At 49.4% G+C, this 57,671-nt stretch carries 53 protein-coding genes (2 of these 53 running past the window's edge); 40 read left to right on the forward strand and 13 right to left on the reverse strand.

From position 1 onward, the window contains the following. Together B7991_RS05025 and fliB are read right to left on the reverse strand one after the other, a co-directional pair. Positions 1-418, reverse strand: partial view of a TlpA disulfide reductase family protein gene (locus B7991_RS05025; protein ID WP_088629874.1) — the 5' portion only. 125 nt of this gene lie to the left of the window's left edge; 418 of the gene's 543 nt are visible here — the first part of the coding sequence; the start codon lies at positions 416-418; its stop codon lies off the left edge, out of view. A gap of 145 nt (positions 419-563) precedes the next feature. Next, the gene (fliB, locus tag B7991_RS05030) at positions 564-1,637 is read right to left on the reverse strand and encodes a flagellin lysine-N-methylase (protein ID WP_088629875.1); all 1,074 of its coding nucleotides are present in this window, start codon (positions 1,635-1,637) and stop codon (positions 564-566) included. 428 nt (positions 1,638-2,065) lie between these two features. On the opposite strand from fliB, the gene B7991_RS05035 reads away from it, so the two are divergent. From B7991_RS05035 to purT, 15 genes are all read left to right on the forward strand, one after another. Beyond that, on the forward strand, positions 2,066-2,539 hold the full coding sequence (locus tag B7991_RS05035) for a division/cell wall cluster transcriptional repressor MraZ (RefSeq protein ID WP_088629876.1): 474 nt from the start codon (positions 2,066-2,068) through the stop codon (positions 2,537-2,539). Next, positions 2,529-3,542, forward strand: coding sequence for a 16S rRNA (cytosine(1402)-N(4))-methyltransferase RsmH (gene rsmH, locus B7991_RS05040; protein WP_088629877.1), 1,014 nt, complete (start codon positions 2,529-2,531; stop codon positions 3,540-3,542). The genes B7991_RS05035 and rsmH overlap by 11 nt, the downstream gene beginning before the upstream one ends. Then, positions 3,539-3,856: a hypothetical protein gene (locus B7991_RS05045; protein ID WP_088629878.1), complete on the forward strand. Its 318-nt coding sequence runs from the start codon at positions 3,539-3,541 to the stop codon at positions 3,854-3,856. Before rsmH ends, B7991_RS05045 begins: the two co-directional genes overlap by 4 nt. Further along, a complete protein-coding gene (locus B7991_RS05050) occupies positions 3,849-5,735 on the forward strand; it encodes a penicillin-binding protein (protein ID WP_088629879.1) in 1,887 nt (628 codons plus the stop codon). The genes B7991_RS05045 and B7991_RS05050 overlap by 8 nt, the downstream gene beginning before the upstream one ends. A 17-nt stretch (positions 5,736-5,752) precedes the next feature. Further along, the gene (locus B7991_RS05055) at positions 5,753-7,156 is read left to right on the forward strand and encodes a UDP-N-acetylmuramoyl-L-alanyl-D-glutamate--2,6-diaminopimelate ligase (RefSeq protein ID WP_254917854.1); all 1,404 of its coding nucleotides are present in this window, start codon (positions 5,753-5,755) and stop codon (positions 7,154-7,156) included. Beyond that, positions 7,143-8,528, forward strand: coding sequence for a UDP-N-acetylmuramoyl-tripeptide--D-alanyl-D-alanine ligase (gene murF, locus B7991_RS05060; protein WP_088629881.1), 1,386 nt, complete (start codon positions 7,143-7,145; stop codon positions 8,526-8,528). The genes B7991_RS05055 and murF overlap by 14 nt, the downstream gene beginning before the upstream one ends. A 21-nt stretch (positions 8,529-8,549) precedes the next feature. Beyond that, entirely contained in the window at positions 8,550-9,722 is a 1,173-nt protein-coding gene (locus B7991_RS05065; protein ID WP_088629882.1) for a putative peptidoglycan glycosyltransferase FtsW, read from the forward strand. After that, positions 9,719-10,789, forward strand: coding sequence for an undecaprenyldiphospho-muramoylpentapeptide beta-N-acetylglucosaminyltransferase (gene murG, locus B7991_RS05070; protein WP_088629883.1), 1,071 nt, complete (start codon positions 9,719-9,721; stop codon positions 10,787-10,789). Before B7991_RS05065 ends, murG begins: the two co-directional genes overlap by 4 nt. Then, positions 10,789-12,171 (forward strand): UDP-N-acetylmuramate--L-alanine ligase, encoded by a 1,383-nt coding sequence (gene murC / locus B7991_RS05075; RefSeq protein ID WP_088629884.1) that lies wholly within the window; start codon positions 10,789-10,791, stop codon positions 12,169-12,171. Before murG ends, murC begins: the two co-directional genes overlap by 1 nt. A gap of 17 nt (positions 12,172-12,188) precedes the next feature. Beyond that, positions 12,189-13,010, forward strand: coding sequence for a cell division protein FtsQ/DivIB (locus tag B7991_RS05080; protein ID WP_088629990.1), 822 nt, complete (start codon positions 12,189-12,191; stop codon positions 13,008-13,010). Beyond that, a complete protein-coding gene (gene ftsA / locus B7991_RS05085; protein ID WP_088629885.1) occupies positions 13,003-14,244 on the forward strand; it encodes a cell division protein FtsA in 1,242 nt (413 codons plus the stop codon). Before B7991_RS05080 ends, ftsA begins: the two co-directional genes overlap by 8 nt. A 32-nt stretch (positions 14,245-14,276) precedes the next feature. Then, complete coding sequence (gene ftsZ / locus B7991_RS05090) at positions 14,277-15,932, forward strand: cell division protein FtsZ (RefSeq protein ID WP_088629886.1); 1,656 nt, start codon at positions 14,277-14,279, stop codon at positions 15,930-15,932. A gap of 571 nt (positions 15,933-16,503) precedes the next feature. Further along, positions 16,504-18,024 (forward strand): hypothetical protein, encoded by a 1,521-nt coding sequence (locus B7991_RS05095; RefSeq protein WP_088629991.1) that lies wholly within the window; start codon positions 16,504-16,506, stop codon positions 18,022-18,024. Between the two features lie 20 nt (positions 18,025-18,044). After that, positions 18,045-19,697, forward strand: a complete 1,653-nt coding sequence (locus tag B7991_RS05100) for an FISUMP domain-containing protein (RefSeq protein ID WP_088629887.1) — start codon at positions 18,045-18,047, stop codon at positions 19,695-19,697. A 112-nt stretch (positions 19,698-19,809) separates the two neighbouring features. Further along, positions 19,810-20,994, forward strand: a complete 1,185-nt coding sequence (purT, locus tag B7991_RS05105; RefSeq protein ID WP_088629888.1) for a formate-dependent phosphoribosylglycinamide formyltransferase — start codon at positions 19,810-19,812, stop codon at positions 20,992-20,994. A 59-nt stretch (positions 20,995-21,053) separates the two neighbouring features. On the opposite strand, the gene B7991_RS05110 is transcribed toward purT, so the two are convergent. Then, positions 21,054-21,779 carry a 16S rRNA (uracil(1498)-N(3))-methyltransferase gene (locus B7991_RS05110; protein ID WP_088629889.1) on the reverse strand — a complete coding sequence of 242 codons (726 nt, stop codon included), beginning with the start codon at positions 21,777-21,779 and terminating at the stop codon, positions 21,054-21,056. 35 nt (positions 21,780-21,814) lie between these two features. Here B7991_RS05110 and B7991_RS05115 point away from each other — a divergent pair, with 35 nt between their 5' ends. Genes B7991_RS05115 through B7991_RS05140 form a run of 6 tightly spaced genes read left to right on the forward strand, consistent with a single transcriptional unit; the run spans position 21,815 to position 26,407 of the window. Further along, a complete protein-coding gene (locus tag B7991_RS05115; RefSeq protein WP_088629992.1) occupies positions 21,815-22,606 on the forward strand; it encodes an HAD-IIA family hydrolase in 792 nt (263 codons plus the stop codon). Then, a complete protein-coding gene (locus B7991_RS05120; RefSeq protein ID WP_088629890.1) occupies positions 22,606-23,484 on the forward strand; it encodes a metal ABC transporter solute-binding protein, Zn/Mn family in 879 nt (292 codons plus the stop codon). The genes B7991_RS05115 and B7991_RS05120 overlap by 1 nt, the downstream gene beginning before the upstream one ends. After that, positions 23,484-24,269: a metal ABC transporter ATP-binding protein gene (locus tag B7991_RS05125; RefSeq protein WP_088629891.1), complete on the forward strand. Its 786-nt coding sequence runs from the start codon at positions 23,484-23,486 to the stop codon at positions 24,267-24,269. The genes B7991_RS05120 and B7991_RS05125 overlap by 1 nt, the downstream gene beginning before the upstream one ends. A gap of 44 nt (positions 24,270-24,313) precedes the next feature. Then, a complete protein-coding gene (locus B7991_RS05130; RefSeq protein ID WP_012820392.1) occupies positions 24,314-24,604 on the forward strand; it encodes a hypothetical protein in 291 nt (96 codons plus the stop codon). Next, a complete protein-coding gene (ybeY, locus tag B7991_RS05135) occupies positions 24,604-25,089 on the forward strand; it encodes an rRNA maturation RNase YbeY (protein ID WP_012820391.1) in 486 nt (161 codons plus the stop codon). Before B7991_RS05130 ends, ybeY begins: the two co-directional genes overlap by 1 nt. After that, positions 25,082-26,407, forward strand: a complete 1,326-nt coding sequence (locus B7991_RS05140) for a hemolysin family protein (RefSeq protein WP_088629892.1) — start codon at positions 25,082-25,084, stop codon at positions 26,405-26,407. Before ybeY ends, B7991_RS05140 begins: the two co-directional genes overlap by 8 nt. Before the next feature lie 281 nt (positions 26,408-26,688). Here the strand turns inward: B7991_RS05140 and B7991_RS05145 are convergent, their stop codons facing one another. After that, complete coding sequence (locus B7991_RS05145; RefSeq protein ID WP_088629893.1) at positions 26,689-28,533, reverse strand: DNA topoisomerase IV subunit B; 1,845 nt, start codon at positions 28,531-28,533, stop codon at positions 26,689-26,691. A gap of 220 nt (positions 28,534-28,753) precedes the next feature. On the opposite strand from B7991_RS05145, the gene B7991_RS05150 reads away from it, so the two are divergent. Continuing rightward, on the forward strand, positions 28,754-30,496 hold the full coding sequence (locus B7991_RS05150; RefSeq protein ID WP_088629894.1) for a hypothetical protein: 1,743 nt from the start codon (positions 28,754-28,756) through the stop codon (positions 30,494-30,496). A gap of 82 nt (positions 30,497-30,578) precedes the next feature. Here B7991_RS05150 and B7991_RS14795 read toward each other — a convergent pair whose 3' ends face one another. Then, positions 30,579-31,409, reverse strand: a complete 831-nt coding sequence (locus B7991_RS14795; RefSeq protein WP_176421758.1) for an FISUMP domain-containing protein — start codon at positions 31,407-31,409, stop codon at positions 30,579-30,581. Between the two features lie 442 nt (positions 31,410-31,851). Between B7991_RS14795 and B7991_RS14800 the strand changes: the two genes are divergently transcribed. From B7991_RS14800 to B7991_RS05175, 6 genes are all read left to right on the forward strand, one after another. Then, on the forward strand, positions 31,852-32,232 hold the full coding sequence (locus tag B7991_RS14800) for a hypothetical protein (protein WP_176421759.1): 381 nt from the start codon (positions 31,852-31,854) through the stop codon (positions 32,230-32,232). Between the two features lie 113 nt (positions 32,233-32,345). Beyond that, positions 32,346-32,489 (forward strand): hypothetical protein, encoded by a 144-nt coding sequence (locus B7991_RS14805; protein WP_173463087.1) that lies wholly within the window; start codon positions 32,346-32,348, stop codon positions 32,487-32,489. A 314-nt stretch (positions 32,490-32,803) separates the two neighbouring features. After that, positions 32,804-33,493 carry an aspartate/glutamate racemase family protein gene (locus B7991_RS05160; RefSeq protein ID WP_088629896.1) on the forward strand — a complete coding sequence of 230 codons (690 nt, stop codon included), beginning with the start codon at positions 32,804-32,806 and terminating at the stop codon, positions 33,491-33,493. Positions 33,494-33,963: 470 nt separating this feature from the next. Beyond that, the gene (locus B7991_RS05165; protein WP_088629897.1) at positions 33,964-34,797 is read left to right on the forward strand and encodes a TIGR02147 family protein; all 834 of its coding nucleotides are present in this window, start codon (positions 33,964-33,966) and stop codon (positions 34,795-34,797) included. Further along, a complete protein-coding gene (locus B7991_RS05170; protein WP_088629898.1) occupies positions 34,784-35,812 on the forward strand; it encodes a hypothetical protein in 1,029 nt (342 codons plus the stop codon). The genes B7991_RS05165 and B7991_RS05170 overlap by 14 nt, the downstream gene beginning before the upstream one ends. 17 nt (positions 35,813-35,829) lie before the next feature. Beyond that, the gene (locus B7991_RS05175) at positions 35,830-37,425 is read left to right on the forward strand and encodes a hypothetical protein (RefSeq protein WP_254917855.1); all 1,596 of its coding nucleotides are present in this window, start codon (positions 35,830-35,832) and stop codon (positions 37,423-37,425) included. 80 nt (positions 37,426-37,505) lie between these two features. Here the strand turns inward: B7991_RS05175 and B7991_RS05180 are convergent, their stop codons facing one another. Both B7991_RS05180 and B7991_RS05185 read right to left on the reverse strand, forming a co-directional pair. Next, positions 37,506-37,952, reverse strand: a complete 447-nt coding sequence (locus B7991_RS05180) for a hypothetical protein (RefSeq protein ID WP_088629899.1) — start codon at positions 37,950-37,952, stop codon at positions 37,506-37,508. 77 nt (positions 37,953-38,029) lie between these two features. Beyond that, on the reverse strand, positions 38,030-38,929 hold the full coding sequence (locus B7991_RS05185; protein ID WP_088629900.1) for a hypothetical protein: 900 nt from the start codon (positions 38,927-38,929) through the stop codon (positions 38,030-38,032). Positions 38,930-39,463: 534 nt separating this feature from the next. Here B7991_RS05185 and B7991_RS05190 point away from each other — a divergent pair. The 5 genes from B7991_RS05190 to B7991_RS05210 all read left to right on the forward strand — a co-directional run bounded on the left by B7991_RS05190 (position 39,464) and on the right by B7991_RS05210 (position 44,150). Beyond that, positions 39,464-41,119, forward strand: coding sequence for a type II secretion system protein GspD (locus B7991_RS05190; RefSeq protein WP_254917856.1), 1,656 nt, complete (start codon positions 39,464-39,466; stop codon positions 41,117-41,119). A 123-nt stretch (positions 41,120-41,242) separates the two neighbouring features. Further along, positions 41,243-42,529: a hypothetical protein gene (locus B7991_RS05195; protein WP_254917857.1), complete on the forward strand. Its 1,287-nt coding sequence runs from the start codon at positions 41,243-41,245 to the stop codon at positions 42,527-42,529. Beyond that, entirely contained in the window at positions 42,510-43,442 is a 933-nt protein-coding gene (locus B7991_RS05200; protein ID WP_088629902.1) for a hypothetical protein, read from the forward strand. The genes B7991_RS05195 and B7991_RS05200 overlap by 20 nt, the downstream gene beginning before the upstream one ends. Further along, positions 43,442-43,837 (forward strand): type II secretion system protein, encoded by a 396-nt coding sequence (locus tag B7991_RS05205; RefSeq protein ID WP_088629903.1) that lies wholly within the window; start codon positions 43,442-43,444, stop codon positions 43,835-43,837. Before B7991_RS05200 ends, B7991_RS05205 begins: the two co-directional genes overlap by 1 nt. A 25-nt stretch (positions 43,838-43,862) precedes the next feature. Then, positions 43,863-44,150 (forward strand): type II secretion system protein, encoded by a 288-nt coding sequence (locus B7991_RS05210; protein WP_088629904.1) that lies wholly within the window; start codon positions 43,863-43,865, stop codon positions 44,148-44,150. 200 nt (positions 44,151-44,350) lie between these two features. Here the strand turns inward: B7991_RS05210 and B7991_RS05215 are convergent, their stop codons facing one another. Continuing rightward, on the reverse strand, positions 44,351-45,904 hold the full coding sequence (locus tag B7991_RS05215) for a glycosyltransferase (protein ID WP_088629905.1): 1,554 nt from the start codon (positions 45,902-45,904) through the stop codon (positions 44,351-44,353). Positions 45,905-46,058: 154 nt separating this feature from the next. Here B7991_RS05215 and B7991_RS05220 point away from each other — a divergent pair, with 154 nt between their 5' ends. The 5 genes from B7991_RS05220 to B7991_RS15080 all read left to right on the forward strand — a co-directional run bounded on the left by B7991_RS05220 (position 46,059) and on the right by B7991_RS15080 (position 49,835). Next, positions 46,059-46,607 (forward strand): sulfurtransferase TusA family protein, encoded by a 549-nt coding sequence (locus B7991_RS05220; RefSeq protein ID WP_088629906.1) that lies wholly within the window; start codon positions 46,059-46,061, stop codon positions 46,605-46,607. A gap of 9 nt (positions 46,608-46,616) precedes the next feature. Further along, complete coding sequence (locus B7991_RS05225) at positions 46,617-47,207, forward strand: hypothetical protein (protein WP_073425059.1); 591 nt, start codon at positions 46,617-46,619, stop codon at positions 47,205-47,207. Between the two features lie 2 nt (positions 47,208-47,209). Then, complete coding sequence (locus B7991_RS05230; protein WP_085491906.1) at positions 47,210-47,551, forward strand: hypothetical protein; 342 nt, start codon at positions 47,210-47,212, stop codon at positions 47,549-47,551. 89 nt (positions 47,552-47,640) lie between these two features. Further along, positions 47,641-49,545 (forward strand): SulP family inorganic anion transporter, encoded by a 1,905-nt coding sequence (locus B7991_RS05235; protein ID WP_088629907.1) that lies wholly within the window; start codon positions 47,641-47,643, stop codon positions 49,543-49,545. A gap of 161 nt (positions 49,546-49,706) precedes the next feature. Continuing rightward, complete coding sequence (locus tag B7991_RS15080) at positions 49,707-49,835, forward strand: hypothetical protein (protein WP_012820371.1); 129 nt, start codon at positions 49,707-49,709, stop codon at positions 49,833-49,835. A 366-nt stretch (positions 49,836-50,201) separates the two neighbouring features. Here the strand turns inward: B7991_RS15080 and B7991_RS05240 are convergent, their stop codons facing one another. The 4 genes from B7991_RS05240 to dnaG form a co-directional block, all read right to left on the reverse strand. Beyond that, positions 50,202-50,684, reverse strand: a complete 483-nt coding sequence (locus tag B7991_RS05240) for a hypothetical protein (RefSeq protein WP_088629908.1) — start codon at positions 50,682-50,684, stop codon at positions 50,202-50,204. Between the two features lie 280 nt (positions 50,685-50,964). Continuing rightward, positions 50,965-51,999 (reverse strand): SufD family Fe-S cluster assembly protein, encoded by a 1,035-nt coding sequence (locus tag B7991_RS05245; RefSeq protein WP_088629909.1) that lies wholly within the window; start codon positions 51,997-51,999, stop codon positions 50,965-50,967. A gap of 15 nt (positions 52,000-52,014) precedes the next feature. Continuing rightward, complete coding sequence (gene sufC, locus B7991_RS05250) at positions 52,015-52,764, reverse strand: Fe-S cluster assembly ATPase SufC (protein ID WP_072826759.1); 750 nt, start codon at positions 52,762-52,764, stop codon at positions 52,015-52,017. A 32-nt stretch (positions 52,765-52,796) separates the two neighbouring features. Beyond that, positions 52,797-55,037 (reverse strand): DNA primase, encoded by a 2,241-nt coding sequence (dnaG, locus tag B7991_RS05255; protein ID WP_088629910.1) that lies wholly within the window; start codon positions 55,035-55,037, stop codon positions 52,797-52,799. Between the two features lie 295 nt (positions 55,038-55,332). On the opposite strand from dnaG, the gene B7991_RS05260 reads away from it, so the two are divergent. Both B7991_RS05260 and B7991_RS05265 read left to right on the forward strand, forming a co-directional pair. Next, the gene (locus B7991_RS05260) at positions 55,333-56,211 is read left to right on the forward strand and encodes a fibrobacter succinogenes major paralogous domain-containing protein (protein ID WP_088629911.1); all 879 of its coding nucleotides are present in this window, start codon (positions 55,333-55,335) and stop codon (positions 56,209-56,211) included. Positions 56,212-56,415: 204 nt separating this feature from the next. Further along, positions 56,416-57,360, forward strand: a complete 945-nt coding sequence (locus B7991_RS05265) for an Rpn family recombination-promoting nuclease/putative transposase (RefSeq protein WP_088629912.1) — start codon at positions 56,416-56,418, stop codon at positions 57,358-57,360. Positions 57,361-57,415: 55 nt separating this feature from the next. Here B7991_RS05265 and B7991_RS05270 read toward each other — a convergent pair whose 3' ends face one another. Further along, a protein-coding gene (locus B7991_RS05270; RefSeq protein WP_088629913.1) for an MATE family efflux transporter crosses the window boundary here: on the reverse strand, positions 57,416-57,671 show its 3' portion. It continues 1,079 nt past the right edge of the window; only the last 256 of its 1,335 coding nucleotides appear in the window; its start codon lies off the right edge, out of view; it ends in the stop codon at positions 57,416-57,418.

Raw genomic sequence — 57,671 nt, forward strand, 5'->3', positions numbered from 1 at the left:
CATAAGCCGGCCCAAACTTACTATCCGTGTCCTGGAATACCGGAATAACAGCGTGGTACTGGTCGATGAACAGACGGATGTCGTTCTTCTTGATGCCGCCGTTCAAGCCGATGGCAATGCCTGTGAGTCCCTTGGATTCATATTCCTTGATGAGGTTCTGGATCTCGGGGAAGTGCTTTTGGCAGTGCGGGCACTTGGGGCTGAAATAATAGATGAGCAGCGGTCGGTTGCTGAAATGCGCGAACAAAATGCCCGGATCGCTGATGCCCGAAAGGTGCGTTGAAAAGTCCATTTTCATGGGTTGTTCAGTCTTGGGATCCATCATTAACTTGATGTCGGCAACCTGTGGTTCAGGTGCAAACTGTGCAAAACCCATTGCTGCTGCAAGTACAATCAAACTGAGAATTCGTCTAAACATGCTCATACTCCTAAAGATTTTTGGTTGATCCCAGGGATTCTATTTTAAACAGTTGTAAAATACCAAAAAATAAGGGGATGAATTGTGATTTTCGTCAAAAAAAGGCAAAAATAATGTAAAAATTAGCGATTCTCGCTCGACGGCGTTATTCCGCTAGAATTCTTTTGAAAATGGCGGGCAAAAACGCTGGATTTTCCATGAATTCTTGCTCTAAAATCTCCATGATTTCTTCGGAATATTCGGTTTGCTTGCTGAGCAACTTGATGGCATCAATTGGGGCGGTTTGCGGGGCCGAATTGCCAGCGAGGATTTTTCCGAATTTTTGCAACATGATCCAGAAATAAATGGCAAACTCCACTTTGGTGAGGCTGTTGCCGTCGAATAAGCTTTTTTCGTAGTAGCGGAATAGCAGGTAGGCGATGATTTTTTCACCGTCGCTGTCTGTGAAGATTGAGCTGCCCGAATTTGGAGCGACTTCTGAATTTGCTGGTGCTGACCAGCCGATTTCTTTGATCTTCTTGTACGCCGAATCCCAGGCGGGGCCGTAGCTTTCGCCTTTGCCAAGGACGTCGATCCACGAGTGGTGGATGTTGTTCGAAATTTTATAGTTTGTGCGAACTTCGGAATCGCCGGGTTCGGACAGTTCTAAACCACTTGTCTCGATGGTGTAATCCAATAACTCGATGAGTCGGACGTTCAGCGGTTTGCTGTGGTCTGCTAGAATTTTGAACAAATGATTACGTTCTTCGAAAATGACATCGCGGGCTTCGAGTGCGTCGTCGGGGATTTCATCGGGGGCGTCGTCGATTTCTCGCTCGATAAATGCGATGGGCGAGGTGGCTGTACCTTTGCTCTCAAGCAGGAGGCGTACGCCTTCTTCGCAGCAGAGCCCGATTCCTTTTTCCATGATGTCGCCGTAGACTTCGACGAATCTCGGGTGTTCACGACAGATGTCGCAAAGGCTCTCTTCGCCGAGGTTGCAAATCATGTCGCAGAGCCCGTCTTGCCGTAAGAATGGGCAGCGGTCGCCGGGGAGCAATTTGAAATGATCGTCTTCGATGTTTTGGCGGAGCTTTTCGCCGAATTCTCCCTGGACGGTTTTGTAGCGCTTGGCGCTAGTTTCGTCGATGTCGATTTCCCAGCCGACACAGCAGGTATCGGTGCATTTGTCGGCGATGCAATGGAACGAATCGTAAAAATCAGGAACTCGAAGAAGCATGTGGTAAAGATAGAATGCTTTCCGTCGTTTTGATGTTTTTCATTTCGTCATCCTGACGCTGTAAGCGGATATATGAAACTTGGGACTTTAGCCCCTTAGTTGAATTAGGTTCGAAGGAGCAGGATCCAGTTACTTTAACGAGACTTGACTGGACCCTTCGTCGCTACGCTCCTCAGGGTGACGAAGGTGCTTTTGATAAACCTGACCGTCGCTATGCTCCTCAGGGTGACGAAAATGTTTTATAACGAAAATCTTACGTAAATATTACTCTCGATGGCGTCTGAAACTGGATTTTTGTGTAAAAATTTCTTTAACAAACGGTAAAAGTATGCTTTTTTTAAGCTCGACCCCGGTTTTCTGTTGCCATAGTGGTAGAAAGTGGGTATATTTGTGGTGTGTGATAAGTGTTGTGGTAAAATGTGTCAAATATGAATTTCACTTCTTTCATAGGACAAGCCCAAACGGCGATCGATGGAAAGGGAAGGACCTCCTTCCCTAGGGAATTCCGTCGTCAGCTTTCGGCGTCCGAAGGGAATGAGTTCGTGGTCACCCGTGGCCCGGACCGCACCCTCCGGTTGTTCGTCCTACCCGAGTTTGAGAAATTCATGGCGGACTTGGACAGCCGGTCCGACCGCCGTCAAGCCGATTTAGTTCGGAGAGGCCTCTGCCCCACAGTCGTGGAGATGGATGGCCAGAATCGCATTTTACTCCCCAAAATATTGCTGGAGTATGCCGGTCTTAAAGACGAAGTTCTTTACGTCCAGGCCAGCGGTAAAACTCTCGAATTATGGAATCCTGAACGTTACAACGAAAAGTATGGCTTACAGACAAATGAAGCTATCGACGCTTTCGATGCCGCGTTCTATGGTGAAGGCTTGACGGAGGGGGATAATGGCAGATAACAATCTCCGCAAGTCAGTACATGTAAATGAAATTTCCGAAGCCGCGGTCGCTGGAGTTCAAGGGAGAGAATTCTATCACGATCCGGTAATGCTCCAAGAATGCCTTGAAGGTCTGAATATCAAGGCTGACGGAGTGTATGTGGACTGCACCCTTGGCGGTGGCGGCCATTCTTATGCTATTGCTCAAAAGCTGAACGAAGCGGGAACGCTCCATGCGTTTGACCGTGATGACGAAGCCGTTCAGTTTGCAACGAAGCGCCTTGCAGGCGTTCTCCCCAAGTTTATTGTCCATCCGGTTCCGTTTGCTGAACTCGGAAACGAAATTGAACCGAATACTATTGACGGTATCCTTTATGATCTCGGCATCAGCAGCCATCAGGTGGATGACTCTAGCCGTGGTTTCACGTTTGTTGGCGACAATCCGCTCGATTTGCGTATGGACCGTCGCGAAAATGTTTCTGCTCAGGAATGGCTCCGCACGGTGAGCGAAGATGATTTCGCCGCTGCGCTCCGCAAGAATGCCGATATGGATCGTGCGTTCAAACTCGCCACCCGCATCAAGGAAAAAGTGGGAGAAATTACCACTCAGGGTCGCGATGTGCTCCCGAGCGATATCAAGGCCGTTGTCGAAGCCGTGTTCCCGGACAAGCGCCGTGACGCCAATAGCCTTTTGGCTCGTGTGTTCCAGGCTATCCGCATGGAAGTGAATGGCGAACTCAAGCAGATTGAAGATAGCCTCCGCGCAGCAGTCGATTGCCTCAAGGTGGGTGGACGTTTGGTCGTGATGAGCTACCATTCTGTGGAAGACCGCTGTGTTAAGGAAACGGCAGCAGAATTTGAAAAGGCATGCATTTGCCCGGAAAACTTGCCGGTGTGCATGTGCGGTGGTAACCACCAGCGTTTGAAAAAAGTGAACCGCAAGCCGATCTTGCCCTCGGCTGACGAAATCAACAGGAACAGCCGGGCTCGTTCTGCAAAACTCAGGGTGTATGAAAGAGTATGACTGATAACGTGCAGAATGAATCCGTAAAATCCGGGAAGCATGGCGTGATGGGTGTTGTGCTTCTCCTTGTGCTTGTTGGTTCGATGGTGTGCATGGTTCCTGTATATATGCAGAACCGCATCAACCGTCTTTACGGCACTTTCTATGGATTAAGGGAAAAGGCGAACTTGCTCAATCGTGAAATCCTTTTGAGGGATTACGAAATCAACAAGCTTACGTCTATGAACCATCTTGCAAAGTTCGCGGAACGTTCAGGCCTTGGATTGAATGGCGTTCCGGTAAAAATCATGATAACGGGGGAGTCGCATGAATAAGTACGGCGCAGATCCTCTGTTTATTTTGAAGAGCCTTGTCCTTTGCACGATTGGTGTGCTCGTTTGGCAGACTTTTGACATCCAGGTTTTGAACCGTAGTGTTTATCAGGTCAATACGAAGTCGATGGTGACGCATACGAAGAACTTGTATGCCGAACGCGGGACGATCATGGACCGCAATGGTGTCGTATTTGCAGAAAGCATGCGCGATACGAGCGATAACCTGGGTTATAGCCGTCTCTTCTTGCAGGGCTCCTTGGCCTCTCAGATTGTAGGCAAGGTGGGCTATAATGGTTCGGGCAGCATGGGCATGGAAAAGATTTTCGACGATAGCCTCCGCGGTGACGAAGGCATTCGCGTGAGTGTCCAGGATGTTCATCGCCGTGAAGTCTATTACCGTTCGAAAAATGTGGTCGAAGCGAAGTCTGGCTTGAATCTTGTGCTGACGATTGACCGCAATATGCAGGAAATTGTCGAGAAGGCCTTGAAGGATGGCGTTGCCGAATTCATGGCAACGAGCGCAAGTGCTGTTGTCGTGGATCCGTACACGGGTGAAATTCTTGCGATGGCTAGCTACCCGACTTTTGACCCGAATTCCAAGAATCAGGGTGTCGGTCGTATGTCGAAGAACGAAATCATTTCGATGTCGTATGAACCGGGTTCTACGTTCAAGGTCATTACGGCTGCGGCTGCACTTGAAAATAACGCCGTCAGCCCGAACAAGATTTTTGTAAACGAAGGCCGTTGCTGGAAATGGAATCCGAGGTCCGAAAAAATTTGCGATACCCACGTGTATGGCGATATGGACATGAGCGAAGCGATGGTGCAGTCTTCGAACATCGTCTTTGCAAAGATTGCCTCTGAAGTGGGTGCAGATCGCCTATTCAAGATGGCACGCGCCTTTGGCATTGGTACGAGAGCGTTTGACAACTACGAAGGTGAAGAAAGCGGAAGACTCTTGACGCCGACGGAACTTACTCGTGATGATAGAACGTTAAAGACGATGGGCTTTGGCCACGCCGTTTCTGTGACTCCGATCCAGATGGTCATGGCTTATGCTGCTATTGCTAATGGTGGTAAGCTTATGCGTCCGCAGATTGTGAAGGAATGGCGCAATTCCAATGGCGATGTCGTTGAAAAGAACAAGCCGGTGGAACTCCGCAGAGTTGTTTCTGAAAAGACAGCTGCAACAATCCGCAAGATGCTTAACCGCGTGGTGAATAGCGGTACGGCAAAGCGTGTTGCATCGCAGAAGTTGCCCGATGTCTTGTTTGGTGGCAAGACGGGTACGGCTGAAAAGTACAATCACTTGACCCGTTCTTATGACCGTAATTCCCAGGTGGCTTCGTTTATTGGGCTTGCTCCGTCCGAAGATACGCGCTATGTGTGCCTCGTACTTGTGGATGACCCGCAGGGTAAGCACGTCGGTGGTCTTACAGCTGGCCCGATTTTCCGCCGCATCATGGAAGGGATTTATTACCATCCGGCGCTCTCGCCGCTTGCCCATAACTTGAAGCAGGTAAAGCTCGGTTCTCCGTGCGACAAGGATTTTGGCGGAATGATGGTTTCTGCCGTTAAAGATTATGCAAGGAAGCACAGCTGCGTGGTTCACTTTGAAGGCAAGGGGCTCCGCGTGATTTCGGAACGTGTGGACGCAGGCCTTGTGAATGGCAAGACGCTTTTGCTCGGCGATGCTGTGGCTAGCAAAATGCCGAACTTGCAGGGACTTTCGTTAAAGGATGCTCTCGAAGTGATGGGGAACATCCGCATGAATGTTGAATATACAGGAAAGGGACGCGTTGTAGCCCAGGAACCCAAGGCCGAAGAAGCCTTGCAGAGGGGCATGATTTGCAAGCTGACCTTAAAGGAGAAAAGCTGATGATTTCGGAAGGACTTATGGAAAAGTTGTCCGTGACGGGGCTTTGTGATGATTCCCGCCGTGTGAAACCGGGGAATTTGTTCTTCTCCATTCCGGCGGAAGGCTATGAAGCCTTTGCCCGTAGCGCTATCGCGGCTGGTGCCGTTGCTGTTGTCGGTGAGACTATGGCTCCCAAAGGACTGACGTCCAAGTGGATCCAGGTGCCCGATGTGAAGGCTGCCCGTCTCGAAGCGGCAAAAATTTTCTACAAGGATCCGTTCAGCAAACTCACTTGCCATGCCATTACAGGCACGAACGGCAAGACGACGAGTGCGTTCCTCATGAACGCCATGCTCGAAGCGGAAGGCCGCAAGACGGCTTTGCTTGGTACCATCAAGAATAAGATTGGTGACAAGTCCGTGCCGGCATCGCTTACGACTCCGGGTCTTTTGGACCTTTATGACTTTGCTTCTCGCGCTGTTGAAGCGGGTTGCACGGACCTCGTGATGGAAGCTTCTTCTCATTCGCTCCATCAGGGCCGTGTGGCTGGCATCAAGTTCAGAAGCGGACTTTTCAGCAACTTGACGCAGGACCATCTCGATTACCACAAGACGATGGATGCCTACTTCGAGGCCAAGAAATTGCTCTTTACGAAGTACCTTGCAGATAATGGCGTGGCTGTCATCAACATCGACGATGCTCACGGCGAAAAGCTCTTTAACGCTCTCGATTGCCGTAAGGTGGCTGTTTCGAGACTCGGCAAGGCAAAGGCTGACGTGAAGCCGTTTGGCGAAATCAAGAGTACCGAAGACGGTCTCGAATTTTCGCTCCCGATGATTGCAACGGAAAAGTTTGAAACTCCGCTCTGTGGCGACTTTAACGTGGACAACTTGCTCTTGGTGCTTGCATGGGCCCACGCTCTCTGCGTGCCTGAAGATGCCATGCGCAAGGCTATTGCGACCGTACGCGTTCCGGGTCGCTTTGAAAAGGTCTGGAGCAAGGACGGCAAGCATGTGATTGTGGACTACGCCCACACGCCGGATGCCCTTGAACGCGTGCTGAATGTGGCTCGTAGCCTCTGCCGCGGCAAACTTTCGACCGTGTTTGGCTGCGGTGGTGACCGTGACAAGACGAAGCGCCCGATCATGGGTGGCATTGCCGAACGCATTGCGGACAAGGCTTGGCTTACGTCGGACAATCCGCGTACCGAAAAGCCTGCAGACATCATCGCTGACGTTCGCGCCGGCATGACAACGGACAAGTTTGAAGTGGTCGAAAACCGCGAAGAAGCCATTATTCGCGCTTGTGCAGAACTCAAGAGCGGCGACTGGCTTGTGATTGCGGGCAAGGGCCACGAAGATTACCAGATCATTGGTAAGACCAAACATCATTTTGACGATCGCGAAATTGCGGTGAAGGCAATGACTGATGCTGAAGCTTGATTTGACTATTGCAGAAATGCTCAAGATTCTGGAAACCGAAGCGGTCGGTGTCCCTGCTCGTACCTTGAAACGCAAGGTGAATCTCTGCATGGATTCTCGTGAAAGTGCCAAGGGCGTTGTCTTTTGGCCGATTAAGGGTGCTCGCTTTGACGCCCACCAGTTTGTATCTCAAATGGAAAAGGATGGAGCTCTGATGAGCGTTGTTAACCAAACTGCTATCGATCCGAATTTCAAGATGTACGCTCCGGTCGAAGATACGACGAAGGCTCTCTTGAAACTGGCCAAGGGCTATCAAAGACTTTTCAAGTTGAAGAAGGTCGCTATTACAGGTAGTAATGGCAAGACCACTACAAAGGAAATGACGAAGGCTGTGCTTTCGATGAAGTTCAATACCCATGCAACAAAGGGTAACTTCAACAACCATATCGGTGTCCCGATGACACTGTTCCAGTTGAAGCATAGCCACGAAGCTGCCGTTGTCGAAATGGGTACGAGTGGTCCGGACGAAATCCGCCCGCTTTCCTTGGCTACGGAACCGGATATTGCCGTGATTACGAACATTGGCGCAAGCCACCTCGAACGCCTTGGCGATTTGGACGGCGTGTTCAATGAAAAGATCAACATTGTAGCAGGCCTCAAGAAGGGCGGCACGTTGATTGTGAATGCCGATGACGAACGCCTCTGCAAGGTGAAGGCGACCAAGAATTACAAGGTCGTGACGTTCGGTGTGCGCCGTGGTGTCGTGAAGCCCGAAAAGCTCAAGTGGACCGAAAACCTCTGCGCTGATTTCTACATCGGCCGTACGCACTTTGTGTTGAACGTTCCGGGTGACCATAACCTTTATGACGCTCTCGCCGCTATTGCCGTGGGCGAAGCTCTCCGCATCCCGAAGGGTGACATTGCAAAGGCTTTGGCTGGTTTTACCTCCACGAGCATGCGCATGGAAATTAAGGTTGCCAACGGCTTCAAGGTGATTTCGGACTGCTACAACGCCAACCCGTCTTCGACGAAGATGGCGCTCCAGACGCTTGGCAACATGAAAGTTGCAGGCTTGCGTATTGCTGTGCTTGGCGACATGCTTGAACTTGGCAAGGAAAGTGGCAATTTGCACAAGCAGATTGGCGCTATGGTGCCCGAAATGAATTTTGATTTGCTCCTTGCTGTCGGTAAGGAAGCTAAGAAGTACGTGGAAGGCGCTAAGTCTCGCGGCATGAAGAATGTGTTCCATTTTGATTCCGTCGATGAAGCTGTGAATCACTTGAGCCAAACGGTTGCCGAAGGTGACGTGGTCTTGGTGAAGGGCAGCCGCGGAATGCACATGGAAAAGGTGGTCGATGCACTCCTCAGCATGGTGCCGGTAATCAGATTTTAAGGTAAGGTTTTACAAGTTAAGATGTCCAACTCTCAAGCCATAGGAATGAACAAGCTTTTGCTGATTGTCACATTAATATTAATGTGCTTTGGCATCGCTGTTATCTATTCTGCCTCGGCACCGGTGGCATCTTCTCGTAACTTGCCTGCAGAATACTACCTCAAGGCCCATCTCTTTAAGGTCTTGGGGGCGGTTGTGATTCTTGGCGTGTTCTACAAGATTGACTATGCGCTTTGGAAGGTGCTTGCCCGCGTTATCTTTGGCTTTGGCGCCATTCTCACTTTGGCCGCTATCGTTTCGGGTGGCGAGGTGAAGGGTGCTTCTCGCTGGATCTGGGGTATTCAGCCTTCTGAAATTATGAAGTTTGGCTTTATCACTTGGGTCTGCTCGAAGCTTTCGAACGCGGGTGACGAAATCAAGTCTATCAAGTGCACGATTATCCAGCCGGCGGTTCCTTTGGCAATTTCTGCTATCTTGCTCGTTTGCCAGCCGAACTTCTCGATGCTCATCATGTTCTGCGTGCTTTTGCTCGTGATGCTCATGATTGCTGGTGCAAACTACAAGTATGTCGGTTTGAGTGTTCTCGTGAGTATGCCGCTGGGTCTTATTGCGCTTCTCTTGAAGCCGCATTCCCGTAGCCGTATTTTGGCGCACTTCTCTGCAGACGGTACGATGACGGCTTCTCAGTGGCAGGGACGCCACGCTCTTGAAGCGCTTGGCAATGGCGGGTTCTTTGGAACGGGTATCGGCATGGGCGAACAGAAACTCGGATACTTGCCCGAAGCCCATAAGGATGTGGTTTATTCTGTGATTGGCGAGGAATTTGGCTTTGTCGGTACATTTGCCGTGTTGCTCGCTTTTGCAATCCTTTTCTCGCAGGGCTACAACATTGCAAGGTCTTCGACGACTCGCTTTGGCAGGTACATGGCTGTGGCTCTTACGACTTCGCTTTTCTTGAATTTTGTCATTCACGTTTGCGTGTGTGTTGGTCTTATTCCGACGACGGGTCAGCCGCTTCCGTTCCTTAGCTTTGGCGGAACGAACCTGATGTTCTCGGCTGCATTTATTGGGATTTTGTTGAATATTTCCCGCTCGACAAGCGGTAAGAGCATTCGCGAACCCTATATGAGCAGCACGCTTTCGTTTGACACAAGTCGGTTTATGAATTTTAGGACAAGAAGGAGTTCTATATGAAAAAGTTCCTCTTTGTTTGCGGTGGCACGGGTGGCCACATTTTCCCGGCAGTGGCTATTGCCGAGAGTTTGAAGAAGATGGGTGTCACTCAGATTACTTTTGCGGGCCGTAAGGATTCTATGGAAGAACGCCTTGTGGCAAAGAACTGGCCGTACGAATATATTTCTGCGGTTCCGCTGCACCGTGGACCGTTCCTCAAGAATTTGGCTTTGCCGTTCAACTTGACGAAGTCCTTGATTCGCGCTAAGAGTGTTGTTAAAAAAGTGAATCCGGATGTGGTGATTGCAACGGGTGGCTATGTTTCGCTCCCGATCGTGCTTGCAGCAGGTTCCATGGGTATTCCGGTTTATTTGCAGGAACAGAATGCTGTTGCCGGTATCGCAAATAAGGTTGGTGCCCGTTATGCAAAGACTGTCTTTGTGACTTCCGAAGAGGCCATGAAGGGTTTCCCGATTGAAAAGACCCGCATTCTTGGCAACCCGATTCGTGATTTGCCTTCTGCTGATTCCTTGGCCCGTCCGGTGGAATTCCGCGAAGGCCGCAAGGCTGTGTTTATCGTTGGTGGTTCGCAGGGCGCTGCTGGCATCAACAACAAGATTGAAGAAAGCATTGGCCGCATTGCCGCCCACGAAGATATTAGTGTGGTTTGGCAGGTGGGCGCCAAAAATGTCGATAGCATCAACGAACGCCTTGGCATTTTGCCGAACGTCGCTGTCCGTGGATTCTTGGACAACATCTATGCTTACATGAAGCATGCCGATTTGATTATCAGCCGCGCTGGTGCATCGGGACTTGCAGAAATCCTTGCTTTTGGCAAGCCGTCTATTTTGCTCCCGTACCCACATGCGACTGCAAACCATCAGGAACACAATGCACGTGTGGTCGAAAAGGCTGGCGCTGCTCTTGTGGAACTTGATGATGAACCGAATGATCTTTGGAACAAGGTGGAAGCTCTCCTGTACGATTCTGAACGCCTGGAGAAGATGGGCGAAGCCGCTAAATCGCTTGGCATGCCCGATGCCGCTGACCAGATTGCAAAAATTATCCTGGATATGGAGAGAACGTAATGCAGATTAATGATTGTAAACGTGTTCGTCGCCTTCATTTTGTGGGCATCGGTGGCGCCGGTATGTCCGGTATTGCCGAAGTGCTCCATGAAAACGGCTTTGTGGTGACGGGTTCCGATATGGGCGAAGGTGCTGTCATTGATTACCTGAAAGGCCTTGGCATTCGCATTGACCCGAAGCACGAAGCAAAAAATGTCGTAGATGCGGACTTGGTCGTTTATTCCTCTGCCATTCCGTTTGACAATCCGGAACTTGTCGAAGCTCGCAACCGCCGTATCCCGGTGATTCGCCGCGCCGAAATGCTCGGTGAACTGATGCGCCTCAAGTACACGCTCTCTATTGCCGGTACGCATGGCAAGACCACGACGACGTCTATCGTTGGCGCCATCTGGGAAGAAGCTGGCCTTGACCCGACGATTATCGTGGGCGGCATTGTGAAGGGCAAGTGCAGTGGCGCTAAGGTTGGCCACGGCGACTACCTCATTGCCGAAAGTGACGAATTTGACCGCAGCTTCCTTTCGATGATGCCGTCTTCGGCAATCATCACGAACATCGATGCCGACCATCTCGATACATACGAGAACATCGATGCCATCAAGGATGCGTTCACTCAGTTTGCAAACAAGATTCCGTTCTACGGTCAGGTGATTGTATGCCTCGACGATCCGAACGTGCAGCAGATTTTGTCGCACCTCAAGAAGCCAGTGATTACGTACGGCTTTACTCGCCAGGCAAAGTATCGCATTGAAAATCTCAAGTTCGTGAAGGGCTATCCGCAGTTTGAAATCCTCAACGATGGCCAGAGCCTCGGTGAGTTCAAGCTCCAGATTCCGGGCCGCCACAACGTTTTGAACGCAACGGCTGCTGTTGCTCTTGCTGTCGAAGAAGGCATTTCGATTGAAGTTGCCCGCAAGGCCGTGGCTGCATTCGAAGGTGTGAAGCGCCGCTTTGAATTCATTGGCGAAAAGAACGGCGTCATGGTCTTTGATGACTACGCTCACCACCCGACCGAAGCAACTGCAACTTTGCTCGGGTTCCGCGAAGCATTCCCGGACAAGCGTATCATTGTCGCTTTCCAGCCGCACTTGTTTACGCGTACTCGCGACCAGCACGAAGCTTTTGGTAGCGCATTCTCGAACTGCGATGTGCTTTTGGTGACCGATATCTATCCGTCCCGCGAAAAGCCGATTGAAGGCGTGACCGGTGCAATGGTAGCGAACAGCGCTGCTGACCGTGGTCACCGCGATGCCCGCTTTATCGGTGATGTGAACAACCTGATCCCGGTCTGCAAGGATTTGCTTAAGCCGAACGATGTGATTGTTCTGATGGGTGCCGGTAACATTTGGAAACTTGGCCAGACGATTTTGGAGAAGAGCGTTTGACTTTAGATGATACGAACATGTTCGGTCGACGGATCGGATACAACGAACGCAAGCGCAAGCGTAAGCGTGCCCGTATGAGACGGATGCGCATTGCTAACGCTGTCCGTTGGTTCAAGCGCAAGGGCTGGGTTTTGACTTTGCTCCTTGTCTTGGCTACCGTCGCACTGTGGCAGAGTCGTTTCTATCTACACCAGATCAACCCGCTTGAACTCAGGCATCTGCAGTACATCGAAATCGAAGGCAATCGCATGCTTTCGTGGGAAGACGTGGTGCAGGGCGCTCAGGTGGAAACTGGAATGCTCATGTCGGAACTGGATGCAGACTCTGTCAAGAAGTCTCTCTTGCAGATCCCGCTCATCCATTCTGCAGAAGTCGAAAGCAAGTTCCCTTCGTCGCTTTACATCAAGCTTCAGGAAGCATCGCCTATCCTGTCTGTTCTTGAAAATGGCAAGGGTACGGTTTATTCCGAAAGAGGCCTTTCGCTCCCGATGTCGATGATGACTGCTTTGCACCTGCCGATTCTTGAAAATGAATCCGTAGGGAAGGTGAAACAGGTGGCCCAGTTCTTGTTCGCCATGCGTAAGGAAGATAAGCCGCTTTACGATCGCGTATCGCAAGTGGGCTGGTCCGAAGAAGATTCTGGGTTTGAAGTTTTTTTCAAGGATGCCGGATTCCGCGTGATGTTTCCGGAATCGAACTGGAATAAGGAATTGTTTACTTTGTACGATGCTATCGGAAAGGGCTTTAGAAAAGATCTTCTTTGCGCTAGCGAGGTAGATATGAGATTTCATGGATTTGCGTATATAAAAAACATTGATAAGAGGTGTACCAATGGATGACAATAAGCAATCGGTCAAGAAAGAAGACTACATTTTCGGGCTTGATATTGGCGCTTCGAAAGTGAATTTATTCGTCGGCATCTCGGAAGGCGAATCTGTCCGAGTTGTGGAATGTGGCGATTTCCCGTTGGAATCTTCCGATGAATACGATTCCGTCGTGGAAACGTTGCAGAAGGCCGTCCATATGCTGGAATCGTCGGCAGGTGTCGATGTGCGCGATGTCTACGTAGGCATTGCGGGTAAGCACGTGTCGTCTTACAGCTATAAGGGACTTGTATCGCTCCCGACAAACGAAGTCCGTGATGAAGATATTATCAACGTCCAGAGACTGGCAAGCACGCTTCCGGACAAGGCTGGCGAAATTATCCATATTTTCCCGGGTGAATATACGCTGGACGATAGAACGGGCATCCGCAATCCGAAAGGCTATTCTGGCCGTCGCTTGGGAGTTGAAGTTCAGGTGGTTACCTCACGCCCGAACGCTCTCCAGGATATCGCAAAATGTGTGAACCGCGCAGGCCTCAATGTGGCAGGCTTTGTGCTTGAACCGCTTGCCGCCGCCTCTGCCGTCTTGTCCGAAGACGAACGCGAACTCGGTGTGGCTCTGATCGATATTGGCGCCGGTTCTGCTGACGTGGCCGTTTTTGTCAAGGATTCCGTACGTTACACGGCTTCGCTCGACATTGCAGGCAATATTATTACTAGTGACATTAGCAAGTGCCTCAAGGTTCCGGTCTCTCTCACGAAGGCCGAAGAACTCAAGAAAAAGTATGGCACCTGCTCGCTCAACAATTTGATTGAAGATGAAACCTTCCCGGTCCCTGGTGTGGGAGACCGCGGAGAAGTTCTTTGTTCTCGTAAGCTTTTAGCGCAGATTATTACAGCTCGTGTTGCGGAAATCTTCAAGCTTTTGGCAAAGGATTTGGAAAAGCACCACCTTGATACGGTCATTGATGGCGGTATCGTTCTTACGGGTGGCTGCTGCAATCTTGCCGGCATTGAAGAAATTGCAGCTAAAGTATTCAAGAAGCCTGTCCATATCGGCAAGCCGAGGGGCATGAGTGGCATCCAGGAAGCTTTCCAGAATCCGTCTTATGCAACGGGCATTGGCCTCTTGTACTACGCGAACAAGAAACATCGCGAAAGAAAACAGCGTGACACAGATACCCAATTGCTCGTTACCGTCAAGAAGGGTATGCAGCGCATTCGCGACATCTTTAGAACTTACTTTTAATCGTTAAACCACTCAAATCAGGGAGATAAACTATGAGTGACTTTGAAAACATCAACTTCGAGGCAATGTCTCGTATCACGGGTGATGACACCCCTTCCAGAAATGCTAAGGTCAAGGTGTTTGGCGTCGGCGGTGCCGGCGGTAACACTGTGAACCGCATGAAGCAGATGAATATTGAAGGTGTAGAATACTACGCCATCAATACTGATGCTATGGCACTTGACCAGAGCCTTGCCGATCACAAGATTCTTATCGGTGAAAAGAGCACGAGAAATCTCGGCGCTGGCATGGATCCGGAAATGGGTCGTAAGGCTGTCGAAGAAAATATCGATGACTTGAAGAAGGCTATGATGGGTGCGGACCTCGTGTTCGTTACCGCTGGTATGGGCGGTGGTACCGGTACGGGTGCTGCTCCGATCGTTGCTACTGTTGCACGTGAACTCGGAATCCTTACGGTTGCCGTTGTCACAAAGCCGTTCCGCTTTGAAGGTAACGTCCGTAATTCCTTGGCTCAGAATGGTGTTCGCGCTCTCCGCGAAGCCGCTGATACGATCATCGTTATCGAAAACAAGAAGCTCTTGAACCTCATCCAGAATACGAACAAGAACGCAACTGTCGATGAAGCCTTCAAGATGGCTGACGAAATTCTCGGTAATGCAGTGCAGAGCATCTGCAGCATCATGTTCCGTCATGGTCTCGTACACGTTGACTTTGCTGATATCCGCAAGGTTATGCTCAAGGGTGGTTCTGCTCTTATGGGTACGGGTACTGCAGAAGGCGAAGGCCGCGGTGTTGCCGCTGCCGATGCAGCTCTCTCTTCTCCGCTTCTCGAAGATATCGACATCCAGGGTGCTTCTGGCGTGCTCATCAACGTTTCTCATGGCGAAAATTACTCCTTGCTCGAACACAACGAAGCTATGGAACACATTTACGACGCTGTGGGCGAAGAAGGCAACCCGAACATCATCGTCGGTGATATCACTCTTCCGGAACTTGGCGACAAGGTTTGCATCACCATCATCGCAACGGGTTGCGGTGGCACGAACAATGCTGCTGCAGTGAACTATGCTGGTATCGGTACCGCTGCTTATCAGATGAATCCGGCTCAGGCTCAGTATCAGGCCTCTGCTGCTCCGGTGCAGGCTGCTACTCCGCGTCCGACCACGAACTTCCTTGCCCTTGCTGGCCGTAACACTGCCGCCATGCCGACCGCTTCTATGAGCGCTGCTCCGACGGTTGCAACTCCGGCTGTCACGCAGCGCGTTGTCCCGGCTACGGCTCCGGCAACTCCGTCTTACACGGCTCCGCAGAGCACTTACGCAAGCGCAACCGCTCGCCAGGCTGCCCCGGTGAATACCGCTGCCGCTATGTTTGCTCCGGCTTCTTCTTTCGCTTCTCCGAGCTTTGACGCTAAGGCTGGCTATGCTGAAGAGGCTGTTGCTGCTGTTAAGACTGCTCGTGAAACCGAAGAAATGCCGGGTGCTGCCGATGCAGATCCGCTTTCTAACGGCAACTATGCAAATACCATCAAGCAGGAATCCCGCCCGGCTCAGACCGAACAGGTCAGCGCTGTGGACTATGGCACTCCGGCTTTCATGCGTAACCAGAAGGGTTCTGAAGACGCACTCAAGGAAAGCAATGTCGATTATGACTTGCCGGCCTTCATGCGTATGAATGACTTGTTCTAATCGTGAATAACGATTAGCCCTACATTGCAATAACGAAATTCGACCAGGTATGTTCGAGGTTTTCGAACACGCCCTCGAGAAAGAACACACACACACGGGTGCGTGAGTGCGCACCCACCACAACACAAGGGATCACCCGGGTCTCCCTGCCTGGGTGGTCCTTCTGATGTCCGCTCGACTCTTGTGTAATATGGAACATCCATCGTCGTCTCGCTCTCGCCACCATGCCTCGTTGATACGAGGCACTTGTGGCTCACTAATGCGCACCGTTCGGCTCTTGTGCAAAGGATAAGTTCCTTCTTCGCCTCACTCTCGCCAACACGGCACGCTTACGCCGTGCCGCTTATGGCTCACGGGTACCTGCTTCGCTCTGTTTTAATAGAAAAGCTCTGTCGGCGCTCCGCTCTCGCCTTCGATGACTCGTCAATACGAGTCACCTCCGGCTCACGGCGTGTCCGCTCCGCTTCATGCCTGATTTGTCATGCCCGCCTTGAGCGGGCATCTCCATGTTCAAAAGACTTTTTAATACATTTATGTTATGTTATCTCGTACTTTATTGTTTGTTTGTTTGATGGCAGTGGTGGCGTTTGCCTCGGCTGAAAACGTTTCGGAAAAGCCTGCGAAAAAGGTTGGCTATTTTCAAATCGGGACCGATTTCAATTTTGGCTTTAATGGTGGCCCGACGGATCCCGTTTTTGCTGTGGATACTGCCGAATATTATGGGAAAAATTGGCGCGGACTCCGCATTCCTCTTGAAACGGCTCGCAATTACGAGGAACGCATCAATCCTTTCTTTACTCTCAGTTTCCGTGCTGGATACAAGGACTTCCATTTTTTGCTGGAGGCTCCGCTTCGCAAGGATCTGGAAGCTTGGTACAATAGCGAACTGAAGACGAACTTTACTTACAAGCCTAGCGAGCTTGATATCAATGTGCCGATAAATGCTTATGCCAAGTGGTATAATCCTATTGGCTTTGTGCAGTTTGGCCGTTTTAATCCCGAAGACTTGAAGGTTTCCAGGAACGATATTTTCCTTGGTGGATTGCCTTATCACGATGGAATCCACTGGAATTTGAGTATCGGCATTTTCCGTTACGATTTTATGTTGAGCTCGTTGAATGCTTGGCTATTTGGCGATGTGATGAATCACGAGACGGGGTGCCCGGAAAGTAAGGATAGCGAAGCGTACGCTCAAAAGTGTACGGAGCGCCAAGTGAGCAACCAGCGCAATCGCACTTATACCGAGAACGTGAAAAATATGGTGTTCCACAGGTTTGGTGTCGAGACGAAAAAGTTCTGGATTTATTTGGTCGAACAAAGTGTGATTGGCGGCAAGTCTTTGGAATTCCGCTCTTTCAATCCATTCATGTACTGGCATGATAATTATGCAACGGGATACACTTCGGCGGCGACTTCTGTTGAATTTGGTTACAAGACTTCCAATGGTGCCAAGTTCTACAGCCAAATTAATATGGAAGATATTGCAAGCCCTGTCGGTGAAGATAAAAAGATGGGGACGAACCGCTCCATTATCAATTACATGGTCGGCTACTATCATGAACTTGAAACTCGTAACTACGGCAAATTCTCTTGGCGCTTGGATGTCGTGAAAACGGACCCGGCATCAAACAATAGTAGACTCCCGCTTTTAAAATACACGGGTCGCCGTAATTACCGCAGCAATTATCGCGAACAGGGCGACCGCGATTATGCCGATGCCTACTTTGTCGATTACCCTATTGGATACCGCAGGGGTGGCGATGCTCTGGATCTCTGGTTTGACATGAACTGGAGCGGTGGCGTTCATTCGGCAACGCTTACGCTTGCATGGCTCCGTCAGGGCGATAAGGAACTTTATACGGACTATGATGTTGCTTTGAAATCTGAAGATGCTCTTTCTGGAGTTGTGGAAAAACAGTTTGTCGTAGATGCTTTGTACGAAAGGAAAGTGCAAGATTGGTTCAGATTTTACTTTGGCGGGGGCTTCCGCGTCTATCGCAATCTCTCGCATGACAAAAAAGAAGATGGCTCGGATGCTTGGATCCGTTCGGGCGTGAAATTCAACTTCAATCCTGTTGATTTGAAATTTTAAATATTTTTAGGAGAAAATAAATGAAAAATTGTCTTATTCCGTTTTTTGGAACGGCATTGCTTTTGATGGCGTGCGGTGATGAAGTGACCAATATCTCTGAATATGGCGGCGCTGACACCGTTAAGGCGTTTAAAGATTTGGGCAAATGTGATAAGTCTGCTATAGGTAAGTTTGTCTATGTGTCTGACTCTGTGAAGGTCTATGCTTGCACAGACGATGGCTGGGCGGCCGTTACCGGTACAGCTGTCAGTGGCAAGAATGGTAGCAATGGTACAAATGGCAAGAACGGAAAAGATGGCGCTGATGGTAAAGACGGTACCGACGGAAAGTCTTGCACCATGACTGCTTTTAAGGATGGTTCGGGATTTGATGTTATCTGTGATGGCAAGTCTATTGGAAGTGTGAAGAACGGTGCTGATGGTGCTGACGGTAAAGATGGTTCTAATGGTAAGGATGGAACTTCTTGTTCTGTCGCTAAAGCCGAAGATAGCGATGATGCTGTTGTGACCTGCGGTAAAACATCCGTAACGATTCACAATGGCGTTGATGGTAAACCGGGTGCTCCTGGTACAAAAGGCACAGACGGTACGAACGGCACTAACGGCACAAATGGTAGTGACGGCGCCAGCTGCAAGATCGTGAGCGACATGGATGGTGTTGTTCAAATCCAGTGCGGCGAAGGCAAAGATGCTACTACGACAAAGCTTTACAAGACCATATGCGGAACAAAGCCTTATGACCCCGAAAAAAGTTTCTGCACGGCAGAGGGGGTAGCGTATCCACTTTGCAATGGCAAAAAATATGACCCAGCGATGTATGAATGCGTTAATGGCGAACCTGTAGAAGTTTTGAAATCTTGTGGTGACGAATTATATAACGTACATGCAAAATTCTGTTTTAACAATAAAACGTATCCTCTGTGTAATGGGGAAGAATATGATGTGGAATTAGAGACTTGCGAAAATGGCAAAAAAGTTGTGGTTTATGAAAAATGCGGCGATGAAAAATACAAAGCAGTGGATGCGGATCATTTGTTCTGTGCTGAATTTGAAAATAAAGACACTGAAGAAAAAACTTATCAGATTTACAAGTACACGACAATTGAAGTTAAGAGTAAAGATTATTCCGAAACATGGATGGCCGAAAACTTGAATTATGAAGTTGAAAATAGCTCTTGCTATAAAGATATTTCATCAAATTGTGACACATACGGTAGGCTCTATACATGGGCGGCTGCTGTAGGGAGAACAGAGGATGAATGTGGTTCTGGAAAGTTGTGCATTAGTGAAGGTGTTGTACAAGGAATCTGCCCAGAAGGTTGGCATTTACCTAGCAAAGCGGAATGGGGGGAACTTTTTGACGCAGTGGGTGGTGCAAGTGCTGCTTTTACGGTTCTCAGGTCTAATGAGGGTTGGAAAAATTCGAATGGTACGGATAAGTATGGATTCACAATGCTTCCTGGTGGTGAATATATAGTGGAATCTGAAGGCGTGCCTTTTTCGGGTTATTATTACATTTCGAACGATGCTTCATTCTGGACATCGGATGCAGATGGAAAGACTCATGCTTATGGGATTCTTTTGAATGTAGATGTAGGACTCTCTATAAACAAGTCCTATTCTAAGGATGACCAATTCTCGGTACGCTGCGTTAAAGACCTCGTGACGGAATAAATTCTCAAAAAAGCTTTGCTCCGGCAGGGCTTTTTTACTTGTCATGCCCGCCAGTGGGCGGGCATCTCCTGTTTTGAATAGTTATATTTTGATGGAAAATCAAGGAGTTTTTATGGCAGAGATCGGTACACCTCTTAGTTCTACCGCAACAAAGGTTCTTTTTTGCGGTTCTGGTGAATTGGGCAAGGAAGTCATCATCGAAATGATGCGTCTTGGCGTTGAAGTGATTGCAGTAGACCGTTACGCCAACGCTCCGGGCATGCAGGTGGCTCATCGCAGCTACGTGATTAACATGCTCGATGGCAAGGAACTCCGTGCCGTCATTGAAAAGGAAAAACCGGACTACATCGTGCCGGAAGTCGAAGCAATTGCAACGGACACGCTCGTGGAACTTGAAAAGGAAGGCTACAACGTCATTCCGACCGCTAAGGCCACGAAGCTCACGATGAACCGCGAAGGCATCCGCCGCCTGGCTGCCGAAGAGCTCGGACTCAAGACGAGCCCGTACCGCTTTGCGGATAACTACGAAGATTTCAAGGCGGCGGTCAAGGAAATCGGCATCCCGTGCGTTGTAAAGCCGGTGATGAGTTCTTCCGGTCACGGTCAGAGCGTCATCAAGACCGAAGCCGACATTGAAAATTCCTGGAACATTTCCCAGACGGGTGGTCGCACTGGTGCTGCCAGCCGCGTGATTGTCGAAGGCTTTGTGCCTTTCGATTACGAAATTACTTTGCTCACGGTCCGCCATGTGGGCGGCACCAGCTTCTTGGAACCGATTGGTCACCATCAAGTGGGCGGCGACTATCAGGAATCTTGGCAGCCGCAGCCGATGAAGCCGGAACTCTTGGAACAGGCAAAGGTGATTGCAAAGAAAGTCACGGACGCTCTTGGCGGTCGCGGCATCTTTGGTGTGGAACTTTTTGTTTGCAAGGACGAGGTCTTGTTCAGCGAAGTCTCTCCGCGTCCGCACGATACGGGCATGGTGACGCTCATTTCTCAGGACCTCTCCGAATTTGCTTTGCACGCACGCGCCATTCTTGGTCTCCCGATCCCGAACATCGCATTCCACGGCCCGAGCGCCTCGAAGGCAATCGTTGTCGATGGCAATTCTGACCACGTAAAGTTCAGCGGCTTGGAAGAAGTTCTTGCAGAACCGGATACGGGTCTTCGCTTGTTCGGAAAGCCGGAACTCAAGGGCCACCGCCGTATGGGCGTTCTCCTTGCTCGCCGCGACACTGTCGAAGAAGCCAAGGCGACTGTCATGGCTATGCGCGAAAAAGTCAAGGTGACTTTGTAATTGTGTAAGGTGATTCCGGCTCGGAGGCCGGAATGACAATTACAGGCGAAACCCCGTTTTTACAGTATCTTCCCGAGCGCAATGACTGCTGCAGTTCTTGCGCGGAGTCGCGTATTGCCCAAGTTCAGCAAGTAGACCTTCCCGTTCTGGAAGGTCTTTATTGCTTCTATTTCTCGTGGCGAAAATCCGCCTTCCGGGCCTACAAGTAAAGTAATCGGCTTGGCGGGCGTTCCATCTGCGGAGCCTTCACCCAAATCCAACTTGCGTTCTCCATCGATATCGCAGAGAATCAAGTCTCCCTGATAATCCTTGAGCCACTTGTCGAATTCAATCGGCCCTTCGATGCGCGTCATCCAGGGCTTCTTGGATTGCTTGAGGCTCACGAGCGATTTGAGCTCAGCGCGTCGAACTGTCTTTTTCAGGTCGGAGTTCTTGGGCTCTTGCGAGTAGTCCGTACGCAAAAAGATGATGCTGTCCGTTTCGGTCTGTGCCGCATGGAAAACGACCTCTTCGAGGGCGTCATCCTTGAGGCAGGAGATGCCAAGATTTAGGCGCGGACGCTTGAACGGGGCGTCTTCGACTGTATCTACGCGGACTTCGCAGGCTTTGGAATCGGCCTTGGTGATTGTTGCATCGGCATAATGCCCGAGGCCGTCGCAGAGCTGTAGCGTATCGCCATTTGTTGCACGGCAAACGCGTACGGCATGGCTGCTTTCATTTTCATCCAAGATAATGGTGCCAACGCTAATGAGCGGGCAATAGAAACGACTGTCGGGAGTTTTCATGTACGCTAAAATAGAAAATTTCTATATTGCATCCCGTGAAAAAAGTAAAAGCTGTTGTCTTCGATTTAGACGGAACTCTCTATTTGAGTGGCCGTCCATACCCTGGTGCGGTCGAAACGGTCAATCGCGTCTCTAAGCGCGTGCCGGTCTATTACTTGAGCAACAACACGAGCAAGTCTCCGGTCTTTTACGAAAACCGCCTCAAGGTCATGGGGCTTCCGCTGGCTGATGATTCTATCATCTCGGCGCTGTACCTCTCGCTCGATGCGATTCACGAACGCAAGATCAAGAACGTCTTTTTCTTTGCGAACCCGGAAGTGTACGAATGGTTTGCAGCACAGGACCCGAGTCTCAATTTGCGCCCTTCGGTCGAAGAAACCGAACTCGTACTTGTTGCTTACCACAATAGCTTTGATTATCGTGAACTTTGTGAGCTCTCTTTCCGCGTGCAGCGCGGTATCCCGTTCTGGGTCACGCATACGGATTTTGTCTGCCCTGATGAACGCGGCCCGGTGCCCGATATCGGTAGCTTCATGGCTCTCCTCAAGACGGCTTACGGCGTCGAACCCGAGATGAGCTTTGGCAAGCCGAATCCGGCAATGCTTTCGGGACTTTTGAAACTTTACCGTCCCGAAGAAATCTTGTTTGTGGGTGACCGACTTTATACGGACTTTGAACTTGCAAAACGTTCCGGCTGTCGATTTGTGCTGCCCTTGTGCGGCGAATCGAAAATGGCGGATGTCGAGCATCTCGACGTGAAGCCCGAATTTATTGTCAATAATGTTAGTGAAATTGATTTCAACGCCTTTTTAGAAGGAAAAAAATAATGCGTCGTATAGCACGTCTTTTGCTGCTGCTTGTTGTTCTCCCGGCTGCGGTTCTGTTTGCCAGCGAAAAAGAAATTACAGTTGCAGTTTCTTTGCAGCCTTATGCGACTCTGTTAAAGATGCTTGGCGGTGCCCGCGTGAACGTGGTGACGCTTTTGCCGCCGGGGGCAGACCCGCACAATTACGAACCGAAGCCTGCCGTGATCAAGGCTTTTTCGTTGGCTGAGGCTTACTTTACGGATGGCTCTGGCTTGGACAAGGCCTGGTTGCCTCGCTTCTTGGGTGCGAACAAGAATGTCAAGGTTATTGATATTTCCAGAAATATTAAATGGATGAAGGCGGAGCATGACGATCATCATCACCACCATCATGATGATGAAAATGAACTTGATCCGCATATTTGGACTTCTCCGATGCGTTTGCAACTTTTGGCCTTGAATATCTACGAATCCTTTAAGGCTCTGGATCCGGATCATATCGCGTACTATACGAATCGATTCATGAGTACGCAGGAAATTTTGCGCAGGGCGGATCGTAAGATTGTGGGGGCCGTTGTGGGCCTGCCCTTGAACCGTCGCTCGTTTATTGTGTTCCACCCGTCGTATGGGTATCTGGCAAACGATTATAATCTTACGCAGTATTCGATTGAGGTGAATGGCAAGGAGCCAAAGCCGAAGGACTTGGCTAAGCTTATTCAGGTTGGTCGCAAGAACGATGTAAAGACTGTTTTTGTGCAGCCCCAGTTTAGCAAGCGCGCTGCAGAAACGATTGCAAAGGAACTTGGTGCCGTTGTGGTCGAAACAGACCCGCTTGCGGCTGATTTCCTCGCTAATATACAGACGTTTGTCGATGCTCTTAAAGCAGCTGGTGAAAAGTAATGTTTGCCATTGACATCAAAAATCTTTCGTTTGGCTATGGTAAGTCGCCCGTGCTTACGGACGTGAACTTATCTATTGACGAAAATGACTTTGTTGCTATTATCGGGCCGAATGGCGGTGGCAAGTCTACACTGATGAGACTGATGGTCGGGCTCTTGAAGCCTACATCTGGGACAGTGCGCGTTTTTGGCGAAAAGGTCCCGACAAAGAAAGTGGCTATTGGCTATGTGCCGCAGAACACGAACAAGAATATCGATTTCCCGATTACGGTGGGCGAGTGCGTTGCCACAGGCAAGGCGGGGCTTTCTCCCAAGTCGGATGAAGTGAAGGCTGCTCTTGAGCGTGTGCATATTGGCGCTTTTTTGGACCGTCGTCTGGGTGAACTGAGTGGCGGTGAACGCCAGCGTGTGTTGATTGCCCGTTCTCTTGTCTGCAATCCGAAGATTCTCTTTTTGGATGAACCGTCCAACAATATTGACGTTGCGGGGATTGAAGCGCTTTACAACATGCTTGCGGAATTTAGCGAAACGATGACGATTGTAATCGTGACGCACGACCTGATGGCTCTTTCGCACAAGGTGAAGAGCGTTGTCTGCGTGAACCATTCCGTGCATTACCACGAAGGGGCTAACCTGACCGAAGAAATGCTCCATAGCACTTACGGTTGTGAAGTCGACTTGATTGCCCACGGAGTGCCGCATCGCGTTCTCGGGAGCCACGACCATACCCACGGTGGCTGCTGCGAGCATCATCACCACGATGTGGTGCACCCACACTCTCCATAATAATGTTATAATTGTATCGTACTTGTGTTTCATTGGAGGTAAAAATGAGTGCAGAAGTCGAAGATTTGACCGTCGAATACACTGACGAAGAAACCGGCGAAGTCGTCATCAAGGAATTGAGCAAGGAAGTCCTTTCGAAGGGCGCCTGGCCGACCGTGATGTTCTTCTACCAGGACCGTGACCCGAAAACGGGCGAGTTCAGCGAACCGAAGGTCTCTCTGCGCCGTTACCGCAAGATGCAAGGCACGTTCAAGCCCCAAGGCAAGTTCAAGATTACAGGCAAGGCGCAAGCCGAAGCCATTATCAACGTCTTAAAAAAGTGGTATAACATTTAATGCCAGACCCTGCTAGTAAAAAGAAAGACTACACTATCGATTTCCTGTGCGAGGGGAATATCGAGTCCTTCCCGTGGAAGGATAAGTTCGAAGCTATGGCCCGTAAGCTCCTTGCCGAAGAAGGCACGGAGAACAACGTCAACATCGTGCTCTGCACCGACGAGTTCGTTCGCGAGATGAACAAGAACTACCGCGGGCTCGACAAGGTGACGGACGTGCTTTCGTTCGAATGGCACGAAGAAATCCCGGGCGAAGAAGAGATGCTCGGCGAAATCTACATCGCCAGGGACCAGGTCAAGCGCCAGGCCCCGCAGTACGGCAATAGCTTTTTTGCCGAGATGAAGCGCGTGATTGTTCACGGACTACTCCACCTGTCGGGGTACGACCATATCAAGGCTGCCGACCGCAAGGTGATGCGTGCCCGCGAATGCGAGTTCTTGGGACTGGATCCGTACAAGGACAAGGAGAGCATGGAAAATGGGTGATACGAACACCATTGCGATTGTTCTTCTCGTTTTCTTTCTTTTAGTTTCGGCATCGTTTACTTTAATCAAGGCGGTCTTTGCCGCCATCTATGCCAAGCGTGAAGACCACGACCGCACGGACCGCGAAGCGAAGATTGCAAAGATTGTCGAAAACCGAGGCTACAACGAAACCGTTTCCATCGGACGAATCTTCTCGGACGTGGGCATTGGCGTGTTCGGATTTTATCTGTTCTCGAATGCTCCGTGGCAGTGGACGCACGACTTCTGGCTGCTCGGGATCATGGCGTACATGCTTTGCGCCTGTGCCGTGATTTATATAGTGACCATCTTCTGCCCGAACCTGATTGGCAACTTGAAGCCGGATACTTTGTCTGTGGTGCTTGTGCCGCTGTACAGGCTTATCCGCATGCCGTTCGTGCCGGTGGGCCGCGTTTGCCATACGATTTACCTCAAGCTTTTGGACGCTCTCGGTTACGATGCCAAGCTCAGCTTCTTGCCCGAAGAACGCCGCGACGCTGTGCAGGCGGACCTTTCGGATGCTTCGCTCTCTGAAGGCGAGGGCCTCGAAAAAGAAGAACGCCAGATGATCCTCAATATCTTCGACTTCGTGGAAACGCCGGTGCGCGAAATCATGACGCCGCGTGTGGACATGTGCGCGATTGATGTGGACACGTCGCTTGAGGACTTGGTGAAGGTGTTGAACAACGAACGCCATTCCCGTTTGCCGGTGTACAAGGAAACGGTCGACAACATTGTCGGTATCCTTTCGAACCGCGACTTCTTGGAATGGTACACGGAACATCGCGACGAACCGTTTGACTTGATGAAGCTCGTGATGCCGCCGGTCTACGTGCCGTACCACAAGAAGATTGATGATCTTTTGACGGAACTCCGCAAGACGGGTAACCAGCTCGCGATTGTCGTGGACGAATACGGCGGCACGGCTGGCCTTGTGACGCTCGAAGATATTCTCGAAGAAATCGTCGGTGAAATCCGCGACGAAGACGACATGGACGAAGACGAGGACGTGCAGAAGTTGAAGGACGGACGCTACATTCTCGACCCGCTGATGACGCTCTCGGATTTGGAATACGAACTCGATGTGGAACTCAAACCGCCTGAGAATTCCCACGTGGAAACGCTCTCCGGACTCATCCAGGCAACGCTTGGAATCATCCCGTCGCCGGGCGCCGAAGTCAAGATCCAGGGCTATACGTTCCGCGTTCTGCGCATGGACGGCACCCGCATGGAAAAAGTCATGATGATCCTCCCTGCCGGCGTGAAAGGTCCCAAGACGCAGACACTCCACAAAGTGTAAGTCATATGTCATGCCCGCCTCTGAGAGGGCATCTCCTTTTAAAAACGAAAAAAATCCCGCTTCAAGCGGGATTTTTTCGTTTCTAGTCATTTTGACCTGCGTCTCGTCATCCTGAGGCTGCATCTCGTCATCCTGAGCGTAGCGAAGGATCCAGTTAATTATTTGACTGGATTCTGCTCCTACGAACCTAAGAATTGTAAAGCAACAAGTTGCTAACAATTCTATATCGCCCTTACCGGGCTCAGAATGACGTTGACTGCGGTTGGCCGCAGTGATGCCGCTTACAGTTCTTCGACTGCTTCTGCTCTCAGGTTCAGCACGATGTGTTCCTGGCGCATAGGCGTGTTGTTGCCCATATAGTATTCCAGCATCTTGCCGAGCGAAGCGTCGGGCGGAATGCTCACTGTTTCAAGGCGCATGTCCTCGTTGATGAACTGTCCGAATTCTTCCGGGCTGATTTCGCCAAGACCTTTGAATCGTGTAATCTCGAGACCGGTCTTGCCGATTTCCTTGGCGGCCTTGTCGCGTTCTGCTTCATCGTAGCAGTACTTGGTCACCTGCTTGTTGCGCACGCGGAAAAGCGGCGTCTGCAAGATGTACAAGTGCTTCTGTTCCACGAGTTCCGGGAAGAACTGCAAGAAGAACGTCATGAGCAAAAGGCGAATGTGCATACCGTCCACATCAGCATCGGTCGCGATAATCACTTTGTCGTAACGCAAGTTCTCGAGACCGTTTTCGATGTCGAGGGCATGCTGCAACAAGTTGAATTCTTCGTTTTCGTACACGACCTTCTTCGTCATGCCAAAGCTGTTGAGCGGCTTACCGCGCAAGCTGAACACGGCTTGCGTCTGCACGTTACGGGCCTTGGTGATAGAGCCGGATGCAGAGTCACCTTCTGTAATGAAAATCATCGATTCGCGGTTGAGCGCGTTTTTGACGTCGGTGAGGTGGATCTTGCAGTCGCGAAGCTTGCGGTTGTGCAAGTTCGCCTTCTTGGCGCGTTCGTTCGCGAGCTTCTTGATGCCTGCGATTTCCTTGCGTTCACGTTCGTTCTGCGTGATGCGGTTGAGGAGTGCTTTTTCGGTTTCGGGATTCTTGTGCAAGAAGTTGTCGAATTCGCTTGCTACGTAATCCACGACCCAGGAGCGCAGCTGGGCGCCACCCGGAGCGACCGTCGTCGAGCCGAGCTTTGTCTTGGTCTGCGATTCGAACACCGGTTCCTGGATGCGCACGGAAATTGCACCGATGATGCAGTTGCGCACGTCGGCCGGATCGAGGTCCTTCTTGAAGTGATCACGGGCGCCTTTGACGACACCTTCGCGGAATGCCTGCTGGTGGGTACCGCCCTGCGTGGTATGCTGACCGTTCACAAAGCTGTAGTAGTGTTCGCCGTACTGGTTGCCGTGCGTGAACGCGCATTCGATATCCTTACCCTTGAAGTGGATGACCGGGTAGCGGATGGAATCGTCCACGTGCTTGTTCAAGAGGTCCAAAAGACCGTTCGGGCTCGTGTAGACCTTGTCGTTCATCACGAGCTGGAGGCCGTTGTTCAAGTAGGCGTAGTTCCAGACCTTTTCTTCCATGTAGGCCGGGAGAAAACGGTAATTCTTGAAAATGTCGGCATCCGGTTCAAAGTAAATTTCGGTACCGTTCTTTTCGTTTGTGGCGCATTCCTTATAGTCCTGCACTAGCACGCCGCGGCAGAATTCGGCCTGCTTCATGCGGCCATCGCGGTAGCTTTTGACAATGAATTTGGTAGAAAGAGCGTTCACAGCCTTTGTACCTACGCCGTTCAAGCCGACGGATTTCTGGAACGCTTCGGAATCGTACTTACCACCCGTGTTGATCTTCGACACGCAGTCGATGACCTTACCCAGCGGAATGCCGCGCCCGTAGTCGCGCACGCGTGCTGCATGGTCGTCAATATTGATTTCAATCTTCTTGCCGGCACCCATCACGAATTCGTCGATGGAGTTGTCGATAATTTCCTTGACGAGCACATAAATGCCGTCGTCCGGGCTTTGTCCGTCGCCAAGTTTACCGATGTACATACCGGGGCGCAGACGGATGTGTTCATGCCACTCTAGGGATTTGATGCTGTCTTCTGTATATTTCGTAGCTGCCATTAATCAATCTCTTTTATTAGGTCGTCTCTATGTTTTGAGGCTCCCTGGCTTTCGTTTCAATAAACCGTAACAAATATATAAAAATTTTGAATAGTGCTCATAAGGGCAAAATAAAATGATGTAAACTAAGAAAAACGTGTGAAAATAGTCTCCAAACGGAGCAAATGCGAAAAAAATGAATTATTGTAAACTTTTTTGAAAATTATGATATATTGCTTATATGAATATTACTAAAAACATATTTTTCTCTGCAGCTGTGGCTGCCTTCATTGCTACCCTCAACGCCTGTGGCGGCGGTGGTGGTGTTTCTGGAAATGGTGGGGATTCTCTGGTCGGCTACCTCGAAACGAAGGACGCCCAAAGCGATCTGGGAAACCTGGCCGAATTCGCCTACTACACCGAATACATCAAGGTTGCTCCCATAGCCTTCATGGCTTCTAGCAAGGGACTGTTCACCGATAATGTGGATAGTAGCGAAGCTGGGGAGTTTTTTGGTGTGTTGACCAAAATGAGTGAAAAGGCTGATGAATACGAGTCTGCCTTGTCGCGTATAGACAGTAAGCAGGCTTTTATGAGCGAAACTCCGGCTGCCCTCCAGAAAGTGGGCCTTTTCTACGCCATGAGGGATTTCTTCCGTTCCCTAAGAGGGTGTGGCAAGGCGACCCGCGAAAAGGCCATGGCGGTTGCTGGCGAACTGAAGGATAAAAATCAACTGAAAATTCTTTTCGATGGCCTTGATGCTAATCAAAAGAGAGGGGAAACGGATTATCTGAGCTGGTGGAAAAAATTTAATAACGGGGATTACGATGACGCCTCGCTCCAGATATACAACAGAATGTACTATAATACAGAAAGCTCCTTTGCTGAAGAAGCGGAATTTATCAATAAGACGGTGGCAAAAACTGGAGTGGAATTGTCAGAAAAGGCCGCGGCCTTTGAAGTGGAAATCCTAAAGACCGCTTTGCCTGACGCCGTTACGGATGCCATGGGTAAAATAGAGACTGCGGAAAAAATCAATACTATCATTACTCAGGGTAAGGATATGTCTGCGGACGAATTAAAGGATAAGGTCCTAGATGTCTTTATCGAAGATTATGACGATGTGAAAAAGGCTTCTGAAATGTTGGGTGAAGATGTGGAAGCTATTTCCAACTTGACCAAAAAAATCTTAGATGATAATAGTTCTTTGACTGATGCCGCATCTTCGACAGTGACCTTTACAGATAAAGGTGAAACGGCCCTTAAAGATGGTAAAATGACTGTTGCTATTTCAAATGAGACCGGCAAGGTGACTATAGCCTTGGGTGTCAATGATAAAGGCGATCACGAGATTGTGCTTAAAGAAGGTGGTGAACATGTTGTTTCCTTTGTTGATGAAAACGGGAAAAAATTCACTCAGTCGGTAGATGCCAAGCCTGGTAAAGATATCAAACTAGAAGGAAAATTGAATGAAAAGGAAATTCGTGAAAGCCAGGTGAAAAGTTCCTCTTCGAAAAAATACGGCAGGAGCTCTTCGAGTAAGGCTGTAGTGAAGTCTTCTTCTTCCGTGGCGAAGGGTGGTAAATTCCCAAATGATGTCCGTGGAAAGTGGACTGTTACGACGGAACTTTACATCCACAAGATTACGAACAAGAAAATGTGCACTGAAATTTGGGGTGGATCTTCCGAGGAATGTGTGGACAGCGAGGTTGAAGATGACTATTGCGTTGGCCAGTCAATGAACGTCTATTCCGATGGCTCTATAGACTATATAGCACGTAATGGCTCGACCGATTCGTTTAGCTATTCCTATAACAGCAAGAATGGTACGTTCACCTACTCCGATGCTTCTGGAAATAAATATACGGCGCAAGTAGCGACGGATGGAATTACGATGACGATGGAGACGGTGACGGATGCCAGCTATATGACTATTACCCACCGGCTCATATTCAAGAAAGTCTCGAATAAAGTGGAAGACTAAGAGGTTTATCTCATTGCGACTACACAAAAGAAAATCGGCGATAAAAAGCCGATTTTCTTATTCCTAAATTCAAGTCCTTATCCTAATCCTTTATACACCGGACGGGGAGGAATTGCCCTTTTTCGCGCGGGTCAACATTGCTGAAGTTGGCATGCGTTGTGGCGATGTAAAATTCTTTTCTTGAATCTACCCAAAAGTATCCGTATGTCACGCCGATATAATCCCAACCATACGGATCGACAGCATTGATGGATAAAAGGGAAAGTCCGGATTCATTTTTCGCGCCGCGTTCGCCAGTCAGGCGTGAAAATAGTTTTGGCAAGAAAACGGTCGCTTCGTCGTAGGGCATTTCATCCCAGCTGGAAACGTCCGCTTCTTTTGGCAGGTGCCAGCCTTCGGGGCATGCGTGGGTGGCGGCGTCGGCATTGTAGAAGCGCCCGTATCTGCAACCGATTTTTTGTGCGCATTTGCTGAAATTCTTGATGAGGGAGTCGCTTTCGCTGTAGTAGTTGATGTTTTCGGCCATCCAGACTTGGTTCTCGAAAACGACGGTTCTGTATTTCTTGCCGTCTCTCGGATCGGTCAATGTATCGTATTTGATGTTCTCGTTGAAAAAGTATTCCTGAGGCAGGCTATCGACGAGATTGTCTCTAGAAAGGTACCACCGCCCTTCGTAGCAAATGTAGAACTCGCTTGGGAACGAATCGCTCGGAAAGCGCGTATTGTTTGCTGTGCATTCCTTGTCGTGTGTTTCGTATTCCTTTGCGTTTGGCGTTCTCCAACTGTTGTAGGCGCAGACGAAATCCTTGCCGTTGTCTTTGCAATTGACCTTGTCCGAACTGCAACGGTATGTCTTGAATAGTTCGTTATTGGTGGAGTCGCAATAGGGGAGTTGTCCGCAATGTCTCCACAAGTTTCTTAAAATGTATTGCGGTTCTTGAACGGCGTAATTGGTGCTGTATCTTCCGTAATCTCCCCAGGTTGATGTCGGGGTGATTATGCTTAGGAATTTCTCGATAGAAAAATTTTCATAGACGGAACATATAAATGTCTCGTCAAAGGTCTCGCCTTTCGTAAATTTCTCGATGAAATCGCTTCTCGTCTTTGAAGAATCGTTGTCGGGAGGGATTAAATGTGAAAATGTATAGCCGATAGATGTGGAATGTAAAGACCGGTGTTGTAGCAGTGTGTCTAGGGAGAATATGGAATAAAGTTTTAGCTTGGCAGAGTTAAGTGCTGCGGCAGAATCTAAGCCTTGCTTGATAAGCGCGTCTACCACTCCTGATGTGAGCTGTAAAATGACACATTCGGGATCTTCGTTGTATGCGTCAGGATCAAAGGAATTCGTGTAGGTAATGCAGTTTGTTCTTGCTGAACTTGGTGCTGTAGAACTGCTCAATACTTTTGTTTCGGGGGGTTGCTTGCTGGAGGATGAAACTTTTTTCAACGCATCGCTCGACGATGTTGCGCTTAATGATGGTGTACTTGATGAGGGGTTTTGCTCTATAACGCTCGAAGACGAAAAGCCTGATATCGCGACTTCAGATGAAGAAATGCAGGAAGATGAGGTCTCGGATGACGATAAATTGGTATATGATACGGAGGATGATGTATATGAAACAGCGGGGGCAGGTTCTGGCGCTGGTGCACTGACACTATCTTCGTCGCAACCTGTGAAAAACGCTGCAATGATAAATAATGTTATTGGAAAAATTGCAGATGCGTTATTTGAATGATTCATTTTTCCCCCTTTATTATTACGTAATATACATAAATATGTTTGACGTTTTTGTTAATTTATTTTATTTTTTAATTGGCTGTTGGGAGCTTTGATAGAAGGAGATTTTTTATGGACGCAATTCAGGTTGCGCGTGAACGTTTAAAAATCATCAAGTTGCTAGCCCAAAATGGCCGTGATGTAGCCATGGGCAAAGTGATTTCATCCAAAGACGTATTTAAGTCCTTGGACCGCGAAGTTGTTACCCTTCCGTAAAATGTCATCCTGACGCCTATTATTTACGGCGTTGGCATTCTGACGCCAAAGGCGGAAGACTACTCAGAAGGCGAGTATGTCCCAAGGCGAATGCCGCGACCGTGCTTGCACGGGCATGGCTGAGCCGTTTAGCAAGACGCAAAGCGTCAATGTTGCGACCATGCTTGCATGGTCATAACCGAGCCAAAGAGTTGGGGCTTTGCCCCATCCAGTAAAGTCTTGTCTTTTTTTGACGTTTTGAAAAATATTAGTTATTATTGCGTTGTGTTTGGCTAATGAATATTAGCCTTTAATGGATGTTAACGGAGAAATTTATGAAGACGATTGGTTTGATTGGCGGCATGAGCTGGGAAAGTACAATCACGTACTATGAAGTTTTGAATAAAGAAATTGTCAGCGCATTGGGCGGTTTCCACAGCGCAAAAATCTTGATGTACAGTGTCGATTTTGCAGAACTCGAGGCAAATATGTCCATTGGCAATTGGGATGGCAATGCGGCGATTCTTGCTGATGCTGCTAAACGCCTTGAACGTGCGGGGGCGGACTTTATCGTGATTGCAACGAATACGATGCACAAGCTTGTACCGCAAATCGAACGTGAAATTCATATTCCGATTCTGCACATTGCCGATGCGGCTGCAACAAGCGTTATTCGCGATGGCTTTACGAAAGTCGCACTGCTCGGCACTAAATTCACGATGACACAGAACTTTATCAAGGATCGCCTTAAGAGCGCTGGCCTCGAAGTGATTGTGCCGGATGCTCCGGATATTGAAATTGTGAACAATGTGATTTTCAATGAACTCTGTTTGGGTAAGGTTCTCGATGCATCGCGTGCAGAATACCAGCGTATCATTGAAAGTTTGAAAGAACGTGGTGCTGAATGCGTGATTCTTGGTTGCACGGAAATCGGCATGCTCATCTCCGCAGAGGATAGCGTGCTCCCCGTGTACGACACGACCATCATCCATGCCGAAGAAGCCGCCCGCCAAGCGCTAGAATAAGCTTTTTTTCGCTGCCATGCCTTTTTTACGTCATCCTGATGCCTGTTATCTTCAGCGCTGTCATCCTGAGGGGGTTACCCCGAAGAAACGAGTGCGAGGCGAACAAAGCAAGACTGCTTGCAGGCTTATTTTTGAGCCGAAGCCTCGGACGGCGTAGCCGTCAATCCAGTAAAGTCTTGTAAAGCATAAATAAACTTAACTGGATTCCTCACTTCGTTCGGAAAGACGTGCAAGGTTAGACTGCACGAACGCTTGCGTTCGTATTGGATAACCGCAGCAGTCAAGCCCCGTTAGGGGAATGACGGATGAAGAAGTGTTGCTATAATAGATTCTCTATATGCTACATGATGTAGTATATGCAAAATTTTTGTGCGAAATTTTTAGAAAAATGCTTAAATTTTGCAAAAATCTTTAATTTTGTAGCATAAAAAGACTTGATTTTTGAAAATTACGGTTTTATATTTTTTAATATGAAACCGATCGTCGAATATACCGATTTCCGCATGTTCATGCGTGATTACTACGAGGAACGCAAGCGCTGTTCCGCGTTCTCTTGGAGAGAATTCTCCAAGAACGCAGGGTTTAGTTCTCCCTCGTACATGAAGGTTGTTTGCGACGGTAAAAGCAAGTTGAGCCGTATTGGTGTAGAACGCACAGGTGCCGCCATGGGACTTGCTGGTTTCGAGATGGATTATTTCAGGGCGATGGTCAAGTTCGGCCAGGCGGAAACAGAAGAAAGTAAAAAAGCCGCCTACGAAGAAATGCTTTCCATCGCAAAGACGTACAAAGTCCGTACGATTGAAGGCGAGTTCTTCAAGTATTACGATACTTGGCACAACTCGGTTGTCAGGGAACTTGCCCCGATTATGCCGGGCGCCACTCCGGGCGAAATGGCGAAGATGTGTTATCCGCAAATTTCTGCTGCGGAAGTTCGCGATTCCCTCGATTTCCTCACGAAATCGGGACTCCTGAAAAAAGACGAAGACAATTTTGTCCAGTCCGAAACTTCGATCAAGGGCACAACGGATGCAACGCGACTTGCCATGAGGAATATGCACCGCCAAATGTCCAAACTTGCGACTTCGGCGCTTGAACTCCCCAAGGAAATTCGTAATTTTAGTGGAGTGACCATGGGGCTTTCGCGCGAGTCATTCCACAAAATCGAATGTGTACTGAATGAATGCCGTCGCCAGATTATTGCCATCGCCGCCGAAGAAAAGAATATTGAACAAGTTTATCGATTGAATTTGCAATTATTCCCCCTGACGAAAAACGTGAAGGAGAACGAAAATGAAGAAGTGTAGTTTGTATGAACTTATAACGCTCACGGTAATCTTTTCGTTGAGTTTCTTTGTCGGGTGTTCTTCGGAAAAAATTGCAGGTACGTCCGAAGAGACGAACGAAATGGCTTATGAGGATTCCTCTAGCTCTGAAGAGGAATTGTCTAGTTCTTCCAATGAATCTAAGGATGTCGAAAAATCTAGCAGCTCGCGTGCAGTTTCGAGTAGCTCCGAAAAATCTAGTAGTTCTGTAAAATCGTCGAGTTCTACTGCAAAATCGTCCAGCAGTTCGAAGGCCGTATCCAGCAGCTCCAAAAAATCTAGTAGCTCACATGCAGAATCTTCAGATAGCTCGCTTCCGGGAGCCACTAGTTCTTCTACAGGTGTTGATGTGAATAATAATTCTAGCAGTTCTGTGAATCCAGGTAAAATAGAAGATGGTTCTAGTAGTTCCGAAAGACCTGTTGAAGGATCAGCAAAGCCGAATACGCTAGACTATTACTTGGATTTGCTCAATCTCAAGTCGGTCTCTTTTGACAGTGGTGTTATGTCGACATCAATTGGTCAAAACAATGATGCTCATACACAAGAACCGAATCCGCCGATGACGCCCGAATTTGATTCTCCTTGGCCGCACAAAATTGTAAAGCAGAATGTCGATGCGCTGGAAGAATATTTCCCGATGGCATTTGCGATGTATCCACAAATCATCAGTGCGATAAAGAACGAAACTTTGGACGAAAATTGTGGACTTTATACGTTCAATGTGTATAGCGATGGTTTGTCTGCCGCCTATGTCGTAACAGAAATTACCGAGAATGTCATCAAGGTGCTTGATGTTTCTGCAGGCGATTGCAAGGCGATGTCTTCAAGCGAAGTGTCTAGGTTCCTGTTCTACTACTGTGGCGAACTCAATAGCCATGCCGAAACGGAACATGTAAAGATTGATATGGATTTGTCTGATAATTGCCCGATTCTTAAGGTGGGTAATGAATGGGTGAGCGAAAGATCGCCTGCACCATCAAAAAAGAACTTATAAATTAAGGAGAAAACATCATGAAAAAGAATCATTATGTCAAGGCGATGAGCCTTGCCGTTATGGCGGCTACCTCTTTTGCGGTCGTTGCATGCGATAACGATGCTCTCAGCGGTCCTGATTTCAACGCTGGAAACGGTGGGACTTCCTCGGCAGTTGAACAGCCTGCTCCGCAGTCCTCTAGCTCAGAGGTTGCTGTAAGCTCTTCATCCGATATCCCGCTCAGCTCGCAGTGTGCCGCATTGCTCCCTGAGTGTGGTTACACCGTCGAACAACTTTGTGAATTTGGGGTGACCAACTATTGCACAAGTAGCTCTTCTTCTGATAAGTCGATGAGTTCCAGTTCTGTTGTTGCTAGTTCATCTTCTGAGCGCGTGTCGAGTTCGAGCGTTTTTGAAACATGCAAGCATGTGAGCGATGTCGTATGTGAACCATGCCCTCCTGGGGAAAAGTGCGTTTGCCATCCGTGTGAATTGAACATGGAACGAAAAAGCAATGATTGCATTACTGGCGAAAGTCTTTATTGTGAAGACGGTGAATGGAAAACTCCTGCAGAAATGTGTCCGAATGGTCGATGGACCACGAGCTGTAATGGCGTTGAAACTTATGAACCTATTTGTTGCACGGAATCGTCTTTCAGAACCTGCAAGCATATTTCGGATTACGATGGCATGACGGAGCAGGGAAACTGCGTAGGTCAAAACGGCCTTACTGCTGTTGACTGCGAGACGGAAGCGAATTATGAATGTAAAGACAATTATTGGAAGCCGGTTGCTTGCCTGAATATCAAGCCAAGTGAATGCAAGCCGGGAATGGGTGGCTGTGGATATACTCTTTGCCAACCGAAGGGCATCCGCGAAATTGCCGATTGCGAAACATCTGTGAAGTATTATTGCGACGGAGAAATTTGGCAAGTGAATGGAAATGCCGATAACAAACGTTGCGCCCAAGGTGAACTTGAATACTGCGAAGCATGCTTTAACATAGGTGCCATTAATGGTCATTACAAGTGCGAGAAAGGCAAATGGAAAAAGTTCGGCATGGGTGACGAAACCTGCCTACACATCTCTGATATCAAGTGCGATGAAACTGTGCAAGGCTGCCGTTCTTGTGGCGGAAACCAAGGCGAAATCGCAATTGATTGCGAGACAGGAAATGAATTTATGTGTGATCGTGGATTCTGGACTTTGAATGTCAAGGATTGCGAACCGGGAATGGATGGATGCGCAATTCCGGTCTGTAATGCCCTTGCTCCAGAATGCGGCTATAGCGAATACGAACTTTGCAACAAGTATGGCATCGATAGATACTGCAATGACAAGTGGCTGAGCGAACCTTGCGATGGCTCCGAATCTAGCAGAGACCTCCGCATCGTGGAATCCAATAATAGTTTCAGAATTGAAAACTACATCTGCGTCAATAACAAGTGGGTGGAACGCTTCAAGTATTACGAATGCGGTGAAGAAGTCGATTGCGACCGCCCGTCTCTGCGTTGCCAGGCAAGCCCTGTAATCGGAACCGCTTGCGAAAACGAAGGCGAGTCTAGCGATATCGATGGTTGCGTGTTCCTTTGCAGTGCGGGTCACTTCCTCTACGCTCCGCCGCCAGCGTGGTGATAAGCTAAAAATTGATCAAAAAAAAGCGGCGCCATTTGGCGTCGCTTTTGTGTGGGTTGGTAAAATTCAAATCTTTGGTCTTAAAATTTAGGACCTTTAGGGAAAGGGATGTGTTCGTTTGGACGTGGAACATCGAACGGCGGGTTTTCTGGGTGCTGTTTTTCCCATTCGTCGCGATTCTTTTCGATTTGCCCTTTTTCTTTGTTGATAATATTTTCTTTCGCGATATTCTTGTTTTCGTTTAGCGCGTTGTTGCTCGTTTTTTGCAAGTTGATGTCTTGCTGGATATCCTTGATTTCGGCATGGGCATTTGCCTTGATGTCCGAGAGAATTTGTTGCCGTGCTTGCTTGCGTTCTTCACGTAAGCGCTGCCAGTCTTCTTTCTGTTTCTGTCCAAGGTCAGGAACGTCTTGCGAAATTTCTGACCTTCCTGCAGGTGTCGCGATATCGGATTCCGGTTGTGCAAACGGAACCGCCACGAATACCGAGCTGGTCAAAAGTGCAATAAGTTTGTTTGCGTTTTTCATAGCGTTAACCTTGAAAAGACTCGGAAAAAAGAGGGCGACGGATGCTCCCGTCGCCCAGATTTTTAGGAGGAAAGTCCTTATTCAACCTGTGCTACGGTCTTTTCTTCTTTTACAGTTTCTTTTTCAGCCTTCAAAGCTTCGCGTTCTGCTTTCTGTGCTTCGCGTTCAGCCTTTTTAGCTTCCATTTCAGCCTTGCGAGCTTCACGTTCAGCCTTTAATGCTTCTTCGCGTTCAGCACGCTGTGCTTCGAGTTCAGCACGCTTTGCTTCCATTTCGGCCTTCTTAGCTTCGCGTTCGGCCTTCAAAGCTTCTTCGCGTTCTGCGCGCTGTGCTTCAAGTTCAGCACGCTTTGCTTCCATTTCAGCCTTGCGAGCTTCGCGTTCAGCCTTCAAAGCTTCTTCGCGTTCTGCGCGCTGTGCTTCGAGTTCAGCACGCTTTGCTTCCATTTCGGCCTTCTTTGCTTCGCGTTCGGCCTTGCGGGCTTCTTCGCGTTCAGCACGCTTAGCTTCTTCTTCGGCGCGCTTTGCTTCCATTTCGGCCTTCTTTGCTTCGCGTTCAGCTTTCAAAGCTTCTTCACGTTCAGCACGCTTTGCTTCTTCTTCAGCCTTCTTAGCTTCACGTTCGGCCTTCTTGGCTTCGAGTTCAGCCTTGTGAGCTTCGCGTTCGGCCTGGAGTTCTTCTTCCGTCTTCGGGGTCGGCGGTTCGATTTCCGGCTTCGGCGGCTTCGGAGCTTCTACTTTAGCTTCGTCCTTTTCGAGCTTGATCTTGTCGAGGAGACCCTTGCGAGCTTCCTTGCTTTCTTCGCGCATCTTCTTGAAGTCTGCCTTGTCGACAACTTCGGATTGGACTTCTGCTGAAATTTCAGCGGTAATTTCGGCCTTGACGCTCTTCATGTCAGAGGCATCGCTCTTGGCAGATGCATTGGCAAAAAAGGCAAGCGTAGAGATTGTGAGGATTGCAATGAATTTTGTTTTCATGATTTTTCCTATGATTGTGGGTGGATTTTTTGTTTCCACCCTGTATTTAGCAAGAACCGTGCCAATTTTGGAAATGTGGCGGAATTGCGTAAATTTCGATGTTTTTGTTCGAAAAGTCCTTTTTGTTGGTCTTAAAACCCATGAAAAAACGAGGTAATTCGCCTCAGTGGGGATAAAAGTTCCGAAAATTTATTTGGTTGTTGGTTTTTGGTCAATGGTTCTTAGATTATAAATCAATAACTAATGACCAATGACTAAAGGCCTCCGCCTTGCTTTTGCGTTCGCAATTTTGTACATTGACTCCGCAACTTATTATATCATTTCTTAGATCCTTAATATTATCCCGGGCAGGGGCCGCAATTGTAGCGCCAAAGAGCGTTCGCATTGAAAAAGCGGGCATGCGCATTTTAGGAGAATCGTGTGCTTCTAAGGATCTTGGGAATTTCCCTTTTGACATTGTTGTTGTCTTCGTCGGTGGCGGGAGCGCGTTCGGTTGAAAAGCCGAAGTCTGTTCGGACTTCGCCGGGGGCGGTTATGCTTGATTTTGCGGATGTCGCGCTCTCGGAGGTGGCGCGGACGCTTTCGCTTGCGTATGGAACGTCGATTTTGACGGATGATGTTGGCGATGTGCGCGTGACGTTTCACTTGGAGGGGGTGAGTCTTTTCGAGGGGCTGACTTCGCTTTGCGCGGCGCATGGGCTAGATGTGGTGCTGGAGGGGCGTGTGTACCATATTCGGCGTTCGCGCGTGCAAAATGGTTCGATTGCACTCACGGATTCAGGCGTAGTCGTTGATGTCCAAAACATGAACGTGCGCGAGTTTGTGAAGGAATTTGGGCTGAACACGGGCGTGAATGTGCTTGCGGATTACGACGTGGATGGTGTGGTGAGTGGAAATCTGAGGGGAATGGTTCCGGAAATGGCGTTTCGCGTGCTGATGGAATCTAACGGGTTTAAGGTACGCGGGGAGCGCGGGTGTTTGCGGGTTTCTCGTGCAAAAGCGGGGGACGGCGGGAAAGCTCTGAACGGTTCGCCGGATGGCGCGGAAGTTTCTGTGGAACGTGCGGGAGACCTTTATTCGGTGGATTTGCAGTCGGCTTCGCTCAAATCGGTGCTTAAGGCAATTGCTGAAGAAGCGGGGCTCAATTTGGCGGTTTATGGCGATTTGAATGAAATAGTGCAGATGTCGTTCAAGGATGTTTCGTTGCCGGAACTTTTAGCGTCACTTTTTCGCGGAAGTGCGTTCACGTTTCGGCTAGATTCGTCGTCGCTTTGGGTCTCGGAAGAAGGGGCGAAAGCGCTTGCCGATGTACAGGTATTCCCGCTAAAGCATGTGTCGCCTGAGAAGGCTATGGCGCAGCTTTCGAAGTTTATGAAAGGATCGGAACTGAATGTTTCGGAATATCGCGAGCAGAATTCACTGGTGCTTGGAGGCTCGCCGCGGGCGATTGCGCGTGCTGCGGAGTTTTTGAAAATGGTCGATGTGCCCCAAATGCAGGTGACGCTTGCGTGTGTGATTGTGGAGTTTCGCAAGGGACGTGGTTTTGCGATTGGTGTGCGGAGTGGGGCAACGCGGAATGTGGGTGAGCGCGATATTCAGGCGCGCGGGTTCTTTGATTTCTTGGGCAAGGATATTTCGAAATCGGGGGCTTTCGGAAAAATCGGAATCTTGCCGGACCGCTTTGAGCTGGAGCTTTCGTCGATGGAAGAGAACAATGAGGCGAAGGTTCTTGCGCGCCCGCGTGTGACAACGCTGAACGGCAATAAGGCGGAACTCAATGTGACGAATACGGTCTATTATCTTGTCAGTCAAGTTTCTGCGGATGGGTATCCGATTACGGATTACCGCTCGTTTAACGATGGTATTTCGCTGGAACTCACGCCCACGATGACGCAAGATGGTTTGATAACGTTGTCTGTGTCGCCGGAAATCAAGACGGCGGGTAGGAGCACTGGCGATGGACCGCGGGACATCAGTTCCCGAAACATGAAGACAACGGTGGTGTTGCGTGATGGTGAAACTTTGTGCTTGGGCGGGCTCATTCGCAAGAACAAGACGGAGGTGCGGCAGGCGGTGCCGTTCTTGGGGAGTATTCCTTTGCTGGGGCGTCTGTTCAGTTACACCTCTGAAGAAGAGGACGAAAGTGAACTCGCAATTTTTATTACGCCAACAGTTGAAGTTAAACGATAAATGTTTTTTTTCTTCGTCATCCTGACCCTGAAAGGGGAAGACAGCTCAGAAGGCGAGTGTTACAAAAATGAGTTTACTCATTTTTATAACCGAGCCAAAGAGTTGGGGCTTTAGCCCCATCCAGTGAAGTCTAGTAAACGAAATAAAAAAATGGAGGGTAAATTTTTGTTTTGGAAAAAAAGAATCGCGCCAGTTGCAGCTCGGATGATGACGTGGGAGGTAACGACGTCTTTTGACGGAACTCTCACGGAAACGGAATTGCGCAAGCGATTTAACGAAGATTTTAGAGATGTATTTAATGCCGGTTTTGCAGATGGCGAGTGCGCGGTTTTCTTTTGGCCGCTAGTTTCGTTCAATGCGTCGGATGGACGCAAGCATCGCTATCTCGTGGCTGTAGCGGAAGAACCTTTGGAAAATTACCGAAAAACGTTTGACCGTTGCTTGCCAAAACAAATTGCGTTGTATGCAATTGCTGACAAAATATTGCGAGGCGAATGGGATGGTGAGAATTGCTTGAAGTGTGATGAAGCGTGCGCGGAGTGTGGCGGCGAATGTGCTGAGCTCAATAATGACTGCGCGGAGGTTGCGAATAATGGAAATTTGTTGTTTGTCGCACTTTGCGAACATTGCGTGTACATCCTCGTTTTTATGGAAGGTCGTTTATGCCATTGGTCAGAAGAATACGGCTACGGAGAAACGTTTGATGACGCTTGTCGGGAACGTGTAGCGCGCTTTAAGGAATTCTTGAAAGCCGATGAACTGTTTGCAAAAATGAATGGCGTAGGGGAGTTTGTTGTTTGCTGTGAGAAAGTTGGGACTGTCGAGGAATCGCCGCATATGAATGAGCTCTTTCAAGTTTCCGCTCGTGATCCGTTTTGGTGTGGCAAGGATTTAGACGCGTGCGATTCAATGAAACCTTGCGAACGGCAACGGTGGACTGTGTGTGCTGTGGCGGTTCTTATTTTGTGTGTGGCTGTTTTTGCAATTTGTGATGATTTGACGGATGCTCTTTGTGCAAAAATTATTGATGGTGAGTCGCGTAATTCGTTTGTTGATGCTGCGCCTGTTGAATTAAGTCAGCCCGCCGCTCGCGATTTAGAAATGCTTGCGTGGGCGGAAGGGCATCGCGATTTGCTCCCTGCAAAATGGACTCTCGGACGTGCGGGTTTTGTGGACGGTGTCGCATCTAGAAGTTGGCGAACTTCACGAGGAACCTGTGATTCGTCGGAATTCAGTTTGCTTGGAATTGTGGGCGGGCGAGTGGCGCTTGTGAAAACATCCGCAGGTGAAACGAAAACGCTCTCAGTCGGTGATTCGCTTTCTCGATACCGCGTGAAGCAAATTGGAATGAACGATGTCGTGATGCGTTGTGGTCGTAAGGAGGTTCGTTATGCGCTCAAAATGCGGTAACGTTCTTCCGCTTGTGTTGGGCTTGTTACTTGTGCTTTCGATTCTCGTGACTGCGATGCTTAAAATGCCGGGGGCGCTCCGCCGAAATGTATCGCTTGTTGCAAAAGAAACTCAGGAAATGTATTTCGCGGAATCTGCGGTGCTCGCGAAACTGAATGGGTTTCCGGATGGCTATTTTGCGGAGCTTCCGATTGTTGAATCCCGGATTCTTGGGCCATGGACCGAATGGCGTGTTCTCGATAAATTCCAGTTTGTGCTGGGGAGTGAATACGGGCGATTCTCGACTTCGGAATGGGCGCGTTGCGCCGTGGTGCTGGAGCAGAATTTGCATGAACGCATTTTGCATTCGGATGGCTTGAAAAACTTGTCGGGGAATCGTCGCTTTTTTAAGCTGGATTCTTCGGATGGACTCTCTGCAGAACGCGCGATGGCGATAAATGTGAGCGCTGGCGATTTGACGCTCGACCTCGGTGATTTTTCAGTTCGTTCTTTTATGGCAAATGTCGAGGGCGATGTCAAGATTCGCGGTAACGTCCACTTTGATACACTTCGAATTTATGCAACCGGTTCTGTGAGCGTTCAAGGAAATGTGACCGCGGACTTTGCTGAAATCTTTGGACTTGCTAGCGTGACTGTCTCGGGAAATGTTTCGCTTGCGGGGGCGCTCCTCTCGAAACAGAATATTGAAATTTCTGACCGTGCACAAATGAAATTTCCGAGCGTGGCACTTGCGGTAGGCTATCGCGAGAACCGCTTGTCGCTCCTTGAAAAGTCTGTGTTTGAAGGCTTGGCGATTGCGCCGTCTGGAACTGTTGAGCGAGATTCTTCGGCAAAGCTTCTCGATTCAACTCAGGTGCTTTTGCCATTTTGCATGGAAACTCGCAATCTCGTATTTTCCCGGAGGCGCTTGTGATGCACTTTCGTCATACTGAACGAAGTGAAGTATCCGGGGTATCTTGTGTTGCTCTTGCTGCAAACTCTAGACTTGGATTTACGTTGCCCGAAGTTTGCGTGGCGCTCGCAATTTTTCTCGTTGGAACAACGGCGCTCCTTGGCGGTTGGAACTTCTTCAATCGCGAAGTGGCTGACGAGCGGATGCGCTTGGAAAAATTTTACGACGTACTGGGTACAATGGAATCGTTGATTGCGAGTCGCCCGAATTGTGCGGACTCTCTGACTGGCGAGCGTTCTCCAGATTCGTTGGTGGTCTCTGTTCGCTTAACTCGTGTTCCTGGCAGTCCGCATTTGGCGTGGGCTGTTGTTGCGAGTGAACATTATTCTCTCAAACGCCTCGTGCGTTGTCGGTGAGAATCGGAGGCGTTTTTCTTTGCGAATGAATCTAGCTCTGCCTAAATCTTCTCGACACGGCTTTACTCTCTTGGAAATGCTTATCGCCATAACGGTTGCCGCGATCCTTACAACCGTCTCGTTGAACGTCTATTCGATGTTCCATCATGGCGTTGTTGCAACTTCGGACAACTATGTCCACTTTGCGACCGGGAAAGCTCAAGAACTCCGTTGCCGCACCCGCTTTGTGCGTGGTCTCCCGCCTTGCGACACTACCTCGGGCGAATCTCGCGAATTTCCGACTTTCCGCGAATCCATCCGATTGCGCTACTAGAAATAACTGGATGCCTCGTTCTTTGAACTCGGCATGACTGCGAATGGCGCGACTCTTGCCATGCATGCTCGGCATGACTGCGAATGGCGCGACTCTTGTCTTGCGTCCGCAGCATTCTCGAGCAACAAAAAAAGCCCCGCGCTTGCGGAGCTTCTTGAATTGCGTTTGGCGAATCTCGCCGCATCTTGCTGAGCTATAACTTAGTTCGTAGCCTGTTCTTCGACGCATTCAGAGCACTTAATGGCCTTGCGAACTTCGAAGATGTTGCTGATGTAATGCATAAAGCTAAGCACGCTCACCGAGAGGAATCCGATTGCATAAAGGGCGAGGAACGGTCCAATGATGTACTTGCTGGCGTTGATGTATTCGAGCAAACCGAAAATGCAGTAGACGCCGACGAGGAGTTCGATAAGTGCCATCCACGGGAACTTTTGTGCGTAATGGCTCTTGGCCTTCTTCTTTGCACCACCGCTCTTCGGGGTACGGACGAAGCTGCCCTTTGTACCGAGAACTGCGGCGAACACTGCGCGGGAGTTGCTGACTGCGATGCCAACGCCGAGCGCCATCAAGATGGGGAGCGAGAGCAAGCGGATCTTCCAACCGGTGTAGCCGGAGCAACGCTGGGCAACAAAGTAAAGAACAGAAGGAGCGATTGCGGCGAGGAAGATGAATGCGAAACCAACCGTGTATGCCCAAGTGGGGAGGTGTCCGACCGGTTCAAAGAACGCGAGCAACGGCCAAGCGCAGAGTGCGGTGAACAACATGCAGGGGTGGATCGAATAGTGCGTCGTGTGGAGGATGGCGCCAATCTTCACGCGGAGCGGAACCTTGGAGCGCAAAACCTTCGGCAAAATCTTGATAGCGGTCTGGATGGAACCCTTTGCCCAACGGAACTGCTGAGCCTTGAAAGCGTTGATGTCGTTCGGGAGTTCAGCCGGAACAATCACGTCGAACACAAACTTCATCTTCCAACCAGCAAGCTGGGAACGGTAAGAAAGGTCCATGTCTTCGGTGAGCGTATCGCCTTCCCAGCCGCCACCACCGTAAATAGCGTCCTTGCGCCAGACTCCGGCGGTACCGTTGAAGTTCATAAACAGCTTGCCCCAGCTACGTGCGGACTGTTCCACCACGAAGTGGCCGTCGATACCGATAGACTGGGCGAGCGTAAGACCGGATTCGGTGCGGTTCAAGTGACCCCAGCGACCTTGGACAAGGCCGACCTGCGGATCCATGACCAAGTACGGTACGGTCTTCAGGAGGAAGTCTTTTTCAGGAACGAAGTCGGCATCGAAGATGGCGAGGAATTCACCCTTTGCGACTGCCATGCCTTCCTTGAGAGCGCCAGCCTTGAAGTCCTTGCGGTTCGTGCGGTGGATGAGCTTGATGTCGTAACCGCGGGCGGCGAGTTCAGCAACTTTCTTCTTGGTGACTTCGTAGCACTCGTCCGTGGAGTCGTCCAAGACCTGGATTTCGTGCTTGTCCTTGGGGTAGTCGATGGCGCAGACGGCTTCGAGGAGACGTTCAACGCAGTTGGCTTCGTTAAAAACCGGGAGCTGGGTCGTGACCTGCGGGAGGTCTGCGAGCGAATGTTCGCGGTAGTACTTCAAGATCGCTTTGCGGTCTGAAAGTCGCGTCTTGCGGCTGTTCTTGAGGAACAGGTAGATGCTGTAGTAGCAACTGAACCCGTAAATCACCAATCCCACGCCTGCGATAACGTAGACGACGAACATTGCGTATAGTAGTATAGTACTCATTCTACTGTAACCTTTGCATTTATTGAATGCTTGGGGCCAAATATAGAAACGCAATGTGACCTTTGCTACATTTTTCAGGAATTTTGGCCCATTTTTTGCTTTGGAATGTGTATTTTTACATAGGTATGATTAGACTTTTTTACAATGGCGAAATATGCAAAAAATGGCAGATGAACGCAAGAAAAATTTAACATCTCCAATCGCTCGCTGGATTGAAGCGAACCGCGAAACCGCAGGTTTTACAGAATCTTTACGTAAATTATTAATGTATGCATGCGTGGAATGGATCCGCCGTGGAACTTCTGCGCTTTTGACCCCTGAAGAGGCATTATCTAAAATAGTATGTTGTGGTCTTTCGGAGTTCCCGGTGGGGGAATGGGCTGAAAATCCCGAAAAATACACCGACGAAATCGCCGATTTCTGTGAAAAAGCGAAAATTTTGCCGTTGCCAGCCGCCCTCCAGGGCGAAATTCCCTCCCTTTTGGACCTCCGTGGCGTAAAATGCCCCCTCAATTCCGTCCGTTCGCGAATCGTCATGTCCGGTTATCCGGCAGGCCGAACGCTCAAAATCTGGCTCGATGAGGGTTCCCCGATCGAAAATGTGCCCGGATCGCTCATTGCCGACGGCCATAAAGTGCTTTCACGCGAAAAAAAAGGCAATTATTGGGAAATCTCTGTGGTCAAATCGGATTCTAAAGTATAGATTGTTTATGTGGAAAACAGAGTATTAGTTATAGGCGATGAATTATTTGGGCCAAAGGGCGAAGCAGCAAACCGTTTTGTGGAAGCCGTGCTGTGCCGGGAACCTAGCCGACCTATACAGTTTTCCGTAAATGTGCCTGTTGCGGTCTCGTTATCGCAAATCAAAGCGCGTCTTTCTTCCGATGTCATTGGTAAAAATGCCGGCCGCATTATCATGGGGCTTGGGCTGCGTGAACTGAACCACGGTGGTACCGATGGCGCCTCAATAGCCTCGCTTTACGAAACGCTCGTGAACGAACTCGTGAACAAGACGCAGTCGCGACTTTTTTTGCTCACGATTCCCCCGGAAATGTTCCCGATTGCGGTAAGCGAGGTGGAATATTTAAATACTATGATTCGCGAAGTCTGTGCGGCGAACGCCCCGCGCGTAACACTCCTCGATTTTGCTGAATTTGCCGAGACGTTCAAGGAAAAACAGATGGAACGCGGCAAATTCGGGCGCTCCCTCTTTATGGAAGACGGCTCTGCCACGTCGCTTTGCTGCATGCTTTTAGCGTTATATTTGCAGGATAAACTTGTAGAAGATTTAAAGGAGATGTAATTATGGGTCTTTTTGACAATCGTTTTGCTAGTAAAAATGCGGCTATGAGCCGTGCTTTCTCCATTGATTCCGAAAAGGACAAGCAGAAACGCAATTCTCCCCGCGAACCTGCCGCCCCCAAGATGGGCATTTGCGACAAGTGCCACAAGGAAGCCTTGCTGCGCTCTTACCGCACCCGTGAAATGTCCATGTCCGACGGTGCCGCAAGTTTTGGGACCGTGGTCAAGCACCTCTGCGAAGATTGTGCCCCGCGCTCCAAGCGCTTCGAAGATGCAAACGTGCCTGCGATGGACAAAAAGCAAGTCAAGAACCTCATGCGCTCTGCAAAGAAAGGACTGCTGTAAAATATATTTTATAAAAAAATCTTACCCCCCTTAACGAAATTGGGGTAAATTCCTAAATTTGGGTCTCGAATTTAATATGGAGACCTTCAATGTCTGATATTCACGCCAAGGAATCCGTCAAGCAGTATTTGACAGGCGTCGTTTCGACAATCACCCCGGAAATCGTTCGTAGCCTCAAGCGCGGCTACACTCGCAAGGATTTCACTAGCGACTTGATGTCGGGCTTGATTGTCGGCATTTTGGCTCTCCCCTTGGCGATTGCTTTTGCTATCGCTTCTGGCGTGGGTCCGGAACAGGGCCTTTACACCGCCATTATCGCTGGCTTCATCATCTCGCTGTTGGGCGGTTCCCGTTTCCAGATTGGCGGCCCGACGGGCGCATTCATCGTGATTGTCTATGGCATTGTAAGCCAGTACGGTTATGATGGCCTTGCTTCGGCAACGCTCTTGGCCGGTATTTTCCTCGTCATTTTCGGTCTTGCTAAGTTTGGTGCGATTATCAAGTTCATCCCGTATCCGGTGACGGTGGGCTTTACGGCGGGTATCGCTATTATCATTGCTCTTGGCCAGGTGCCGAACTTCTTCGGTCTTACTTTTGCAGGCGCTGACCCGGCTGATGCCGTGGGCAAAATCAAGCTTTACGTTTCTTCTTTCGGTTCCATGAATGTCTATTCCGTGATTGTGGGCGTTGTCGCTCTCGCGGTTTGCATCTTGTGGCCGAAGATTACCACGAAGGTTCCGGGTTCCCTCATTGCGATTATTGTGGCGACGGTGATGGTAAAGGTCCTCGGCTGGGATGATCCGGTGAACGGTCACGGCGTGGTGACGATTGGCATGAAGAACCACATTCCGAGCGGATTCCCGGTGCCGCACCTCCCGAATATCAGCCTCGAAATGATGCAAAAGGTGTTCCAGCCGGCACTTACGATTGCTATGCTCGGCGCTATCGAATCGCTCCTTTCTGCAGTGGTGGCTGACGGTATGACGAGTACAAAGCACCGCTCTAATACGGAACTTTTCGGTCAGGGTGTCGCAAATATCTTGAGCCCGATTTTTGGCGGTATCCCGGCAACGGGTGCTATTGCCCGTACCGCAACGAACATCCGTAACGGTGCCGTGAGCCCGATTTCTGGCCTTGTTCACGCTGTCGTTCTTTTGCTCATTATGCTCGTGCTTGGCAAGTATGCTGAAATGATCCCGATGGCAGCCCTTGCTGCAGTGCTTTTCCAGGTCGCTTTCAATATGTGCGGTTACCGTAGCGTAATCAAGATGTTCAAGGCTCCGAAGAGCGACGTGACGGTGATGCTTGTGGCATTCTTCCTCACGGTGATTATCGACCTTACGGTCGCTATCGAAGTGGGCGTGCTCCTTGCTGCCGTGCTCTTCATCAAGCGTATGAGCGATGTCGCCGAAGTCGAAGCGGTTTCTTCTGCCTTGAAGGATGACGATGACGAAGCAGCCCGCAATACTCTCGGCCGCCAGGTGCCGAAGGGCGTGCTTGTGTACGAACTTGCCGGTTCCCTCTTCTTTGGTGCTGTGGACAAGTTCAAGGAAACGATGAACCGCATTTCCGAAAAGCCGAAGATCTTGATTTTGCGCATGCGTAGCGTCTCTAGCATTGACGCTGCCGGTATCAACATGATTGAAGACTTGCTCAAGCGTTGCAAGAGCGAAGGTACGCAGCTCCTCTTGAGTGGCGTGCATGCCCAGCCGGTGGTGGCTTTGACCCGTGCCGGTGTGCTTGCCCAGCTTGGCGAAGAAAACGCTCTCGGTAACATTGATGCCGCCCTCAACCGCGCCCGCGAACTCCTTGGCCTCCCGATTGTGGATGCCTCCAAGGAAGAACAGAAGGCTCCGACCGTGTCTTGGGAAAAGAGCCTCGACAAGCCGTGGATGCCGGAAGAATCGAACGCCGCCGTGGCTGAAGAAACTCCGGAAGTCATTGCCGAACGCATGATGGACGAACCCATCAAGAAGATTGAAGATCGCAAGTAATAAGTCCGTACGAAATACGTAAACTTTGTACGGATTTATTAGGTGACTTTGCTCAAATTTTCTGAAATATCGTAAATAATTTTTTAAAAAAGTCTTTTGATTTTTGAAAAAAAAAGTTAAATTAAGCTTCGTAGGAGAATCCTACGGTTTACGAGATGAGAATGGGATACTGGGAAGAAAATCAATACACAGACGAAGACCCGAAGCGGACTGCTTTTGAGGAATTCGTCGTAAATTTTGTGGTTGCCTTTAGCGGCTCCGCTCTATTGTTCCTTGTGAACATCATGTAAAACCTTTAAATTTCCCGCTTTCGCGGGATTTTTTTTTATATCTGCCACCGCGCCCCCCCCCCTTGAGAAATATTCCGACTTGGAACTTTCTTGTTTGGATGTTGCTTTTGAAAATATTTTTAGCGCGCCCTTGATTTCTCGTATACATTTATAAATGTGCCGGTGGTAGCCCACTGGTACAAAAGGAAGAAGGGAAAAATTAGGGTGTTTGGGATGTTTGGGGTGTGTGGTCCATTGCTGTTGAGTTCATTCGCGGCTGAAGCCGCTTTCGGGAATGAAAGGTAATGAGAGTTCTCACAGCAATGGAAAAATCCGTCGGATACGTCCGGCGGATTTTTTTGTTATAACGAAATTTGCTTGCGAATGCTACAAAAAAAGACTGTGAGATCTACCGGCGTTTTTGCAAGATTCCATGTGGCTATCGAACAATTGCTTGCGAGATTTGTATTTGCTATCTTCGGCTTTGAAACTGTAGTAATAATCAGATACTGCATGGTATTCACTATTTTTGCAGTAAGATGTGCTTGTGAACTTATCGTTAGTTGTAGTTCTGGGATTTTCTTCAGTACCCATCGCATTTAGCATGATGCCATCGCACCCTGTATAAGCTGACATGCCACGTTTAATCGAAATGTAATGTTCTACGGCTCCAGTATCCGTTACCGTGACTTTGACATCGGCTTCGTAGGAACCGTCGTCGTAATGACTAGATGTGTGATAAACCCATTCATTGTCTGATTCTGTAAAATTGCATTTGCCAGAACTAGAACTGCCTTTGGTAAGCCAGCAAGATGTAAGGCTAAAGCTTAGAAAAATGGTAAGAACTGTACCGATTTTGAAAGCGTGCATGTGTACTCCTATTTTAATTTTGCGTGTAAATATAAATTATTTTTGTTAGCTTGTAATATTTTCGTCATAAAATTTTATATTTCTTTGGCTGGAAAAGTCTATACAAAAGAAGGCGACCGAAGCCGCCTTTTTTATCGTTTTGTCATTCCACTTCGTGGCCTGACTTGTTCGCCTCGGATATAGAAACATGCAAGCATGTTTCTGCATCGTTCGGCTCCTTTGTCATTCCCGCTTGAGCTTGCCCCGGACTTGTTCCGGGGAGCGGGAATCTCCCTCTCGTCTAAAGACTGCTCATAAGTCGCTTTTTCGCGGGACTGTCGGGGAGCGGGAGGAACGTCTCTTGTGCAAAGGAGCGCATGAGCATTTCCTGGGCTGCCTTTTTGGGGATGCCGCGGCTCACGAGGTAGAACATCTGTTCTGCATCGAGTTCGCCGACGGTGTTGCCGTGCGTGCATTCCACATCATCGTGATAAATCTTGAGGACGGGCTTCACGGAGACACTCGCATCTTCGCTCAAGAGGATTGTATTCACGAGCTGGCTGGAGTTGACGCCTGTGCAGTCGTAACCGACGATGACACTTCCGTCGTAGCTCACGCGTGCAGAACCAGAAAGCAAGTTGCGGGCAAGCTGTGTGCTTGTGGTGCGCGGGGCTTCGTGGTAAATCGTGAGGCGGCTGTGCTGCGAGGCTTCGCCTTCGAGAACGTGGAGGCTGCGGTAATCAAAGTTGGCGCCTTCGCCCTTGAGGTGGCATTCGACGCTGACGCGGCCAATCGCTGTGTCCTTGCAGATGCTGGAAAAGCGGACGTTGGCGCCTGCGGCCTGGTTGATGTTGAAATGCCTAAAGCGGAGCGGCAAATCGCAAGCTGGGTTGGCAAAGAAGATTTCGACGTCGGCATCTTCGCCAACGTTGATGTCAAAGCGTTCTGCAGCGATATCGTGAGCGACCTTGTTGTCGAGAATTTCGAGGCTCACCTTGGCGCCTTTGCCTATGTCAAGGACGGTGTGACCGAAGTCGTTGTTGCACTTGAGCATCGCCATTTCGGCGGCACCTGCCACGATTTCGCGAACCATCGGGCGGGCGTTGTTTGCAATCGGGAGGAGGGCCGCAAAGTCGGTTTCTTGGTTGGCCGGGGCTGCTGCCGGGGAAGTCGTTGGGGCTACTGCAAAATCCGTGCCCATGAATTCCGGTGTTGGGATTTTGGCAACCGGGAAGAACGACCAAAGTTCGTTATTGCGGCGAGGCATGCCGAGTTCGCGGAGGCGTGCTATCGCCTGTTCCGCGGTGGGCAAGTTCTGTATAAATTCAGCGTTCATTATGCGTCCTCGCGGTTACTTGGCTTCTTCGATCCAGTCGTAGCCTTGATCTTCGAGCTTGAGGGCGAGTTCCGGGCCTCCGCTCAAGATGATTTTGCCGTGACGGAGCACGTGAACGTAAGTGGGTTTGATGTAGTCCAGCAAGCGCTGGTAATGCGTCACGAGAATCACGGCCTTTTCGGGCGACATGATGTGATTGATGCCGTTTGCCACGATGCGGAGGGCGTCAATGTCGAGACCGGAGTCCGTTTCGTCGAGGAAGCTCACCTTCGGGTCGAGAATCGCCATCTGGAGGATTTCGTTGCGCTTCTTTTCGCCACCGCTCATGCCGTCGTTCACGCCGCGTTCACGATAACGTTCGTCCATTTCGAGCAAGTTCATCTTTTCTTCGCAGAGCTTCTTGAAATCTTCGTCGCTCATTTCGGGCTGGCCGAGGAAGGCTCGCTTGCTGTTGAGCGCCATCTTCAAGAATTCCACGTTGTTCACGCCCGGGATTTCGGTCGGGTACTGCGTGCTGATGAAGAGACCGGAGTTGGCGCGTTCGTTGATTTCCATTTCGAGCAAGTTCTTGCCGTCGAGTTCTACGGAGCCGCCATCGACATGGTAGGCGGGGTGGCCTGCAATCACTTTGGAGAGCGTGCTTTTGCCGGAGCCGTTCGGGCCCATGATGGCGTGGACTTCTCCCGGCTTGACCTCGAGATTGATCCCTTTCAGGATTTGGGTGCCGTCTTCGATACTTGCTTTAAGGTTCTTGATGGATAACATATTTCCTCTTTAATTTTAAAATCTTGTTGGGCTTAGCCGAAATCGTCCATAGCTCCAAAGTCATCGTCTGGAACGTAAGGCTCGTCATCAGGGACGTAAGGTTCTTCGTTCGGGTCGTATGGAGCTTCTTCGGGAGGTTCGCTTGATGCAAATTGCTCATCGCTTTCGAATGGAGGCGGGGCTTCCATCTCCGGGGGCATTTCGTTTGGTTGCACCGGGGGCTGCGTGGCGGGTGCTGCGTACTGCGGCGAACTTGGCTGTGCTGCGGTCGTGGCTTGCGGGATTGCAAACTGCGTGTTGTTGAACTGCGCGGTAGTGGATTGCGCGGGGACCTGCTGCGAGAACTGCGCATTGTTGAACTGCGCGGCGTTCCCTCCGTTCATTGCTAGCTCGTTAATTTCTGTGTAAAGCTCGATGAGCGGTGTTTTGCTCTGGATAATCTGCTCGGCGAAAACATCCGGCGTAATGGCCGAAATCTTGCGCTTCTTGGCGACAATTTGAATGCCTTGTGTGAACTTGTTCAACTGCATACGGAGACGCATGCCCGCTTCGGAATCAAGCGGAATGAGCTTTTTGTAGCGGTCGCACAGATTGAGTGTGAGCACGGCAAGCGTGTCGTAAAATTCCAAAATCTCGTTCGGCGTTTTCCATGTCTCGTCGGGGAGTTGCTCCAAGAAAAGCTGCAACTGCGGCGAAAGCGATTCGTACAAGACTCTTGGCGAGAACGCGCCCGTTTCAGCGTACTGCGCGAGAATGGACTGGATAAATTCATCGATGAGCGGAGAATCAAAAATTTGGATTCCGCTGGCGGCAAAGTCCATGTCGAAATATTCTGCGGCGCGGTCGAGAAGCGTGGGATTGCGGAATAACAAATTCGCAAAACGCACTTCAATCGGCGAGAGCAGTTCCCACGGAACGCTTACTTGCGGTGCTGCGGGTTGTTCGGCTGTTGCCTGCGTTTTTTCGCGTTTCGGGTGTGCGACCTTGATGCCTGCGAGCGAACGCGTGGTGCTGTAACGCTCGGAAACGAGCTTCAAATATTGATTGCGCAGTTCCGGATTCTCGATGCTCTTGATAAGCGTCTTTGCTTGCGTGATGAACGCGGCTCGATCTTCGGGGCTGTTGTTCGGCATGGTGCGCCCGAGATAGCTGAGCCAGTCTTCGGCAGTGCGGAGCGCTCTTCTGAAAGCGTCCGGGCCTTGTTCGTTCACGAAGTTGTCCGGGTCGATCTTGGTGCCGTCTGGTCGCGAAAGCGCAAAGACTTTTGGCGAAAGGCCCTTGGGGAGCACAATTTCGAGACTGCGGCGCGTAGCATTTTGCCCGGCGGCATCCCCGTCAAATACAAGATAAGCGGTCTTTGCGTAGCGGGCGAGAATGCTGGCGTGATTCTCGGTGAGTGCCGTACCCGATGCGGCTACGACGTTCTGCACTCCGCTTTGGTAAAGGCTGATGAGGTCAAAATATCCTTCGACGATAATGACCGCATTCTCCTTCATGATGGCGTTTCGGCTGTGGTTTAAACCGAATAGAATATCGCGCTTGCTGTAAAGCGCCGTTTCCGGGCTGTTCATGTACTTGGCAAGCTTTATTCCGTTGTGCGATGCGGGGTCGCTCAAGTCTCGACCGCCAAATGCGACAACGACACCCGAGAGGTTCTGGATGGCAATCATCAAGCGATCGCGGAACTTGTCTGCGATACCGCCGTTTTCTTTTTCGACGGCAAGTCCTGCCTTGACGCAGTCGCGAGGCGAAAAACCGTTGCGGGCGGCGTAGCCGATTAAGCCTTCTCGCCCTGTCGGGGCGTAGCCGATGTGGAATTGCTTGCGAGTCTCAGGCGAGACATGACGCTTGTTCAAATACTCCAACGCTTTGGGGCTTAACGTGAGCTGTTGCTCGAACCATTCGCAGGCAAGCTCGTTCAACTTGCGGACCATCGTGCGTTCTTCGAGCACTTCGGTATTGACGTTGTTGCCGAGGTTCGGAAGTGCAAAACCTACAAAGTTGGCGACCCATTCTACAGCGCCCTTGAAGTCCAATTTTTCGTGTTCCTGGATGAATTTGAAAACATCTCCACCCGCACCGCATGCAAAGCACTTGTAAATGCCCAGCGTGGAATTTACCGACATGGATGGGGAGTGGTCATCGTGGAAAGGGCACACGCCGACGTATTTGTTGACCCCGCTTTTTTTGAGCGGCAAGAACTGCTGAATGACCAGCGCGATATCCGCCTGGTTTTTGAGTTCTTGGATGATTTCGTCGGAGTAGAACGGCATGCGCCAAATGTAGAAATTTTTGGGGGATGGATTAGACGAGAGACGAAAGACGAAAGACGAGAGAGTCGTCATTGCGAGGCGTGAAACAACGAAGCAATCTCTAATTAGAGCGTTATCCTGACACGAACGCGTCATCCTGAGCAATTGTGAAGGATCCAGTGACATCTTGTCTTTGCAATGTCATTCCCGCCTCTGAGCGGGAATCTCCTATTTCGTGTTTCTTTCTATAGTTTTTCTCTATTGCAAAAATTTATTCAACATAATTTTCTATTTTATCTACACAAAAGGAGTAGGAATGAGAAAATTATTTTTTTTGATGTCACTTGCTGTAATCATCGTCGCTTGTGGTGACGATAAAGGATCTTCTCCCAATGAATTGCCTGATGAAGTTGCCGATATGGATGAACTTGAAGAATACAAGTGCGATGATTCCGTAAGCGGTGCTGTTGTTTATGTGAAGGACAAACTCAAAAATTACGAATGTGATGGCGATCATTGGTTTGAATCCTATAACCAGTCGAAATCGTCATCCAGTAAAAAGAAACTTAGTAGTTCTTCAATTGTCTCTAGTCCTGTCGAAGGGACTCTCACCGATACCCGCGACGGTCAGACATACAAGACCGTGAGAATTGGTGACCAAGTATGGATGGCTGAGAATCTCAACTATGAAACGGACTCTAGTTTTTGCTACAACGATTCTGTCAAGTATTGTGAAAAGTATGGTCGGCTTTACAGGTGGGCCGCTGCGGTAGGTAAGTCGGAAAGCGAATGTGGCTATGGCTATACATGCTCTCTGCCGTCAGGAAATATTCAGGGCGTATGTCCCAATGGTTGGCATCTGCCAAGCAATGACGACTGGAATACACTATTTGCTATAGTTGGCGACTCATCGGTTGCCGGTACAATGCTTAAGTCCACATCCGGTTGGTTTAATTGGTATAAAATTGGTAACGGCAAGGATCCCTTCGGGTTCTCTGCACTCCCTGCTGGCCGCAGGAACTGCTATGGGTATGGCGAATTCGAGGGCTACTTCGCGTATTTTTGGAGTTCTACGGAGGGCAATGGTTACGGCTACGATGCGTACTACATGAGCTTGAGCTACCACGACGACAAAGCGCGCCTGGACGGCTGCCGTAAGAACGGAGGGCACTCAGTTCGTTGTCTCAAGGACTGATATCTGTTATTACTCGCTAGTCAATAGAAAGTCGTCCGGCTTTATGCCGGACTTTTTGCATATAGTATAGTCAATTGTAAAATTTCATTTTAATTCAAAAAATAGTGAAATAAATGTTCCAAAAAAGCGTGTTAATGTAATGGACGGAGAGCGGTTTTCTGTCTATGAACCCGACATTATCGGGTGTTTTAACACTGGAAAAATATGGAAAATAATATTGTGGTCGAAATAAAAAATAACCATGGTGAAATGATTGGCGAAGCTAAGACTTTCGAAGAATTCAAAGGGGCTGGCGTCTTCGCTGATCTTCTTCTCGACAGAACTTTCAAGAAGGCTTTCAATCCCGATTCGCAAAATAAGGTTTGCCTGATTGCGCTTTTGAACGCCGTACTTGAAGGCGAAATAGCATCTCCGATTGTTGATGTGCAGTCCCGAAACAAGGAATACAGTGACGGTTCGAACGAAAATCGGACTTCCGTTTTCGACTTGCATTGCATCGATTCGGCACAGCGTAGGTTCATCATCGAGGTTCAGATTCTTTTTCAGGAAAACATAGTCAATCGCTCGATTTATTACGCCTCGCAGACAATCATTGCTCAGGGGCAACGTGGCAAAAAGTACAATTACGAATTGAACCCTGTCGTTACTGTTGTGTTCATGGAATTTAACGTGTTTGCCGATGACCGCTACATCCGTCGGGCAAAGCTTCGCGAAATCAATGGATCTTGCATCAGCGATGCTCTCAATTTTGCGTTTGTAGAACTTCCTAAGTTCAACAAGCCTCTGGACGAACTAGAAACGACGCTTGACAAGGGACTTTACGCTCTCAAGAACATGAAAAACATGACGCAGATGCCTAAGCAGTATGTGAACACGGTGTTCGAACTCTTGTTTTCGACGGCAAAATTGGCTAAATTATCGAAAGAGGAACAGAAGATGATTGACGAAGCACAGAAAGCCAAGTGGGATGAATACGCAATTCATAAAGCGGCTGTTGATAGCGGCTTGCGTCAGGGAGGCATTCTAAAAGCGCACAAAATTGCAGAAAAAATGCTGTTGAAAAATGAACCTATTGATAAAATTATCGATTTTACTGAGCTTTCTGAAGCTGATGTTCTCGCCATCAAGGCTTCTCTCGGCCAATCGTAAATTGACAAAGTTCATTAGTTAAATAGTCCGGCTTTCATGCCGGACGTTTTGCTTACTAAACCACCGCTTTGCTTTTCCAGCGGCCGCTCTTCCAGCGCCAAATGTTAGCGAACGAGCGGTAGAATTCGTCGGCAGCCATGCCAAGCCAAAGGCCGGGGAGCCCAAGCCCAACGACAAATGCAAGGATAAGCGATGTTGCAAGGCCTAGCGTCCACATCATGCCGCTACCCACGAGCGCCGGGAATTTGGAATCACCTGCGGCACGGAGCGATGTGGTGACAATGAAGTTCACGGCTTTGAAGGGTTGCACG

Origin of the sequence: Fibrobacter sp. UWB3 (genome assembly GCF_002210405.1) — a bacterium.
Lineage (GTDB): Bacteria > Fibrobacterota > Fibrobacteria > Fibrobacterales > Fibrobacteraceae > Fibrobacter.

Bases quoted from the DNA above. Each gene is read 5' to 3' on its own strand.
- fliB (WP_088629875.1), bottom strand. From the start codon at position 1,637: ATGCTTCTTCGAGTTCCTGATTTTTACGATTCGTTCCATTGCATCGCC.
- B7991_RS05035 (WP_088629876.1), top strand. From the start codon at position 2,066: ATGAATTTCACTTCTTTCATAGGACAAGCCCAAACGGCGATCGATGGA.
- rsmH (WP_088629877.1), top strand. From the start codon at position 2,529: ATGGCAGATAACAATCTCCGCAAGTCAGTACATGTAAATGAAATTTCC.
- B7991_RS05045 (WP_088629878.1), top strand. From the start codon at position 3,539: ATGACTGATAACGTGCAGAATGAATCCGTAAAATCCGGGAAGCATGGC.
- B7991_RS05050 (WP_088629879.1), top strand. From the start codon at position 3,849: ATGAATAAGTACGGCGCAGATCCTCTGTTTATTTTGAAGAGCCTTGTC.
- B7991_RS05055 (WP_254917854.1), top strand. From the start codon at position 5,753: ATGGAAAAGTTGTCCGTGACGGGGCTTTGTGATGATTCCCGCCGTGTG.
- murF (WP_088629881.1), top strand. From the start codon at position 7,143: ATGCTGAAGCTTGATTTGACTATTGCAGAAATGCTCAAGATTCTGGAA.
- B7991_RS05065 (WP_088629882.1), top strand. From the start codon at position 8,550: ATGTCCAACTCTCAAGCCATAGGAATGAACAAGCTTTTGCTGATTGTC.
- murG (WP_088629883.1), top strand. From the start codon at position 9,719: ATGAAAAAGTTCCTCTTTGTTTGCGGTGGCACGGGTGGCCACATTTTC.
- murC (WP_088629884.1), top strand. From the start codon at position 10,789: ATGCAGATTAATGATTGTAAACGTGTTCGTCGCCTTCATTTTGTGGGC.
- B7991_RS05080 (WP_088629990.1), top strand. From the start codon at position 12,189: ATGTTCGGTCGACGGATCGGATACAACGAACGCAAGCGCAAGCGTAAG.
- ftsA (WP_088629885.1), top strand. From the start codon at position 13,003: ATGGATGACAATAAGCAATCGGTCAAGAAAGAAGACTACATTTTCGGG.
- ftsZ (WP_088629886.1), top strand. From the start codon at position 14,277: ATGAGTGACTTTGAAAACATCAACTTCGAGGCAATGTCTCGTATCACG.
- B7991_RS05095 (WP_088629991.1), top strand. From the start codon at position 16,504: ATGGCAGTGGTGGCGTTTGCCTCGGCTGAAAACGTTTCGGAAAAGCCT.
- B7991_RS05100 (WP_088629887.1), top strand. From the start codon at position 18,045: ATGAAAAATTGTCTTATTCCGTTTTTTGGAACGGCATTGCTTTTGATG.
- purT (WP_088629888.1), top strand. From the start codon at position 19,810: ATGGCAGAGATCGGTACACCTCTTAGTTCTACCGCAACAAAGGTTCTT.
- B7991_RS05110 (WP_088629889.1), bottom strand. From the start codon at position 21,779: ATGAAAACTCCCGACAGTCGTTTCTATTGCCCGCTCATTAGCGTTGGC.
- B7991_RS05120 (WP_088629890.1), top strand. From the start codon at position 22,606: ATGCGTCGTATAGCACGTCTTTTGCTGCTGCTTGTTGTTCTCCCGGCT.
- B7991_RS05125 (WP_088629891.1), top strand. From the start codon at position 23,484: ATGTTTGCCATTGACATCAAAAATCTTTCGTTTGGCTATGGTAAGTCG.
- B7991_RS05130 (WP_012820392.1), top strand. From the start codon at position 24,314: ATGAGTGCAGAAGTCGAAGATTTGACCGTCGAATACACTGACGAAGAA.
- ybeY (WP_012820391.1), top strand. From the start codon at position 24,604: ATGCCAGACCCTGCTAGTAAAAAGAAAGACTACACTATCGATTTCCTG.
- B7991_RS05140 (WP_088629892.1), top strand. From the start codon at position 25,082: ATGGGTGATACGAACACCATTGCGATTGTTCTTCTCGTTTTCTTTCTT.
- B7991_RS05145 (WP_088629893.1), bottom strand. From the start codon at position 28,533: ATGGCAGCTACGAAATATACAGAAGACAGCATCAAATCCCTAGAGTGG.
- B7991_RS05150 (WP_088629894.1), top strand. From the start codon at position 28,754: ATGAATATTACTAAAAACATATTTTTCTCTGCAGCTGTGGCTGCCTTC.
- B7991_RS14800 (WP_176421759.1), top strand. From the start codon at position 31,852: ATGCAGTTTGTTCTTGCTGAACTTGGTGCTGTAGAACTGCTCAATACT.
- B7991_RS14805 (WP_173463087.1), top strand. From the start codon at position 32,346: ATGGACGCAATTCAGGTTGCGCGTGAACGTTTAAAAATCATCAAGTTG.
- B7991_RS05160 (WP_088629896.1), top strand. From the start codon at position 32,804: ATGAAGACGATTGGTTTGATTGGCGGCATGAGCTGGGAAAGTACAATC.
- B7991_RS05165 (WP_088629897.1), top strand. From the start codon at position 33,964: ATGAAACCGATCGTCGAATATACCGATTTCCGCATGTTCATGCGTGAT.
- B7991_RS05170 (WP_088629898.1), top strand. From the start codon at position 34,784: ATGAAGAAGTGTAGTTTGTATGAACTTATAACGCTCACGGTAATCTTT.
- B7991_RS05175 (WP_254917855.1), top strand. From the start codon at position 35,830: ATGAAAAAGAATCATTATGTCAAGGCGATGAGCCTTGCCGTTATGGCG.
- B7991_RS05180 (WP_088629899.1), bottom strand. From the start codon at position 37,952: ATGAAAAACGCAAACAAACTTATTGCACTTTTGACCAGCTCGGTATTC.
- B7991_RS05185 (WP_088629900.1), bottom strand. From the start codon at position 38,929: ATGAAAACAAAATTCATTGCAATCCTCACAATCTCTACGCTTGCCTTT.
- B7991_RS05190 (WP_254917856.1), top strand. From the start codon at position 39,464: ATGCTTGATTTTGCGGATGTCGCGCTCTCGGAGGTGGCGCGGACGCTT.
- B7991_RS05200 (WP_088629902.1), top strand. From the start codon at position 42,510: ATGCGCTCAAAATGCGGTAACGTTCTTCCGCTTGTGTTGGGCTTGTTA.
- B7991_RS05205 (WP_088629903.1), top strand. From the start codon at position 43,442: ATGCACTTTCGTCATACTGAACGAAGTGAAGTATCCGGGGTATCTTGT.
- B7991_RS05210 (WP_088629904.1), top strand. From the start codon at position 43,863: ATGAATCTAGCTCTGCCTAAATCTTCTCGACACGGCTTTACTCTCTTG.
- B7991_RS05215 (WP_088629905.1), bottom strand. From the start codon at position 45,904: ATGAGTACTATACTACTATACGCAATGTTCGTCGTCTACGTTATCGCA.
- B7991_RS05220 (WP_088629906.1), top strand. From the start codon at position 46,059: ATGCAAAAAATGGCAGATGAACGCAAGAAAAATTTAACATCTCCAATC.
- B7991_RS05230 (WP_085491906.1), top strand. From the start codon at position 47,210: ATGGGTCTTTTTGACAATCGTTTTGCTAGTAAAAATGCGGCTATGAGC.
- B7991_RS05235 (WP_088629907.1), top strand. From the start codon at position 47,641: ATGTCTGATATTCACGCCAAGGAATCCGTCAAGCAGTATTTGACAGGC.
- B7991_RS15080 (WP_012820371.1), top strand. From the start codon at position 49,707: ATGGGATACTGGGAAGAAAATCAATACACAGACGAAGACCCGAAGCGG.
- B7991_RS05240 (WP_088629908.1), bottom strand. From the start codon at position 50,684: ATGCACGCTTTCAAAATCGGTACAGTTCTTACCATTTTTCTAAGCTTT.
- B7991_RS05245 (WP_088629909.1), bottom strand. From the start codon at position 51,999: ATGAACGCTGAATTTATACAGAACTTGCCCACCGCGGAACAGGCGATA.
- sufC (WP_072826759.1), bottom strand. From the start codon at position 52,764: ATGTTATCCATCAAGAACCTTAAAGCAAGTATCGAAGACGGCACCCAA.
- dnaG (WP_088629910.1), bottom strand. From the start codon at position 55,037: ATGCCGTTCTACTCCGACGAAATCATCCAAGAACTCAAAAACCAGGCG.
- B7991_RS05260 (WP_088629911.1), top strand. From the start codon at position 55,333: ATGAGAAAATTATTTTTTTTGATGTCACTTGCTGTAATCATCGTCGCT.
- B7991_RS05265 (WP_088629912.1), top strand. From the start codon at position 56,416: ATGGAAAATAATATTGTGGTCGAAATAAAAAATAACCATGGTGAAATG.